The 57,196-nt window shown below is 68.8% G+C and carries 54 protein-coding genes (2 of these 54 only partly in view); 38 read left to right on the top strand and 16 right to left on the bottom strand.

The window, feature by feature from the left end:
• Positions 1 to 700, top strand: partial view of an IclR family transcriptional regulator gene (locus QNO11_RS05455; RefSeq protein ID WP_257510095.1) — the 3' portion only. It extends 59 nt beyond the left edge of the window; 700 of the gene's 759 nt are visible here — the last part of the coding sequence; its start codon lies off the left edge, out of view; its stop codon occupies positions 698 to 700.
• 39 nt (positions 701 to 739) lie between these two features.
• On the top strand, positions 740 to 1,474 hold the full coding sequence (locus tag QNO11_RS05460) for an IclR family transcriptional regulator (RefSeq protein WP_257510124.1): 735 nt from the start codon (positions 740 to 742) through the stop codon (positions 1,472 to 1,474).
• Positions 1,475 to 1,543: 69 nt separating this feature from the next.
• Here the strand turns inward: QNO11_RS05460 and dctP are convergent, their stop codons facing one another.
• Complete coding sequence (gene dctP, locus QNO11_RS05465; protein ID WP_257510094.1) at positions 1,544 to 2,599, bottom strand: TRAP transporter substrate-binding protein DctP; 1,056 nt, start codon at positions 2,597 to 2,599, stop codon at positions 1,544 to 1,546.
• 208 nt (positions 2,600 to 2,807) lie between these two features.
• Here dctP and QNO11_RS05470 point away from each other — a divergent pair, with 208 nt between their 5' ends.
• Positions 2,808 to 3,893, top strand: coding sequence for a Gfo/Idh/MocA family protein (locus QNO11_RS05470; protein ID WP_257510093.1), 1,086 nt, complete (start codon positions 2,808 to 2,810; stop codon positions 3,891 to 3,893).
• On the opposite strand, the gene QNO11_RS05475 is transcribed toward QNO11_RS05470, so the two are convergent.
• From QNO11_RS05475 to QNO11_RS05485, 3 genes are read right to left on the bottom strand one after another with little or no spacing between them, the layout of a single operon-like run.
• Positions 3,865 to 4,299 (bottom strand): type II 3-dehydroquinate dehydratase, encoded by a 435-nt coding sequence (locus QNO11_RS05475; protein WP_257510092.1) that lies wholly within the window; start codon positions 4,297 to 4,299, stop codon positions 3,865 to 3,867. The two genes, QNO11_RS05470 and QNO11_RS05475, sit on opposite strands and share 29 nt — an antisense overlap.
• A gap of 28 nt (positions 4,300 to 4,327) precedes the next feature.
• Entirely contained in the window at positions 4,328 to 5,608 is a 1,281-nt protein-coding gene (locus QNO11_RS05480) for a TRAP transporter large permease (protein WP_257510091.1), read from the bottom strand.
• Between the two features lie 3 nt (positions 5,609 to 5,611).
• On the bottom strand, positions 5,612 to 6,196 hold the full coding sequence (locus QNO11_RS05485) for a TRAP transporter small permease (RefSeq protein ID WP_257510090.1): 585 nt from the start codon (positions 6,194 to 6,196) through the stop codon (positions 5,612 to 5,614).
• A gap of 236 nt (positions 6,197 to 6,432) precedes the next feature.
• Between QNO11_RS05485 and QNO11_RS05490 the strand changes: the two genes are divergently transcribed.
• Positions 6,433 to 7,011, top strand: a complete 579-nt coding sequence (locus tag QNO11_RS05490) for an isochorismatase family protein (RefSeq protein WP_257510089.1) — start codon at positions 6,433 to 6,435, stop codon at positions 7,009 to 7,011.
• Positions 7,012 to 7,090: 79 nt separating this feature from the next.
• The gene (locus tag QNO11_RS05495) at positions 7,091 to 7,912 is read left to right on the top strand and encodes a class II aldolase/adducin family protein (RefSeq protein ID WP_257510088.1); all 822 of its coding nucleotides are present in this window, start codon (positions 7,091 to 7,093) and stop codon (positions 7,910 to 7,912) included.
• A 37-nt stretch (positions 7,913 to 7,949) separates the two neighbouring features.
• Here the strand turns inward: QNO11_RS05495 and QNO11_RS05500 are convergent, their stop codons facing one another.
• Positions 7,950 to 9,590 carry an ABC1 kinase family protein gene (locus QNO11_RS05500; RefSeq protein WP_257510087.1) on the bottom strand — a complete coding sequence of 547 codons (1,641 nt, stop codon included), beginning with the start codon at positions 9,588 to 9,590 and terminating at the stop codon, positions 7,950 to 7,952.
• On the opposite strand from QNO11_RS05500, the gene QNO11_RS05505 reads away from it, so the two are divergent.
• Both QNO11_RS05505 and QNO11_RS05510 read left to right on the top strand, forming a co-directional pair.
• Positions 9,537 to 10,520, top strand: a complete 984-nt coding sequence (locus QNO11_RS05505) for an alpha/beta fold hydrolase (RefSeq protein WP_257510086.1) — start codon at positions 9,537 to 9,539, stop codon at positions 10,518 to 10,520. The two genes, QNO11_RS05500 and QNO11_RS05505, sit on opposite strands and share 54 nt — an antisense overlap.
• A gap of 52 nt (positions 10,521 to 10,572) precedes the next feature.
• Positions 10,573 to 10,869 (top strand): DUF1905 domain-containing protein, encoded by a 297-nt coding sequence (locus tag QNO11_RS05510; protein ID WP_257510085.1) that lies wholly within the window; start codon positions 10,573 to 10,575, stop codon positions 10,867 to 10,869.
• Positions 10,870 to 10,877: 8 nt separating this feature from the next.
• On the opposite strand, the gene QNO11_RS05515 is transcribed toward QNO11_RS05510, so the two are convergent.
• Together QNO11_RS05515 and QNO11_RS05520 are read right to left on the bottom strand one after the other, a co-directional pair.
• Complete coding sequence (locus QNO11_RS05515) at positions 10,878 to 12,206, bottom strand: alpha-amylase family glycosyl hydrolase (RefSeq protein WP_257510084.1); 1,329 nt, start codon at positions 12,204 to 12,206, stop codon at positions 10,878 to 10,880.
• Positions 12,207 to 12,236: 30 nt separating this feature from the next.
• Entirely contained in the window at positions 12,237 to 12,692 is a 456-nt protein-coding gene (locus QNO11_RS05520) for a hypothetical protein (RefSeq protein ID WP_257510083.1), read from the bottom strand.
• 146 nt (positions 12,693 to 12,838) lie between these two features.
• On the opposite strand from QNO11_RS05520, the gene QNO11_RS05525 reads away from it, so the two are divergent.
• On the top strand, positions 12,839 to 13,942 hold the full coding sequence (locus QNO11_RS05525; RefSeq protein WP_257510082.1) for a fatty acid desaturase family protein: 1,104 nt from the start codon (positions 12,839 to 12,841) through the stop codon (positions 13,940 to 13,942).
• A gap of 10 nt (positions 13,943 to 13,952) precedes the next feature.
• Positions 13,953 to 14,645, top strand: a complete 693-nt coding sequence (locus QNO11_RS05530) for a M23 family metallopeptidase (protein ID WP_257510081.1) — start codon at positions 13,953 to 13,955, stop codon at positions 14,643 to 14,645.
• Between the two features lie 14 nt (positions 14,646 to 14,659).
• Here the strand turns inward: QNO11_RS05530 and QNO11_RS05535 are convergent, their stop codons facing one another.
• Entirely contained in the window at positions 14,660 to 15,460 is an 801-nt protein-coding gene (locus tag QNO11_RS05535; protein WP_257510080.1) for an alpha/beta fold hydrolase, read from the bottom strand.
• Between the two features lie 37 nt (positions 15,461 to 15,497).
• Between QNO11_RS05535 and QNO11_RS05540 the strand changes: the two genes are divergently transcribed.
• From QNO11_RS05540 to QNO11_RS05615, 16 genes are all read left to right on the top strand, one after another.
• A complete protein-coding gene (locus QNO11_RS05540; RefSeq protein ID WP_257510079.1) occupies positions 15,498 to 15,896 on the top strand; it encodes a ribosomal maturation YjgA family protein in 399 nt (132 codons plus the stop codon).
• A 28-nt stretch (positions 15,897 to 15,924) separates the two neighbouring features.
• Positions 15,925 to 16,920 carry an aldo/keto reductase gene (locus tag QNO11_RS05545; protein ID WP_257510078.1) on the top strand — a complete coding sequence of 332 codons (996 nt, stop codon included), beginning with the start codon at positions 15,925 to 15,927 and terminating at the stop codon, positions 16,918 to 16,920.
• A 1,417-nt stretch (positions 16,921 to 18,337) separates the two neighbouring features.
• Positions 18,338 to 19,840 (top strand): GspE/PulE family protein, encoded by a 1,503-nt coding sequence (locus QNO11_RS05550; protein ID WP_502883237.1) that lies wholly within the window; start codon positions 18,338 to 18,340, stop codon positions 19,838 to 19,840.
• A gap of 40 nt (positions 19,841 to 19,880) precedes the next feature.
• Positions 19,881 to 21,260, top strand: coding sequence for a type IV pilus twitching motility protein PilT (locus QNO11_RS05555; protein WP_257510077.1), 1,380 nt, complete (start codon positions 19,881 to 19,883; stop codon positions 21,258 to 21,260).
• Between the two features lie 2 nt (positions 21,261 to 21,262).
• The gene (locus QNO11_RS05560) at positions 21,263 to 22,507 is read left to right on the top strand and encodes a type II secretion system F family protein (RefSeq protein WP_257510076.1); all 1,245 of its coding nucleotides are present in this window, start codon (positions 21,263 to 21,265) and stop codon (positions 22,505 to 22,507) included.
• 113 nt (positions 22,508 to 22,620) lie between these two features.
• Complete coding sequence (locus tag QNO11_RS05565) at positions 22,621 to 23,142, top strand: type IV pilin protein (protein ID WP_257510075.1); 522 nt, start codon at positions 22,621 to 22,623, stop codon at positions 23,140 to 23,142.
• A 107-nt stretch (positions 23,143 to 23,249) separates the two neighbouring features.
• A complete protein-coding gene (locus tag QNO11_RS05570; RefSeq protein WP_257510074.1) occupies positions 23,250 to 24,572 on the top strand; it encodes a carboxypeptidase regulatory-like domain-containing protein in 1,323 nt (440 codons plus the stop codon).
• Between the two features lie 62 nt (positions 24,573 to 24,634).
• Positions 24,635 to 25,294: a PilW family protein gene (locus tag QNO11_RS05575; protein ID WP_257510073.1), complete on the top strand. Its 660-nt coding sequence runs from the start codon at positions 24,635 to 24,637 to the stop codon at positions 25,292 to 25,294.
• Positions 25,291 to 27,096, top strand: coding sequence for a hypothetical protein (locus QNO11_RS05580; RefSeq protein ID WP_257510072.1), 1,806 nt, complete (start codon positions 25,291 to 25,293; stop codon positions 27,094 to 27,096). Before QNO11_RS05575 ends, QNO11_RS05580 begins: the two co-directional genes overlap by 4 nt.
• Complete coding sequence (locus QNO11_RS05585; RefSeq protein WP_257510071.1) at positions 27,093 to 27,899, top strand: prepilin peptidase; 807 nt, start codon at positions 27,093 to 27,095, stop codon at positions 27,897 to 27,899. The genes QNO11_RS05580 and QNO11_RS05585 overlap by 4 nt, the downstream gene beginning before the upstream one ends.
• A 19-nt stretch (positions 27,900 to 27,918) precedes the next feature.
• Positions 27,919 to 29,088 carry a type IV pilus assembly protein PilM gene (gene pilM, locus QNO11_RS05590; protein WP_257510070.1) on the top strand — a complete coding sequence of 390 codons (1,170 nt, stop codon included), beginning with the start codon at positions 27,919 to 27,921 and terminating at the stop codon, positions 29,086 to 29,088.
• Positions 29,085 to 29,906 carry a hypothetical protein gene (locus tag QNO11_RS05595; RefSeq protein WP_257510069.1) on the top strand — a complete coding sequence of 274 codons (822 nt, stop codon included), beginning with the start codon at positions 29,085 to 29,087 and terminating at the stop codon, positions 29,904 to 29,906. Before pilM ends, QNO11_RS05595 begins: the two co-directional genes overlap by 4 nt.
• 3 nt (positions 29,907 to 29,909) lie before the next feature.
• On the top strand, positions 29,910 to 30,476 hold the full coding sequence (locus QNO11_RS05600) for a type 4a pilus biogenesis protein PilO (RefSeq protein ID WP_257510068.1): 567 nt from the start codon (positions 29,910 to 29,912) through the stop codon (positions 30,474 to 30,476).
• An 88-nt stretch (positions 30,477 to 30,564) separates the two neighbouring features.
• Positions 30,565 to 31,626 (top strand): YihY/virulence factor BrkB family protein, encoded by a 1,062-nt coding sequence (locus QNO11_RS05605; protein WP_257510067.1) that lies wholly within the window; start codon positions 30,565 to 30,567, stop codon positions 31,624 to 31,626.
• Complete coding sequence (locus tag QNO11_RS05610) at positions 31,623 to 32,309, top strand: NAD(P)H-hydrate epimerase (RefSeq protein ID WP_257510066.1); 687 nt, start codon at positions 31,623 to 31,625, stop codon at positions 32,307 to 32,309. The genes QNO11_RS05605 and QNO11_RS05610 overlap by 4 nt, the downstream gene beginning before the upstream one ends.
• Positions 32,310 to 32,404: 95 nt before the next feature.
• Positions 32,405 to 34,918: a glycogen/starch/alpha-glucan phosphorylase gene (locus QNO11_RS05615; protein ID WP_257510065.1), complete on the top strand. Its 2,514-nt coding sequence runs from the start codon at positions 32,405 to 32,407 to the stop codon at positions 34,916 to 34,918.
• Between the two features lie 10 nt (positions 34,919 to 34,928).
• Here QNO11_RS05615 and QNO11_RS05620 read toward each other — a convergent pair whose 3' ends face one another.
• Entirely contained in the window at positions 34,929 to 35,660 is a 732-nt protein-coding gene (locus QNO11_RS05620) for a glutamine amidotransferase (RefSeq protein ID WP_257510064.1), read from the bottom strand.
• Between the two features lie 118 nt (positions 35,661 to 35,778).
• Between QNO11_RS05620 and QNO11_RS05625 the strand changes: the two genes are divergently transcribed.
• The 3 genes from QNO11_RS05625 (at position 35,779) to QNO11_RS05635 (ending at position 37,671) form a co-directional block, all read left to right on the top strand.
• Entirely contained in the window at positions 35,779 to 36,699 is a 921-nt protein-coding gene (locus QNO11_RS05625) for an NAD(P)-dependent oxidoreductase (protein WP_257510063.1), read from the top strand.
• A gap of 75 nt (positions 36,700 to 36,774) precedes the next feature.
• The gene (locus QNO11_RS05630; RefSeq protein WP_257510062.1) at positions 36,775 to 37,005 is read left to right on the top strand and encodes a response regulator; all 231 of its coding nucleotides are present in this window, start codon (positions 36,775 to 36,777) and stop codon (positions 37,003 to 37,005) included.
• Positions 37,006 to 37,008: 3 nt separating this feature from the next.
• Positions 37,009 to 37,671, top strand: coding sequence for a CYTH domain-containing protein (locus QNO11_RS05635; RefSeq protein ID WP_257510061.1), 663 nt, complete (start codon positions 37,009 to 37,011; stop codon positions 37,669 to 37,671).
• A gap of 70 nt (positions 37,672 to 37,741) precedes the next feature.
• Here QNO11_RS05635 and lpdA read toward each other — a convergent pair whose 3' ends face one another.
• On the bottom strand, positions 37,742 to 39,142 hold the full coding sequence (gene lpdA, locus QNO11_RS05640) for a dihydrolipoyl dehydrogenase (RefSeq protein ID WP_257510060.1): 1,401 nt from the start codon (positions 39,140 to 39,142) through the stop codon (positions 37,742 to 37,744).
• A 10-nt stretch (positions 39,143 to 39,152) separates the two neighbouring features.
• Positions 39,153 to 39,797, bottom strand: a complete 645-nt coding sequence (locus QNO11_RS05645) for a copper resistance CopC family protein (RefSeq protein ID WP_257510122.1) — start codon at positions 39,795 to 39,797, stop codon at positions 39,153 to 39,155.
• Positions 39,798 to 39,926: 129 nt separating this feature from the next.
• Between QNO11_RS05645 and QNO11_RS05650 the strand changes: the two genes are divergently transcribed.
• Positions 39,927 to 40,298, top strand: coding sequence for a four-helix bundle copper-binding protein (locus QNO11_RS05650; RefSeq protein WP_257510059.1), 372 nt, complete (start codon positions 39,927 to 39,929; stop codon positions 40,296 to 40,298).
• An 11-nt stretch (positions 40,299 to 40,309) separates the two neighbouring features.
• Here the strand turns inward: QNO11_RS05650 and QNO11_RS05655 are convergent, their stop codons facing one another.
• Positions 40,310 to 40,675, bottom strand: coding sequence for a hypothetical protein (locus tag QNO11_RS05655; RefSeq protein WP_257510058.1), 366 nt, complete (start codon positions 40,673 to 40,675; stop codon positions 40,310 to 40,312).
• A 168-nt stretch (positions 40,676 to 40,843) separates the two neighbouring features.
• Between QNO11_RS05655 and QNO11_RS05660 the strand changes: the two genes are divergently transcribed.
• From QNO11_RS05660 to QNO11_RS05670, 3 genes are all read left to right on the top strand, one after another.
• Positions 40,844 to 41,338: an FHA domain-containing protein gene (locus QNO11_RS05660; RefSeq protein WP_257510057.1), complete on the top strand. Its 495-nt coding sequence runs from the start codon at positions 40,844 to 40,846 to the stop codon at positions 41,336 to 41,338.
• A complete protein-coding gene (gene ftsR / locus QNO11_RS05665) occupies positions 41,338 to 42,021 on the top strand; it encodes a transcriptional regulator FtsR (RefSeq protein WP_257510056.1) in 684 nt (227 codons plus the stop codon). Before QNO11_RS05660 ends, ftsR begins: the two co-directional genes overlap by 1 nt.
• 93 nt (positions 42,022 to 42,114) lie before the next feature.
• Complete coding sequence (locus QNO11_RS05670) at positions 42,115 to 42,660, top strand: MerR family transcriptional regulator (RefSeq protein ID WP_257510055.1); 546 nt, start codon at positions 42,115 to 42,117, stop codon at positions 42,658 to 42,660.
• 202 nt (positions 42,661 to 42,862) lie between these two features.
• Here QNO11_RS05670 and QNO11_RS05675 read toward each other — a convergent pair whose 3' ends face one another.
• The gene (locus tag QNO11_RS05675) at positions 42,863 to 43,672 is read right to left on the bottom strand and encodes a ParA family protein (protein WP_257510054.1); all 810 of its coding nucleotides are present in this window, start codon (positions 43,670 to 43,672) and stop codon (positions 42,863 to 42,865) included.
• A 94-nt stretch (positions 43,673 to 43,766) separates the two neighbouring features.
• On the opposite strand from QNO11_RS05675, the gene QNO11_RS05680 reads away from it, so the two are divergent.
• Genes QNO11_RS05680 through def form a run of 3 tightly spaced genes read left to right on the top strand, consistent with a single transcriptional unit; the run spans position 43,767 to position 49,302 of the window.
• Complete coding sequence (locus QNO11_RS05680; RefSeq protein ID WP_257510053.1) at positions 43,767 to 47,174, top strand: pyruvate carboxylase; 3,408 nt, start codon at positions 43,767 to 43,769, stop codon at positions 47,172 to 47,174.
• Between the two features lie 50 nt (positions 47,175 to 47,224).
• Positions 47,225 to 48,811 (top strand): MinD/ParA family ATP-binding protein, encoded by a 1,587-nt coding sequence (locus QNO11_RS05685; RefSeq protein ID WP_308211218.1) that lies wholly within the window; start codon positions 47,225 to 47,227, stop codon positions 48,809 to 48,811.
• Positions 48,811 to 49,302, top strand: a complete 492-nt coding sequence (gene def / locus QNO11_RS05690; RefSeq protein ID WP_257510052.1) for a peptide deformylase — start codon at positions 48,811 to 48,813, stop codon at positions 49,300 to 49,302. Before QNO11_RS05685 ends, def begins: the two co-directional genes overlap by 1 nt.
• Positions 49,303 to 49,436: 134 nt before the next feature.
• Here def and QNO11_RS05695 read toward each other — a convergent pair whose 3' ends face one another.
• Entirely contained in the window at positions 49,437 to 51,263 is a 1,827-nt protein-coding gene (locus QNO11_RS05695) for an AMP-dependent synthetase/ligase (protein WP_257510051.1), read from the bottom strand.
• A 148-nt stretch (positions 51,264 to 51,411) separates the two neighbouring features.
• On the opposite strand from QNO11_RS05695, the gene QNO11_RS05700 reads away from it, so the two are divergent.
• From QNO11_RS05700 to QNO11_RS05710, 3 genes are read left to right on the top strand one after another with little or no spacing between them, the layout of a single operon-like run.
• Positions 51,412 to 52,347 carry an ROK family glucokinase gene (locus QNO11_RS05700; protein ID WP_257510050.1) on the top strand — a complete coding sequence of 312 codons (936 nt, stop codon included), beginning with the start codon at positions 51,412 to 51,414 and terminating at the stop codon, positions 52,345 to 52,347.
• Positions 52,348 to 52,349: 2 nt separating this feature from the next.
• Entirely contained in the window at positions 52,350 to 53,033 is a 684-nt protein-coding gene (locus QNO11_RS05705) for a lysophospholipid acyltransferase family protein (protein WP_257510049.1), read from the top strand.
• 59 nt (positions 53,034 to 53,092) lie between these two features.
• Positions 53,093 to 54,430: a class II 3-deoxy-7-phosphoheptulonate synthase gene (locus tag QNO11_RS05710; RefSeq protein ID WP_257510048.1), complete on the top strand. Its 1,338-nt coding sequence runs from the start codon at positions 53,093 to 53,095 to the stop codon at positions 54,428 to 54,430.
• A 245-nt stretch (positions 54,431 to 54,675) separates the two neighbouring features.
• Here the strand turns inward: QNO11_RS05710 and pknB are convergent, their stop codons facing one another.
• Positions 54,676 to 56,616, bottom strand: a complete 1,941-nt coding sequence (pknB, locus tag QNO11_RS05715) for a Stk1 family PASTA domain-containing Ser/Thr kinase (RefSeq protein WP_257510047.1) — start codon at positions 56,614 to 56,616, stop codon at positions 54,676 to 54,678.
• Positions 56,617 to 56,685: 69 nt separating this feature from the next.
• A protein-coding gene (locus QNO11_RS05720; protein WP_257510046.1) for a LysM peptidoglycan-binding domain-containing protein crosses the window boundary here: on the bottom strand, positions 56,686 to 57,196 show its end. It continues 698 nt past the right edge of the window; the window shows 511 of its 1,209 coding nt (coding positions 699-1,209); its start codon lies beyond the right edge, outside the window; the stop codon is at positions 56,686 to 56,688.

A 57,196-nucleotide genomic window follows, 5' to 3' on the forward strand; every position in this document is an offset into this window, starting at 1 on the left:
CCTCGGTCGCATCATCTCGATCCTCGATGCCGTCAAGGAGTCGGGGGGATCGATTTCGATCACCGAGATCGCGGCGCACACGGCCATGCCCAAATCCACGGCATCGCGGCTCGTGGCTGAGCTGACCCGACAGCGCTACCTGCAGCGCACCGAGGACGGCGTGACCTTGGGGCTGCGCCTGTTCGAACTGGGAGCACGCGCGAACTTCCCCCGCCGGTTGATCGCGGCCGCGGCCCCGATCATCCAGGACCTGTGTGACGTCACCGGTGAGCGCGTCGGGCTGTGGGTGCACCAGGGGACCGACATGATCTCGCTCGCGGCGGTCGCAGGGAGGCTCCCGATGCTCCCTGCCCGCGCCGGCATGAGATCGCCCGCCCTGACAACGGCCAGCGGCAAGGCCTACCTCGCGTTCTGCGCGGACCAGGGCGTGGTCGATCGGGTGAGTGCGCCGCTCGTCGACGATGCGGCTGATCAGTTCCGCAGTGAGCTGCGTGAAGTGCGCTCGGCGGTGGTGGCGGTGGACCGGGGCGTCGCCTATCCGGGCATCCTCGCCGTGGCGAGCCCCGTGCTGGCCGGCGATCGCACCGTGCTCGGTGCGATCTCCATCGCCGGCCCCAGCGGGGGAATGGACCCGGACCGAGCCGCCCCGCTGGTGCGCGCTGCCGGCATCGCGTTGAGCCGTCGGCTCACGGCGGCGTAGGCAGCCGTGCGCACAGCGGATTGGACGGATTCGGTCAGCGTGCTGGACCGCTTGACGGCAGTGTTCGAGGCGTTCACCGAAGACGACGAGGGGCTCGGGATCTCGGAGCTCGCGCGCCGCGCCAACCTGCCGAAGTCGACGGTGTCGCGGATCTCGGCCGAGCTCGTCGCGCAGCGGCTGCTGGATCGCGAGGGAGACAAGCTCTATCTGGGTGTCCGGCTGTTCGAACTCGGCCAGACCGTGGTTGAACCCCGCCGGTTGCGCCGAGCGGCGCTACCGGTGATGACCGACTTGCGCAACATGACGGGGTACACCGTCAATCTCGCCGTCCTCGACGTCACCGATGTCGTCTGCATCGCTACCGTCCTCGGAGTCCCGGCGACGCCTCCAGTTCTGCGGGTCGGTGGGCGGCTACCGGCGCACGCGACCGCGTTGGGCAAGGCGATTCTCGCCTTCTCGCCGCCCGAGGCCGTGCACGCCCTCGCAAGCGACGGCGTGCTGGGCAGGCGGACACCTCAGACGGTGGGGGACCTGGATGCACTGGTGCAAGAGCTGGGAGAGGCCAGGCGGCTGGGGACTGCGGTCGAGCGCGAGCAGTGCGTGGTCGGGCGCGCGTGTGTGGCCAGTCCGATCATGGGTCGTGCGGGAGTCCCGCTGGCGGCGATCTCGGTCGCCGGTTCGGTCGACGACGTCGAACCCGAGCGGGTCGCTGCCGCCGTTCACGCGGCGGCGATGACGTTGACCCGTCGCGTCGGGGCGCACCGCAACCCCTGAACAGTCCCCGGAAAGAGGAGAGGGGGTGGGTGCGAAGTCGCACCCACCCCCTCTGGTTCGAACCGACGGTCAGCCGGCCATCTCGCGAATGGCCTGGTACGCCTCGAGGTTCTCGCCCGAGAAGTAGCCGCCGAAGAACTCCTCCGCCTGGCTGATGAAGGCATCCATGTCGATGTCCTCCTTCTCGATCACGGTGAACGCGTCGTTCGCGCGGTACTCGTCGAGAATCTCCTCCGTTGCCTCGTCGACGCACGTGGCGTTCTCGGGGCGGATCTCGTGGATGGTCTCGTCCAGCAGGGTGGCCTGTTCTTCGCTCAGCTTGTCGTAGGTCATGTCGCTGACGAGGATCCAGTGGATGCCGATGTTGTGGTCGTTGAGGACCGCGACGTTGAGCACCTCGTCGTAGCTGGAGGACCGGGTGGCCACGATCGGGTTCTCCTGGCCGACGGCGATTCCCTGCTGCAACGCGGTGTAGACCTCTTCCACTGCGACCGAGACCGGGTTCGTCACGCCCAGCGCCTCGGCGTTCGCGAGGAAGGCCGGCGAGTTCGGGAACCGGATCGGCACGCCCGCGAGGTCATCGGGGCTGCGGACTTCGACGTCCTTGGTGGTGAAGGTGCGGTTGCCGAAGTACCAGCCGTCGACGATGCTCACGCCGGTGGCCTCCTGGAAGCCGGCGAACAGACCCTCCGACCCGTTGTCGATCCAGTCGAACGCGTGGTCGACATCGTCGAACGCGTAGGCGGCATCGACGACGCCGATGGGCTCATACGTCGAGCTGAGCGCCGAGGCGCCCTGCAGGTCGATGTCGATGTCGCCGGCCTGGACGAGCGGGAACCGGTCCGCGTCGGGGCCGAGCTGGCTGGCGGGGTAGAGCTCCACGGTGAAGCCGATATCGGCATCCTCGAGGCGCTCCTTGAGCAGTTCGACACCGCAGTAGTAGTTCGGCGTCTGTTCGTTCTGGCTGGTGGCGACGGTGATGGTGACATCTTCGTTCGCCGAGGCCGCTTCGGTCTCCGTTTCTTCGGGTGTGCCCCCACCGGCGCAGCCGGTGGCGACGAGGGCTGCTGCTGCGAGCACCGACGCGGCAGCCATGCCCCGGCGTGTCGAGCGGACTGTGCTCATGTGACTCTCCTCTTGTGTACGCACGTCTTCGTGGTTGAGGTGACCTGTTTTCGGTTGCCGAGACGGCAGCATCGGGTCGTGGCCGACTCTGGCCGACTCCCTGCAGTTCGCAAAGCGATGTCCCGTCGAATGGAACATCGCCGACAGCGGCCCGATCGTCGCATACGCTGACCGCGACCGGTGGCTGTGCCGAGACGGGGGAGTGCCCATGAACAAGCTTGAGACCGCGCCCGTCCGCGTCGGAGTCATCGGCGTCGGGTTCATGGGCCGGCAGCATGTCGATTTCATTCGAGCGAATCCGGATGCCGAGCTGGCGGCGGTCGCCGATCCCGTCGCGGCGTCGGACGCGTTCGCGTGTCCGACGTACCCCGAGGCCGGCGCGATGCTGGAATCGGCCGACCTCGACGCCGTGATCATCGCCAACCCCAACGCGCTCCACGTCGACACCGCGATCGAGTGCCTCACCGCCGGCGTGGCAGTGCTGCTGGAGAAGCCGGTCGCTGTCGATTACGCGGAGGCACTGCGGCTGGTCGACGCGGTCGACCGGCTGCACGGGCGTCTGCTGGTCGGGCACCACCGGCGCCACCATCCGGCGGTCGCGCGTGCCCGCGCCGCGATCGGCGCAGGGGAGATCGGTCCCCTCGTCGCCGTGAGCGGGCTATGGTCCGCGCGCAAGGAGGACGCCTACTTCACCGACACCCCGTGGCACCGCCAACGCGGCGCCGGGGTGATGCTCATCAATCTCGTGCACGACCTCGATCTGCTGCGTCACCTGTGCGGCGAGGTCACCGAGGTCCACGCGATGGTGAGTTCGCACACCCGCAACCTCGACGTCGAAGACACCGCGTCGGTGAACCTGCGGTTCGACAACGGCGCCGTCGGCAGCTTCCTCGCGTCCGATGCGGGTGTCTCACCGTGGGGCTGGGATCAGTCCACCGAGGACACCCTGGAGTTCCCGTTCCTGCCGGACGGCTCTGCGTACCAGTTCGTCGGCACGCGGGGTGCGCTGTCGGTGCCGAACCTCGCGAAGTACTCATACGACCCGTCGGTGTCCGCCGACTGGCATTCGCCGCTGTCGCGCTCGTACCTGCAGGTGCCGCCGGCCGGGTCTTTCCGCCGTCAGCTCGCGCACTTCGTCGAGGTCGTGCGGGGGAACGCGGCCCCTCTCGTTTCGGCGGCGGATGCCGCTGGCACGCTGGCGCTCGTCGAGGCGGCGGCGCTGTCGGCACAGCGGGGCGAGACGGTGGACGTCGCGCGCTTCCGCGTCAGCCGGTCAGGCGATCTGCCGCTCTGATCGCCAGCTCGTACCCGAACACCCCTGCGCCGGCGATCACTGTGGTCGCGACGGTCGATACCAGCGAGTTCTGGTGCGCGGTGTCCCGGGCGTGGATGTTCGTGATGTGGATCTCCACGATCGGGGTGCGGAGCATCCGCAGGGCGTCGAGCACCGGGATCGACCGGAAGCTCAACCCTGCAGGGTTGATCACCACCGTGGCCCGCTCGTGGTAGGCATCCTGCAGCCAGTCGACCATCTGGTACTCGGCGTTGGTCTGCGCGAAGAAGAGGTCGAATCCCAGCTCGTCCGCGAGGCGGGTGCAGTCGTTGCGCACGTCGTCGAGGGTCGCGCTCCCGTACAGCTCGGGTTCGCGCTGGCCGAGCATGTTGAGGTTCGGGCCGTTCAGGACGAAGAGTTTCCTCATCGACGAGTCCTTTCAGGGAGACGGCGGGTCACATCAGCCCCAGCCACGTGGGCACGATCGTGACGATCGCAGGGAACAGCGTGAGCAGCAGCAGCACGACCCCGAGCGGAATCAGGAAGGGGAGGATGCCGCGGAAGAGCTCGCCCATGGGCCTGCGCGTGATGGAACCGACGACGAACAGCACAGCCCCCACCGGTGGTGTCAGCGACCCGATCATGAGGTTGAGGATCATGATGACGCCGAGGTGGACCGGGTCGATCCCGAAGGACGCGGCGATGGGCATGAGGATCGGGACGAGCACGAGGATCACCGGGGGTGCCTCGAGGAAGATGCCGAGGAGGATCAGCAGCACGTTCAGCAGCAGCAGGAAGACCACAGGGTTGTCGGTCAGGTTGCTGAGCCATTCGCCCAGGTTGCGTGAGACCTGCTCGCGGGCCAGGACCTGTCCCATGAGGTTGGAGGCGCCGAGGATCAGCAGGATGCCGCCGGAGATGATGACGGTCTCTTTCGACGCCCGCCAGAACACCTTGAAGGTGAGCGTGCGGTAGAACACTCCGAGCACCAGCATGTAGGCCGCGGCGATCCCGGCGCTTTCGGTGGGGGTGAACCAGCCGCTGAAGATGCCGCCCAGGATGATCACCGGCAGCATCATCGGCCCGAGCACTCTGACGACGGCCTTGCCCAGCATGGCACCGTCGAACGACCGGCTGACGGCTACCGCCGGGTGCAGCTTGACCCAGATGAAGACGTAGATGGCAAGTCCCAGCGCCATCAGCATCGCCGGCAGGATGGAGCCGGCGAACAGCGCACCGGTGGAGATCGTGGCGGTGGCGGCGAAGAGCACGGCGGGGATGCTCGGCGGCATGACCGTGCTCATGAGCGAGCCGGATGCCGTCAGCCCCGCGGAGAACCCGTAGGGGTAGCCGGCCTTGAGCATCTGCGGGATCTGCACCTTGCTGGTGGAGGCGGCGTCGGCGAGTGCGGAACCACTGATCCACGAGAAGCCGATCGCGGTGGCGAGGTTGACGTAGGCGAGGTTGCCGGGAAGCCGGGGGAGCAGCGCCCGGGCGAAGTCGTAGAGCCGGGTCGCGATGCCGAGGTGGTTTGCGACCGTCCCGACGAAGATGAACAGCGGCACGGCCAGCAGGGGGAAGCTGTTGATGCCGTTCACGATCGACGACATCGCGTAACCGGGGGACAGCCCCTGCGTGTAGAAGTACAGCATGCTCGCGGCGATCATCGCGAAGGCGACGGGCACGCGCAGCAGCAGGAAGACGACGAGAACGACGATGTACAGCCAGAGTTCCAAGGATCAGCCTTCCATCTCGGAGATGTTGAGCTGTCGCTCTGGGCGGTGGGCGTAGGGGATCTTCATGATCGAGTGGAATGCCGCCGACAGGAACCCGATGAGGGCGAAGACGTACAGCATGCCCAGCGGGATGTGCATCGCAGCGCTGGCGCGCGCCCACTCGATCTCGATCTTCACGAACGCCTCATAGGCGAGGGCGAGACTGGTGGCGGCCATGATGACGGCCGACACGATGCGCAGCGCGGTGAAGAGCTTCTTGCCGGCGAGCATCTGGTCGAACACCTCGATCACGATGTGACCGTTGCGCCCGACGAGGTAGCCGGTCGTGATGAACGTCATCGCGACCATGGCCAGCAGCGCCAGTTCACCGGCGCCGACCCAGCCGACCGCCGGGAAGTAGCGCCCCAGCACCTGGTACATCACACCGAAGAAGAGCAGGGCGAACAGTGTCACACCGATCGTGACCTCGACCGTGGAGAGGATCCGCATGAACCGAGGGTCCGGCGGCACCCCCTGATTCAGCTTCGGGATCGTGTAATAGGTGTTGGTGTTCCCGTAGATCGACTCTTCGGGCTCGTTCTGGGTCATTGCGTCACCGACGCGGTGTCAGGGAGCATTGCCAACCTCTCTGTTGGGGCGGTGGCGACGCTCACGCAGACGCGGCCACAACAGCACTCTGGATCCTTCGGTGTCGGCGCGCAAAGCCCTGTCTCGCCGAATGGGACGTTTCCCCGCCGGCCATCGACGCGGGATGTCCGGATCGCTCCGTTCGTTGGCGGCATTACGGCTTTCCGGGTCGGGCCGGTGACGCCAGGATGAGCCGCATGACACGCGAAACTGGCACCGCCCTCCTGGTGATCGACGCCCAGGAGTCCTTCCGGCAGCGGCCCGACGACTGGGCGGCGACGGCCAATCCGCTGCTACTGGCGAACATCGCACGGCTTGTCGACCATGCCCGCGCGGCGGGCGACATCGTCGCGTGGGTCACCCACTCCGAACCCGGCACGGGCGGGGTGTTCGACCCCAGCTCGGGATTCGTCCGGGTTTTCGCCGAACTCGACCCCCGCGACGACGAGATCCAGGTCACCAAGACGACCGTCAATGCCTTCACCTCGACGGACCTGCAGCACCAGCTCACGGCGCGGGGTGTGCGGCGGGTGGTGATCTGCGGCATCCGCACCGAGCAGTGCTGCGAGACCACGGCGCGGGTGGCCGGCGACCTCGGATTCGACGTGGAGTTCGTCACGGATGCCACGACGACCTCCGCGATCGGGGCCGGGCCGGGCTACGGCGCGGTGTCCGGTGAGGAACTGATGCGCCGCACCGAGAGCGTCCTGGGAGCGCGGGGGTTCGCGACCATCGTGACGACGGCCGAGCGGACGGCACGCTCGGTCGCGGCCTGAACAGAAACTCTGTTGACAGTGTGGTCTGACCATACGTATTCTTGAAACGATTCATTTCCGATCGTCACGAGGAGTCAGCATGGGCATCGATCGTCCGACCATCGAGGAATACCTCGCCAACGTGGGCGCGGCCGGACACCGGATCTGCGAGATCGACGCCAGCGAAGCGGGTGCGGGCAACATCTCCCTCTGCCTGGACGAGCTGCCGCGCGTGCGGCAGATCTTTCCGATCTCGGAGCGGATCGAGCTGCCCTTGCCGGCACCCGCGCTGGCTGGTCGGACGCTCCTGGTCACCGGATCAGGCCGGCGCCTGCGGCAGATCGCCGAGAACCCGCTCGCGGCCATCGCCGCGGTGATCGTGGAGCCCGGCGGTACCCACGCCGAGATGCTCACGTCCCCGCAGCGTCAGTTCGCGGCCCTCACCAGTGAGTTCAACTCGCACCTGGCCGTGCACGATGACCAGGTCGGCCGGCGCAACCTGCCCTTCCACGCGGTCGTGCACGCGCAGCCGCCGCACCTGACCTACCTCAGCCACATCCCGCTGTACCGGGACACCGAGGCGATGAACCGCCGCATCCTGCGGTGGGAGCCCGAGTCGATCGTCGCCCTTCCGGACGGCATCGGCGTGCTGGAGTTCATGGTCCCGGGGTCGGCAGAGCTGATGGATGCCAATGTCCGGGGGCTGCGCGACTTCGAGATCGTGCTGTGGAGCAAGCACGGCGTGATGGCCCGCTCGGACCTGTCGGTCACGCGCGCGGTCGACCGGGTCGAGTACGCCGAGACCGGCGCCAAGTACGAGTACATGAACCTCACCGGCGGAGGTCAGGCAGAAGGACTCAGCACAGCAGAGATCCGCGCGGTGGCGGACGCGTTCGGTGTGGCATCCCGCTGGATCTCCTAGTCACCCGCACCGCTGGGACGGCCGGCGCGCTCCTTCGCTACCGGCGACGCCGCGCCGTCCACAGCAGGTAGCCGCTCAGGGTCGTGAACGTCGCGATGCCGGTGCCCGTCAGCGCGCCCTTCCAGGTGCGCAGCCTGCTGTCCCGGGCGATCACCTGACCGAGACCGTTGATGAGTGCGGCCGTGATGATTCCGGCGACCAGCCGATTCCCGATCCGCTCCGCGCGTCCGACCAGCGGATCCAGCTCTGCCGCCCGGAGGTGCACTTCGATGCCGTTGTGATCCATCACTTCCAGCAGCCGTCGCAGCCGCGTCGGCAGCTCGAGCAGCAGTTCGCCCGCGTCGATCGAGGCGCGCCCGATCCGCTTGGTCACCGCGGCCAGGGACAATCGGCGTTGGATGAGGCGCCGAGCGAACGGGGTGAGCACCGAGTTCAACTCGAAGGTCGGGTCCAGTTGCACGCCCACGCCTTCGATCACCAGCAGCGCCCGGACGACAAGGGAGACCTCCTGCGGGAGCTGCAGATGGTGCTCCCGCAGCACCCGAAGCAGATCGGTCGCCAGCGTCGTGAAGTGGATCTCGCCGAGCGTTCGGTCCGAGAACTCGCCGAACAGTGATGACATTGCAGCGCGAAGCGCGCGTCGGTCCACCGAGCCCTGCGCGACCGAGAGGTTGATGACGGCGCTCGCGAGGCCGTCTGAATTCCGGGTGGCGGCGGCGATGAAGACGTCGGCGAGCCCGTCCTGCAGTTCTTCCGTGATCTCGCCCACCATGCCGAAGTCGATGAGCGCGACCGAGTCCGGACGGACGAATGCGTTGCCGGGATGCAGATCGGCGTGGAAGAAGCGGTGCTCGAAGATCATCGACAGCACGATGTCCGCCCCGGTGACGGCCACTTCCCGACGGTCGATCCCTGCGGCATCCAGCGCTTCTCGGTCGCTGACCTTGATGCCGGTCATCCGTTCCATCGTCAGGACGCGGGAGGTCGTGGTCTCCCAGTAGACGCGCGGGATGACCACGTCGGACCGGTCGGCGAAGTCGGCCGCGAACCGTTCGGCGTTGCGCGCCTCGCGCAGGTAGTCCAGCTCCGCGCGCAGCGTCTCGGAGAACTCCCTCGCGATCCCGGGAACGTCATAGGTGCGCGCGGGCTCCCACGCACGGGCCGCGCGTGCGGCGAGGTTGTTCAAGATCTCGAGGTCCTCCTGCACCTGCCGCACGACCTCGGGGCGGCGCACCTTCACCACGACGGACGTGCCGTCGGCGAGCGTCGCGGCATGCACCTGACCGATCGACGCGGATGCCATCGGCGTCCACTCGAACGAGGCGAAGAGGTCTTCGGGGTCGGCACCGAGTTCCTGCCGGATCGTCTCGCGGATCTGCTCGTCGGGAACCGGAGGGGCGGCATCCTGCAGCTTCGACAGCTCCGAGATGTAGGCCGGCGGCAGCAGGTCGGGGCGAGTGGAGAGCAACTGCCCGAGCTTGATGAACGTGGGGCCGAGATCCTCGAGCACCAGGCGCACCCGCTCGGCGGTGTTGGCCGGCTCGTCGGCGCTGCCTGGCGCTGTGCGGTAGCGGGCGGGCAGCCACCGCGTGACCCCGATCTGCGCGCCGAGGAAACCCAGCCCGTGCCGAGCAAGCGTGTCGGCGATCTCCTGGTACCTGCCGAGAGGTGGCTGCATCGCCCCATCATCCCGACCGCCGTGGGAGCGGACAAGGGCGGGCGCGCCCCGGGCATGCCGTGGCGCCGCGCCGCGATGCTCGCGATGATGATCTCGACCCGGATGGGGCAGGAGGCCGTGACCGTGACGAGGATCTCGAAGACCGACGAGGGGGCGTGGCCGCCGGGGCTGGCCTACTTTCGGGTCGGTGCCGGGGCGCCGCTGCTGTTCCTGCCGGGCCTGTCCGGCGAGCCCGATACGCCGAGCGGACTGGATCTGACCCTGCAGCTGCATCTGCTCACGCCGTTTGCACGCAGCCGTGAGGTGATCTGGGTCAATCGTCGGCGGGGACTGGCGCCCCCCGCGACGATGGCGCCGATCGCTGCCGACTTCGCCACGGTCATCCGCGAGCGGCTGCCCCCACCGGTGGACGTCATCGGAGTGTCCACCGGCGGCAGCGTCGCCCTGCAGCTCGCCGTGGACCACCCGGAACTCGTCCGCCGGCTCGTGGTCGTCTCCGCCGCCCATCGGCTGAGCGATAACGGCCTGCGGGTGCAGCGCGAGATCGCGGCCGCCGTGCGCTCAGGCCGGCCCCGGCGGGCGGGGGCCGTCGGCGTCGCCGCGATGGCCGCGACCGGGCTGGGCGCTCTCGTGCTGGGCGCAGGGGGCTGGGTGATGGGGCGGCGCACTTTCGGGAACGCCGGCCCAGATCTGCTGGCCATGCTCGACGCCGAAGACGATTTCGACCTCCAGCCGCAGCTCGGCAGGATCACCGCTTCCAGCCTCGTGATCGGTGCCGAGAAGGACCGGTACTACACGCCCCGGTTGTTCCGCGACACCGCCGCTGGCATCCCGGACGCCCGATTGATCCTGTACCCGCGGATCGGGCACATGGGAACGACGCTGCAGCGGCGCTTCCCCCGCGACGTGCTGTCGTTTCTGGAAGCGTGAGGGTGCCGGGCGGGCGGATGCCGGCATCCGTCGCCTGAGGCAGAGTGGTGTCATGCACATCGAGTTCGAGTCGGTCGTGTTCCGATGGACGGCGCGGCCCGAGGCATGGTTGTTCGCGGACGTACCCGAGGAGCTGAGTGAGGACATCAGCGAGCTCACGGCGCCCTTCGCGCGCGGGTTCGGCTCGGTGCGCGTCGAGGCGTCGGTCGGTGGGACGACCTGGCGCACCTCGATCTTCCCCAGTTCGTCGGGCCGGTACTGGTTGCCGCTCAAGCGCGCCGTTCGTGAGGCCGAAGCCCTCGTCGAGGGCGGCCCCGTGACGGTGAGTCTGCGGGTGCTCGACGTCTGAGGCCGGTGCTACTCGGCGATGACCCACCCCTGCGGGGGGAGCGTCAGCGTCGAGTCGCCGAGGTCCCCTTGACCGATCAGCACGGTGCGAGCGCCGGCCGCCGAGACGGTGACGGGAGTGGCTGCGAGATTGAGCGCGCACACCACGGAACCATCAGGTGTCGCGGTCCGCAGCACGATCGACCCGTTGTCGACCTCCACCACGTCGGTGGCGGCCTCATGCAACCACGGTCGCTGTCGGCGCAGCGCAATCATCGCCTCGGTGAGATGCAGCGTGTCCGCGGCCCACGGGTCGAGCGTCTCGACCGCGGGCGGAGACGCGGGGAACTCGGGCCGGATCGCGTCATCGCCGCCGAAGCGCTCCTCCTTCACGGCGTGATACCCGTACTCGTCGCCGGCATAGATCGCCGGGGTGCCGGCGACCGTGAAGAGCACAGCGAGCGCATGCGGGACGAACGCGTCGCCGACCGCCGTGGCCACTCGGGTCACGTCGTGATTGCCGACGAAGGTGCTCGGGACCATGGTGGTGAGCAGAGCGGTGTGACGGCGGACCGCGTGCGCGAGTTCGTGGAGGTTGCGGTCGGCGATGCTGTGCCAGATGCCCTGCCACAGTTCGTACTGGGTGAGCGAATTGATCGTCGATTCTCGGACTATCGCGGCCTGATCGCCGTGAATGACCTCGCCGGTGAACCACGCATCGGGGTGGCGTTCGCGCACTCGCGGCAGAACCGCGGCCCAGAACGACGGGGGAACGGCGTATGCGGCGTCCAGGCGCCACCCGTCGATGCCGCGGTCCAGCCAGTAGGTCATGACATCCACGACGAGGTCGACGACGCGGGGCGAGTCGTGCCGCAGCGCCACGAGTTGTTCATGGCCCTCGAAGACATCGGCATCCACGGTGTCGCCCTCGTGCCAACCGTCCCAGTTCACTCGGAACAGGTCCGCGCTGTCGGCATCCGGTCCCTGCTCCTGAAGCGCCCGGAAGAGCGGGTGCTCTCGCCCGACATGGTTGAACACGCCGTCCAGAAGCACGCGGATGCCGCGGTCGCGTGCGTGCCCGATGAGTCGCACGAGGTCGTTCTCGTCGCCGAGGCGAGGGTCGATGCGGAAGTAGTCGACGGTGTCGTACCCGTGGGTGGATGAGGCGAAGACCGGCCCGAGCTGCAGGCCGTTGAGGCCGAGCTGCTGCACGTGGTCGAGCCACGCTTCTATGCGGTCGATCCGGTGAATCACCGGCTGCTCGGCCGGCGGCAGGGTCTGGGGCGCGCCGACGAATCCGAGGGGATAAACGTGCCACCACATGGCATGACGGACCCAGAGGGGATCGATGGAACGCATACTTCCACGCTACCCGCGGCGCTCGGCCACTCAGCGCCGGGCGTCCACCTCGCGGGCGATGATCAGCGCCGCCGGGATGTGGCCGGCCGCCAGGATCACGGCGCTCAACGCGAGCCACCCGTTGCTCAGCCACACGGACGCGGCGAGGAACACCGTCACCGGAAAGAAGGCCATCGGCACGGGCAGACCCCACAGCGGCCGGTACAGCGCGGTACCCGAGCGGCCGCCCGCGAGGTAGCGGCCCCACAGCGCGTAGTAGGCGGCGAGCGCGGCAAGCGCCGGCACGACCCAGCCCCAGCGCAACGCCCCGGGCTCGGTGATCGCCGGCACCACGAGGCACAGCGCCTGTCCCGCGCGCTCGAGCCACTCGAGCGCACGCGGCACCCTCACCGGTGTGAGCGGCGGGTGCGGCGGGAGCCACAGCATCAGCAGATTCGGTGCGAGCACGGCGACGGCGACGATCAACCCCAGCGGCGAGAACCCCACTCTCGAACGCTATCGAGGTTGAAGCTGTGAGGCATCCAGAATCTGCGCGTAGCCTGCCAATATCAACTGGACCGCACGGATGCGCAACGCCGGCTGGATGAAGGCGCCCACCGCGACCGGAGCATTGCTGCGAGAGCAGGTAGGCCATGAACGAGATCCGCGCCACCGGACCCGCCCGTTCACCGTCCGGGGTGAAGCGTGAGGGTCCGAGCGAGTTCACCGGCCTGGCGCAGATCATCCGCGACAGTGGCCTGCTGCGACGACGGTACGGCTACTACTGGGCGAAACTCATCGCGGCGCCGGTCGTGCTGGGTCTGTGCCTGACCGCCTTCGTCTGGATCGGTGACACCTGGTGGCAGATGTTCACCGCCGCCGTGCTCGGGATCGTGCTGACCCAGATCGCGTTTCTCGGACACGATGCCGCGCACCGCCAGATCTTCGTCTCGGGCAAGTGGAACGACTGGGCATGCCTGGTGATCGGCGACCTGCTCGTCGGCATGAGCTACGGGTGGTGGCAGCACAAGCACACCCGGCATCACGCCAACCCGAACAAGCTGGGCGCCGACCCTGACATCGAGCTGCCCGTCATCGTCGTGACAGCCGAAGCGGCCGCGGTGCCGCGCCCGGCGGTCATCTCCTGGCTGCGCAGCCACCAGGGCCTGTTCTTCTTCCCGATCCTGCTGCTGGAGGGCATCTCGCTGCACGCCTCCGGGGTGCGCCGCGTCTTCGTGCGCGAGCACTTGAACCGTCGCTGGGTGGAGATCGGCTTCATCGGCATCCGGCTGATCGGCTACGGGGTCCTGGTGTTCTTCGTGCTGTCGCCGGGGGTCGCGGTGGCGTTCCTTGCCGTGCAACTGGGGGTGTTCGGGTTCTACATGGGCGCGTCGTTCGCCCCGAACCACAAGGGCATGCCGATCGTCCCCCGCGACATGACCCTGGACTTCCTCCACCGCCAGGTGACGATGAGCCGCAACATCCGCGGCAGCCGGGTGCTGGACACCGTGATGGGCGGGCTCAACTACCAGATCGAGCATCACCTGTTCCCGTCGATGCCCCGCCCCCACCTGCGGGCCGCCGCCCCGATGATCGCCGCGTACTGCCGGGAGCACGACATCCCCTACACGCAGACCGGCCTGTTCAGCTCGTACGCGATCATCGTCCGCTACATCAATCGCGTCGGGCTGGGGGAGCGGGATGTGTTCACCTGCCCGCTCGTGGACCAGCGCCGCCACCTCACCGCCGGCGGCTGAGCGTGTGGCGATGGTCGCACCGGTGCTGATGACACTGCCCTTCGCGGGCCGGTGGCTCGTGCAGAACAGCCCCGCCCGGCGCGACCCGAGCCACGGGGTCGACGTGTTCGGGCAGCGGTACGCGATCGACTTCGTCGAGGTGGACGAGCGGGGACGTACCGCCGCGACGCAGGACTGGCGGACGCTTCTCGCGACCGAACCGCCCGAGCGGTTCTCTGCCTTCGGAACGCCACTGTCGGCACCGGTCGCCGGAGTTGTCGTCGCCGTCCACGACGGCGAGCCCGACCACGAGGCCCGGCGGTCGCAGTTCGCGCTGATCCGGTATGCCGCCGGTCAGGCCGGGCGGCTGCGCGAGGGGCCGCACGCGGTGGCGGGAAACCACGTGATCCTGCGCGACCGGGTGAGCGGAATGCTCGTGGCGATGGTGCACCTGCGGGCCGGATCGCTGCGCGTCGGTGCCGGCGACGAGGTGGCGGTGGGGGACCCGGTCGCGCAGTGCGGCAACTCCGGCAACTCGACCCAGCCGCACCTGCACGTGCAGGCCATGGACAGTGCCGACCTCCGCGTCGCCCGCGGGGTGCCGATCGCGTTCACCGGGTACCGCCAGTGGGGCCCGGGCCGGCGCGGTGTCGTGCGAGAGGTGGATGCCGGCATCCCCGACGAGGGTGCGGTCGTCGCTGCCAGCGGCATCCACCCGGTGTGACCGCGCGCGCGGGCTCATCGCGATGAGGAGAGGAACTCGACGCCCGCCTGGCGGAACGCCCGCGACCCGGGCGCGTTGATGTGGTTTCGGCCGGGAATCTCCACGAACGTGCCGTGCGGCGCGACGCCCGCCAGGCGCCGCGACTGCTCCAGGATCGGGTCCTCGGTGCCGGTGGCGAACAGCACCGGCTGCGCGGGCGGCGACGCCGGGTCGGGATCGCTCTCGCCCAGTCGCATGCCTTCGGCCAGTGCGACCAGTGCGCGCAGGTCGTTCGTCGGCACTCGCTCGGCCAGCGCGACGTACCGCTGGGTGACGGCATCCTCCACCGGGCGACCCTCGTCGAGGTAGGCCCGCACCTGCGCGATCTGCATGCGCGCGAGTGGCCGGCCATCGGGGATGCCGCCCAGCACCGCCCGCTCGATGCGCGTCGGCGCGTCGACCGCGGTCTGCCAGCCGACGCGCCCGCCGAGTGAATAGCCGACGTAGCGCACCGTGTCGAGCAGGTAGGTGTCGAGCACGTTGAGGAGGTCGGAGACGAGGCTCGTCATCTCGTACGCGGTGGCCAGGTGCGGCTTGTCGCTGGCGCCGTGTCCGCGCTGATCGACCGCGAGCACGTGCAGCCCCGCCTGCAGCAGATCCCGCACCCACCCGGTGTTCACCCAGTTGTCGCGGGTGCTGGAGCCGAACCCGTGCACGCACAGCACCGTCGGCGCCGCCTCGTCGCCCCACGTGTAGGTGGCGAGCCGGTCGCCGTCGGCGGTCATGACGAACTGCGGCTCGGGCATGCGGGTCAGTGCGTTGAGCGCGGCATCCATGCTCCGATCCTCTCGCATCGGCCGATACAGTGACCGGATGCCGCGCCCCGCCCGCCGTCGCCTCGTCGCCGCCGTCCTGCTCGCAGCGACCATCGCCGCGGGCCTGGCGGTGCACCGCTGGGCACCGGACGTCGCGGCATCCGACATCGCCGGCGATGTGCTCTACGCGCTCGCCGCCTACGTCGGACTGGTGCTGCTGTTCCCGAAGCCGCGCCCGTGGGTCGTGGGGTTCGTCGCGGTGACGTGGTGCGTGGCGGTGGAGTTGTTCCAGCTCACCGGCGTGCCCGAGCGCATCGGGGCGGCGCTGCCGCCCGCGATGCTGCTGCTGGGAACCGTGTTCGACGTGCGCGACCTGGTGGCATATGTGCTCGCGATCATCGTCGCCGCCGCTGTGGACACCGCGCTGGTCGGGCGTGTGGCGACGCGGGCGACGTGACATCCTGGATTCCTACGAAGGAGTCCCCATGCAACACCGTCCCCTCGGACGCACCGGACGCGCAGTCTCGGCGATCGGTCTCGGTACCTGGCAGCTCGGCGCCGATTGGGGCGATGTCTCCGAAGCCGACGCGCGCGCTGTGCTCGCGGCATCCGCCGACAGCGGTGTCACGCTCTTCGATACCGCCGACGTCTACGGCGATGGCCGCAGCGAGACGATCATCGGCGGGTTTCTCGCCGAGCGTGCCGGCCACGGCATCACCGTGGCCACCAAGATGGGCCGGCGCATGGCGCAGGAACCCGCCAACTACACGCCGGAGAACTTCCGCGCCTGGACCGAACGCTCGCGTCGCAACCTCGGCGTCGACACGCTTGACCTCGTGCAGCTGCACTGCCCGCCCACAGAAGTGATCGAGGCGGATGCCACGTACGACGCGCTCGACGCGCTGGTGGCATCCGGTGCCATTGCCGCCTACGGCGTGTCGGTGGAGACGTGCGCGCAGGCGCTCGCCGCGATCGCGCGGCCGCACGTGACGAACGTGCAGATCATCGTCAATCCGTTCCGGTTGAAGCCGCTCGACGAGGTTCTGCCGGCGGCGGCGGATGCCGGTGTCGCGATCTTCGCCCGCGTGCCGCTGGCATCGGGTCTGCTCAGCGGCAAGTACACCGCCACGACGGCGTTCGCCGCCGACGACCACCGTTCGTTCAACCGCCACGGCGAGGCCTTCGACCGCGGTGAGACGTTCTCCGGCGTCGACTACGAAACCGGCATCGCCGCTGCCGCCGAGCTGGCTGCCGCCCTGCCCGAGGGCGTCTCGCTGCCGGCGGCCTCGCTGGCGTGGGTCGCGTCGCGCCGCGGCGTGACGAGCGTCATCCCCGGCGCCCGCACCGTGGCGCAGGCCACCGCGAACGCCGATGCGGCGGCGCTCCTCGAGCCCGGCGCCTTCGACCTGGACGCGTTCGACGCCGTCGTGCGGGACGTCTACGACCGGAGCCTGCGGGCAGACATCCACCCGCTCTGGTAGCCCGCCGCGCGCGGGGCTCGGCGCCCCGCGGCATCCTTCGGTCGTCGCAAACATCCCCTGCGCCCGGGTTCCGGGGCCCTTTGCGACGACTGAGCGCGCGCCGCGGGGATTCGGTCGTCGCAAACGACCCCTGAACCACGCGCGCAGGGGCATGTGCGACGACCGAGCGAGGTGGATGCCGAGCCCGCGCTTGACCTGGAGCGCGCTCCAGGTGGAAACCTCGCGGGCATGGAAACGACGAGGACCCCCGCTGCTGCGGGGCAGCGGCCCGGGTGGCGGGCAGCGGGCCCTGCCATCGGTGCCGCCCTCACCGTTCTCGCCGACAAGATCGCGTCCTACTGCGCGCCGGGATGAGATCGTCGCTGGTGCTGGAGGACCCTCGTCCCCCATAGTGGGTCTTGTACGCGGTTCGCCGGTCCGACACACCCGAGTCGGCACGAACCACCGCGTTACGTTTCGAGTCATCCCCCCGATATATCCGCTCGAACGGAATCCGCGATGGTCGCAATTGTTCCGGCACCCGCTGTGCGCAGCACGGTGGTGACCGTGGCTCGGCGCGCGTCGCGACGGTTTTCGTGGACCGGATGCCTGACGACGCGCACACCGTCGCGCTGGGGAACTCGCGACGTGAACCGGCGAGCAGCCGCGGTCGGGGGCACTGACCGCATGCGCGCCGGCTGAGGGAGCTGGGGAAGAGGACGATGGTGTTCCGGCCACATGAATCGGCACAAGCGGCCCACGACGACGCGACGGGCGCAGCGGGGGTGCTGCCGTCGCAGAGCGACCCGATCTGGCACGCCGTGCTCAGCGGTCGGCCTCCCGATATCGAACAGAACCAACGACAGGATGCTCGTCCGGGCGCGACGCCGGACACCGCGCCGCCCGCGCTTCGGACCCGGCGGCGAGAGCGTCTGAGAGCGGACACGCGCAGCGAGCCGGTCGAGCCGGTCGAGCCGGTCGAGCCCGCGCGCCGGGACTGGACCGGGCTGGCGGCGCCGTCTGTGGTCGCGGTTCCCGTTCCGGCGCACGCGTTTGCTCCGCCGTCGCCGCTGCCTCGCGAGCCCGCGCCCGAGCCCGCACCCGAGCCGGCTCCCGAGGCCGCCCCGGCCCCGCCGCCCGCCCCGGCTCCGGCCCCGCCGCCCGCCCCGGCTCCGGCTCCGGCTCCGGCGTCTGCTCCCGGTGAGCGCGACGGCGCCCTCGCGGTGCTCGAGGCGTTCGCGGCGATGTCGCGCCTGGACGCTCCGGTGCACCTGGCGGCATCCTCTCTGCGCACACTGCCAACGCATCCCCACCCCAGCCCGCCCCCGCACCGCCGCCCGAGCCCGAGCCCGACCCCGAACCGGAACCCGAACCCGAGCCGGAACCGGAGCCGCAGACCTCACAGGAGAGGGCCGTCGCGCTGGCCGCCCGCCTGGGCCTGGCCTACGTCGACCTCTCCGAGTTCACGGTCGACCTGGCGGTCGTCAACCTCATCCCCGACCAGATGTGCCGCCGGCACATCGTGCTCCCGATCTCGCGCGTCGGCGACCGGCTGATGGTCGTCGTCTCCGATCCGACGAACGTCGTCGTCCTCGACGACGTCGCCGCCGTCGTGCGGGCGCCGATCGTGGCGGCTGTCGCCGAGCCTGAGGCGATCCTCGCGGCCATCGACCGCTACCACCGGGTCGACTCCGAGATGGACGAGCTGACCTCCTCCTTCGAAGGGACGAACGACCAAGAGGCCGCGTGGGGTCAGGACGTCGGCGAGGCCGCCGTTGACGAGGGCCCCATCATCCGCTTCGTCAACGTCCTCATCAGCCAGGCGATCATGGACCGCGCCTCCGATATTCACATCGAGCCGGGCCGTGAAGAGCTGCGGGTGCGTTACCGCATCGACGGCGTGCTCACGACCGTCCAGCGCGTGCCGCGGTCGATGATCCCGGGAGTGATCAGCCGGCTCAAGGTCATGGCCGAACTCGACATCGGGGAGCGGCGAAAGCCGCAGGACGGTCGCATCTCCGTCGTCCACGCCGGGCGCTCCATCGACCTGCGCGTCGCGACCATGCCGACCGTGTGGGGCGAGAAGGTCGTCGCGCGTGTGCTCGACTCCCCGGTCGCGAGCCTCAACCTCAGCGACCTGGGCATGCTCGAACGGAACATGGGCGTCTTCCAGTCGAGCTTCTCCAAGCCCTACGGGATGATCCTCGTCACCGGCCCCACCGGGTCGGGCAAGTCGACGACCCTGTACACGACGCTCGCGACGATCTCGAAGCCGACGGTCAATGTGATCACGGTGGAGGATCCGGTCGAGTACCGGATGCCGGGGATCAATCAGGTGCAGGTGAACGTGAAAGCCGGCCTGACCTTCGCTGCGGCGCTGCGGTCGATCCTGCGCTCCGACCCCGACGTCATCCTGATCGGTGAGATCCGCGACGAGGAAACGGCCAAGATCGCCATCGAGTCGTCGCTGACCGGTCACCTCGTGCTGTCGACGCTGCACACGAACGACGCCCCGAGCTCGGTGACCCGTCTCATCGAGATGGGCGTCGAACCGTTCCTGGTCGGATCGGCCCTGGACTCCGTGGTCGCGCAGCGACTGGCTCGCCGGCTGTGCGAAAAGTGCAAGACCGCGTCGGTGGCGACCGCGCTGGAACTGGCGATCCTCGGGGTGCCGGTCGATCCCGACGTCGGGCCGCCGCGGATCTTCCGGGCGGCCGGCTGCTCGCAGTGCTCGAACACCGGGTACCGCGGCCGCATCGCGCTGCATGAGGTGATGGCCGTCGACGACGAGATCGAACGCCTCGCGGTCGCGAACGCCCCGACGGCCCAGATCGCGGCGCACGCCGAGGCGAACGGCATGACGCGACTGCGCATGGACGGCTGGGCGAAGGCGCTGCTCGGGCACACCACGGTCGATGAGATTCTGCGGGTGACCGTCTAGCGGTCGCACCCGACAACGAAGACGACAAGAGAAGGCAGGCATGGTGGCGGACGACGACGGTGTGATGTCCACGGCGGCTGGTTCGCGTTTCGACGCGCTGATGCGGGCAGACGAGGTCGATCCGGAGCTGCGGTCGTTCCTCGACGGCGTGCCGGGGGTGACCCTTCCCGGTACGGCGCCGGTGGCAGCACCAACCACGCGCCGCGCCGCACAGCCGCAGGCGCCGATCGATCCGGCACCCCGCGCAGGCGATATCCCGCACGTGCTGCGTGCGCAGCACCCCGAGGTCGACCCGGAGTTCATCGCCTCGATCAAGGCGGTGCTCGACCTCGGCGCCTCCGATCTGCACCTCGTGGCCGAGTCGACCCCGGTCATCCGCGTGGATGGGGAACTCCAGACGGTGCCCGGTACCACGACGTGGGATCGTGCGCGCGTGCGCCGGGTCATCGAGGGGTTCGTCTCGGTCGAGCAGATGCAGACGTTCGAGAAGGCGCTGGAGCTCGACCTCGCGTACTCGGTGGGTGACATCGCCCGCTTCCGCGTGAACATCTTCCAGGACCAGCGCGGACTCGGCGCGGCCCTGCGTATCATCCCGACCCAGATCAAGTCGGTCGTGCACCTGGGCCTGCCCCCGCAGCTAGTCGATCTGGCGCACCTGCCGCGCGGACTGGTCCTGGTGTGCGGGCCCACCGGCTCGGGAAAGTCGACCACGCTCGCCGCGATCATCGACAAGGCCAACTCCTCGCGCGCCGCGCACATCGTCACCGTCGAGGACCCCATCGAGTTTCTGCACCACCACAAGCGCGGCATCATCAACCAGCGTGAAGTGGGCGCCGACACGCACAGCTTCTCCGAGGCGCTCAAGCACTCACTGCGCCAGGACCCCGACATCATCCTCGTGGGGGAGATGCGGGACCTCGAGACCATCTCCACCGCCCTCACCGCTGCCGAGACCGGTCACCTCGTGTTCGCGACGCTGCACACGCAGGATGCCGGGCAGACGATCGACCGCATCATCGACGTCTATCCGTCTCATCAGCAGTCACAGGTGCGCACACAGCTCGCCGCGACGCTGCGCGCGGTCGTCGTGCAGACGCTCATCCGCCGCTCCAGCGGCAAGGGGCGCGCCGTGGCGACCGAGGTCATGTTCTCCACGCCGGCGATCCAGGCGCTGATCCGCGCGGGTAAGACCCATCAGATGCGCACCGCGATCCAGGCCGGCGAGTCGATCGGCATGCATACGCTCGACCAGGATCTGGCCCGTCTCGTGCTGTCGGGGCAGATCGAACACTCGCAGGCGATCGAGCTGGCGCAGGATGCCGCCGAGTTCGAGCAGCTGGTGCGCAACCGCGGCCTTTCGCGCACCGCGGTGGATGCCGTCGTGCCCGAAGGTACCCGCCAGGTCGCGGGAGGGCTCTGAGTATGGCGACCAAGGCGAAGTCCGCCCAGTGGAGCTTCAAAGGGCTGGACCGTACCGGAAAGTCGGTCAAGGGCGTGCTGGAGGCCTCCAGCGAGGCGCAGGCGATCCAGCAGTTGAAGGCGCGCGGCGTCATGCCCGACAAGCTGGCCCAGAAGGGCGGTGGCACCGGTCTGCAGCAGGAGATCAACATCCCCGGCCTGGAGCGCAGCCCGTCGCTCAAGGACCTGGCGATCCTCACCCGTCAGCTGGCCACGATGGTCAACGCCGGTGTCTCGATACTGCGCGCGCTGTCGATCGTGACGGCGCAGACCGACAACGCGAAGCTGCGGCGCACGCTCGAGGAGGCATCCACCAAAGTCGAGAGCGGCACCGCGCTGTCGGCGGCGCTGGAGGAGTTCCCGCGCATCATCCCGCCGATCATGGTGCACCTGATCCGTGCGGGGGAGACCGGCGGGTTCCTCGACCGGTCGCTCTTGATGGTCGCCGACAACTTCGAGTCGGAGAACAAGCTGCGCAGCAAAGTGAAGGCGGCGCTGACCTATCCCGCCGTCGTGCTCGTCATCGCGCTGGTGGCGGTCGCCGCGATGCTGATCTTCATCGTGCCGGTGTTCGACGCCATGTTCACCGACCTGGGCGGCGAGTTGCCCGCCGTCACCCAATTGCTCGTCGACATGTCCAACGCCATGCCGATCGCCGGCCCCATCATCCTCGTCGTAGGCGTCGTCTCCGCGATCTGGTGGGGAAGGAACAAGAACACCGAGGCGGTGCGCCGGGTCGTTGACCCCCTCAAGCTCAAGGTCCCGGTCTTCGGACAGCTCAACACGAAGATCGCGCTCACGCGCTTCACGCGGAACTTCTCCACGATGCTCGCCTCCGGCGTGCCGATCCTGCAGTCGCTCGCGATCGTGGGTGCCACCAGCGGCAACCACGTCATCGCTTCGTCCCTGGAGGGCGTGCAGGAGGGCGTACGCCAGGGGCGCCCCATTGCCGAGTCGCTGGCCGAGGTGGACATCTTCCCGGAAATGCTCATCCAGATGGTGGGCATCGGCGAGGAATCCGGCGCAATCGACACAATGCTGGAAAAGACGGCCGACTTCTATGACGACGAAGTCGAGACCATGAGTTCGCAACTGACCGCGATGCTCGAGCCGCTGATGATCGTCTTCATGGGCGGATTGCTGGGATTCATGATCGTCGCGCTGTACCTGCCGATGTTCACGATCTTCCAGTCGATTCAATCCATGTAACGACTGGGGAATTCTTTACATTAGAGTCTTCTCATTTTTTCGGCGGACTGCTAGCGTCAGCCTCGTCGACGACGACTCCGGAGTTGACTCCCCCCAATTAAAAGGAATTCAGCATGATCAACTCTGTCTCGCGTGCACTCGCGAAGAAGGAAGAGGGCGAAAAGGGCTTCACCCTGATCGAGCTCCTCGTCGTCGTCATCATCATCGGCATTCTCGCCGCCGTCGCCATTCCGGTGTTCTTGAACATGCGCGAGGGCGCGTGGAAGTCGTCGGTCGAGAGCGACCTGTCCAACGCAGCGCTCGCGATCGAGAGCGCCATCACGGATAACAACGGCTCGCTTGAGGGAATCACGTTCCCCGCGGCTTCCACCGCAGACGAGATCCAGATCATGAAGGGGGCCGACGTGGTCGGAACCATCACGATCTCCGACGGCAACGAGCTGCTGGTTGAGCCCGACGAGAATGCGTACGTGATCACTGGCAACAACGAGAACATCGACGACCAGAACCTGCAGTACAACAGCGCCACCGGCGGACTCGGCGACTGGACGGCCGTTGCCGGCGAAGGCGAAGGCGAAGGCGAAGGCGAAGGCGAAGGCGAAGGCGAAGGCGAAGGCGAAGGCGAGAACCCGTAACCGTTCAGCAACACCCGAACGTTGTGCCTGCGCGGCTTCCGCGCAGGCACAACGTGTCAGAAGCGAGCGGACGGAGGGAGTGGATGCCAGTGCGCGCGCAATCGTCCGTGGACGACGACGGATTCACCCTCATCGAAGTGATCGTCGCCATGCTCATCTTCACGATCATCCTCACAGGCTTCCTTTACACGATGACCGCGAGCCTCACCGCGACGCGCGACACCCGGGCTCGGATCGTCGCGGCGAACCTCGCGTCGCAGCAGATCGACGTGCTCCGCTCCGCGGCCGATGCCTTCGGTGTGACCACCGCCCCGCCATTCGACATCGAACTCAACGGCGACACCTTCCATGTCCGGGTGGAGACCGAGTGGGTGACCACCACCGGAGCGGCCGCGAGCTGTGAAGCAGGACTCCCCATCGCCTCACTGGCCTACAACCATGTCACGGTCAAGGTCACCTGGGACAACATGCGCGAAGGTGCCCAGCCCGTCTACAGCGACACGAGCCTCACCCCGCGCACGAAGATCAATGACCCCGCGCTCGGCACCGTGCTCGTGGGCGTGGTCAACGCCGCCGGCACGGCCGTCGCCGGCGCCACGGTGAGCTTGACCCCCGCGGGGGTCGCCGCTGTCACCACCGGCAGCGACGGGTGCGCTTACCTCCTCAAGGTGCCGCCCGGCGACTACACCGTCACCGTATCCAAGGCCGGGCACGTCAGCGAGCAGCAGATCGCCGAACCGACCGCGACGGTCCCGGTCACAGCCGGGGGATCGTCCCGAGTCAGTTTCGCCTACGACCGTGCGACCAGCTACATCGTCTCCTACGGATCCGGGCTTCCCGCCGGCGTGCGCATCCCGAACAATCTGACCACCACGTTCGTGTCGACCTACGGCAACTTTCAGATGGCAGCCATCACCAACGCGAGGACGAAGACGTTCTCGCTCTACCCCGTTTCGGCGGGATACAGCATCATGGCGGGAGCCTACGCAGAGACACCCGAGAACCCCGCCACTAGTTGCCTTACACCGGATCCCGGCGAGTGGATCCCGGAGCCGAGCAAGGTGGGAACGCGTCCCGGTGCAGTCGGGGGCGAAGCGGGGAGCGCCGTGCCTGCGGCGGTGCCGATGGGTGAAGTCCGCCTGGATGGCGCCAACGGCGCCGGCACCAGTTCGGCGCCTCGTAACCATCTCAAAGCCGTGTATGTCGGCGGCGGCGCCGGGGATCCCGGATGCCCCGCGGGGATGACCTACACGTTCGGCGACGTCATCAGTTCCAATAAGGCCACTATTCTTCTGCCGTACGGCACGTGGAAGCTGTACCGCGGCAACGCCTCGTCGCAAACCACCCAGATCACGACCGGCATCATCGTCCCCTCCAGTGGCAGTGTGGCGCCGGGGGTCGTGGTGCTCGACCCGCGGGTGGCGCCATGACGCCCGCGGCGCTGCGTCGCCCGCGTGTGCGTCGTCGTCATGGCGACATTGCGGATGCGGGTATGACGCTCATCGAACTCGTCGTGGCGATGGGCGTCTTCGGCATCCTGCTTACGCTCGTGGTGTCGATGTTCGTCGGCGCGGCGCGCTTGTTCAGCGATCAGCAGGGGGCAATCGACAACAGCCGCCTGGCGTCCACTTCGATGAACGAGGTGACCCGCATCATCCGCGCTGGCACCGAGATCCCGGTGCCCGGCAGCACCGTCAAGAAGCCCGTCTTCGCCTATGCGGGCGCGGAGAAGATCATCATCCATTCGTTCATCGACGCGGGAACCTCGGCGGACCCGCCGCCGGTAAGAGTGGAGTTCGCGCGCAACTCCGGGAACGAATTGATTGAGACCCGCTGGGCCGCGCACCACGAGCCTGTGGGCAGTACGTACTGGGCCTTCGCGTCCGCCGCGACGTCCTCGCGTCCGATCGCGCGATCGCTCACCCCCGTCACAGCCGGCGCACCGCTCTTTCGTTACTACGACCAGAATGGCGGGGTGCTCTCGCCGCCCGCCGGTGCCAGCCTTACGATCGATCAGATCCGCACCATCGCGAGTGTGCAGGTGACGATGCGGGTGCAGGCCGACGCGAGCGGGCGCGTCGAACCCGTCTCGATCCAGAACATGGTCGGCATTCCCAACCTCGGCGTCGCACGCGTGGATGTGCACGGATGATCGCCACCACGACACGTACGCAGCGCGACGAGGGCGCTGCCCTGGTCATCGTCATCGCGGTCGGCGCGGTGGTGGCGCTGCTCATGACCCTGCTCGTGACTGTTTCTGTCAACGGCACGAAGCAAGCCAGAGGCGATGCGAACTGGAACGCAGCGCTGGCGGCCGCCTATGCCGGAGTGGATGAGTACCAGAGCAGGCTTTCCGCCGACACGAGCTACTGGCGCTACGGCAACTCGACCTCCGCCTTCAGCAGCACGAGCACGGTGAATCCGCCTCCCGTGCCGAACCCGGCCTTTGGCGTCGGCGCGGCTGGCAGTTGGGCCACGGTCGCGTTGAGCGGCGACCGTGCCATGTTCCGCTATGAGGTGGACAACTCCCATTACGCCAACTCCGGCCGCATCAGGGTGCGCGCCACAGGAAAGGTGGGCGAGGCGACGCGCACCGTGGTCGCCGACCTCAAGCAGGAGGGTTTCATCGACTTCCTGTACTTCACCGACTACGAGGTGCAGGACCCGAGCCTGACCGGCACGACGAATTCTGGCTGCTTCACCGACAGCACGAAGACGACGCTCAAGTACAGCTGGCAGGGCCGCACGACAGCCAACGATTCTGCTGGTCGGAGCGTGTGCAAAGACCTCGCCTTCGGCGAACAGGACCTCAATGACGGCCCCGTGCACTCGAACGATACGATCCGGGCATGCGGCACGACCTTCACCGGCATCGTCACGACGGGCAATGCGACCAGCCCGTATTACCGGAAACGCAACTCGAACAACTCGACCGACTGCGACGACCCAAGCTTCGCACCCGGCTATCCGGCGTATAGCGGGGGGGTGAAGAAGTTCCCCGCCACGAACTCCCAGCTGAAGAAGGAGGCCCGCACCGACCTGACCGCCGACGTGCCGCGGCCAGGATGCCTCTACACCGGGCCCACGCAGTTCACCTTCACCGACGACGGCAAGGTCAACATCAAGTCGCCCTTCACGAAGTTCACCCGCATCGGAAACGAGGCGGCCACCGTCGGCTCCGCGCCAGTGGCGTGCGGGCTGATCGCGCAGCTGCAATCGCCCGCGGGCGCAACGATCGTCGTGCCCGACAACAACGTGCTGTATGTGCAGAACGTGCCGGCCGTGAGCAGCGACGTCAACTTCTGGGCGTCCAACCCGACGGGTTTCTCCTGCAAGAGCAGCGGTGCCAGCGGCGAGCGGGGCTGGTCCATCGGCACTGATACGGCCAAGAGCGGCTACCCTGTCAGGACCTCGACGACATCGACGACCGAGGTGGCACCCACGGCCACGACGTACGGCTGCCGGGCCGGGGACATCTTCGTCAAGGGCCGGTTCAGCGGCGCCGCGACGATTGCGGCCGAGAACTATGTCTTCATCGTGGGCGACATCACTTACGTCGACATCGTGGAGGACATTCTGGGGATCGTCGGGAACAACGCCGTCTGGGTATGGAACCCGGTCAACAGCAGCAACAACACCCTCCTCGGCAACAACCGCACGATTCACGCGGCGATCCTCTCCGTCGCGCACACCTTTCAAGTGCAGAACTACGACAAGGGGGGAACGCAAGGCACGCTCAACGTCAGGGGTGCCATCGCGCAGAAGTTCCGCGGGACGGTGGCGATGTCAAGTGGCGGCACCATTACCCACGGGTACGCAAAGAACTACCTCTACGACGACCGATTCAAAGTGGAGGCGCCGCCCAAGTTCCTCAACCCCGTCACGACGACGTACGGAGTGACCACTTGGGTGGAGATCGGCGCCGTCTGGGCAGCGGACGGGGCGGCGCGATGACCGTGGAGACCACCGCCATCCTGATCCTCGCCGGGGTGTTCGGCACCGTGATCGGCTCGTTCCTCAACGTCGTCATCTGGCGGGTGCCGCGCGGCGAGAGCATCGTGCGACCCGGCAGCGCGTGCCCGCAGTGCGGGCGGCCGATCGCCTGGTACGACAACCTGCCGATCATCTCCTACCTCGTGCTGCGCGGCCGCTGCCGCCACTGCTCGGCGCGCATCTCCGTGCGCTACCCGCTCGTGGAACTCGGCACCGGACTCGGCTTCGCGATCGTCGTGTGGGGGGCGATCGCGGGGAGGTACCCGATCGCGATCGTGCCGCTGCTGCTGTACTGGGTCGCAATCGGCATCGCCTTGGCGCTCATCGACCTCGATCACCACCGACTGCCGAACGTGCTCACGCTGCCGGCCTATCCCGTCACCGCGGTCCTGCTCGTGCTGGCATCCGTGCTCACGGGCGAACACGGGAGGTTGCTGATCGCGGCGGCCGGCCTTGCCATCCTCGGCGTGTTCTACCTTTCCCTCGCCCTCGGCTCTCGCGGTGGGATGGGATTCGGCGATGTCAAGCTTGCCGGCTCGCTGGGGCTCCTGCTCGGCTGGCTGGGCTGGTCGCAGCTGCTCGTCGGCGCATTCAGCGCCTTCGTCATCGGCGGACTTGTCGGCGTGGTGCTCATGATCGCCAGGCGGGCGGGCCGCAAGTCACGGCTGCCGTTCGGGCCCTTCATGCTCGTCGGCGCCTGGGTCGGCGTCTTCGCCGGCCCGGCGATCGCTGACGTCTACCTCACCGCGACGGGACTCGCATGACACCCCACGGAGGACACACATGGCAGCAGTAGTCGCGCTCGACCTCAGCAGAGGCGGGCTGCGCGGCGTGCAGGTGGACGCCCCCTACACCGCCCGCCCCAAGCTCACCCGGTTCGCCGCGGTCGAGGTGCCGGAGGGGACCATCTTCGATGGCGAGATCATCGATCAGCGCCGCGGCGTCGCCGCGATCAAGCAGCTGTGGAAAGCGGGCGGCTTCACGACGAAGAAAGTGGTGTTCGGTCTCAGTAATCGCAAGGTCGTGGTGCGCGAGGTGACGCTGCCGATGCTGACCGGTCCGCGCCGCAAGGCCGGCCTGCGGTTCGTCGTCGAAGGTCAGGTCCCCATCGACCTCGACGACGCGATCTTGGACTTCCTGCCGCTGCGCGATGTCCACGACAAGGACGGGGACGAGATGCGGCAGGAGGGACTGCTGGTGGCGACCGTGCGCAGCAGCCTGGAATCCACCGTCAACGCGATCGAGCGCTCCGGCCGGTTCGTCGACGCGGTGGACTTCGCGGGGTTCTCCCTGCTCCGCCTGCTGCCGGGACCCCTGCGTGGCATCCAGGCCATCGTGAACGTGGGCGCCTCCTGCACCACCGTGGTCATCGCTGCCGCCGCGAGCCCGCAGTTCGTCCGCATCGTCCCCAGCGGCGGCGACGATGTCACGCGCAGCCTCGAGCGCGCCCTCGGGGTCAGTTTCGTCGAAGCCGAGCAGAACAAGATCGCCCGTGGGCTGCAGGGCGGAGCGACTACGACCCGCGACATCGAGGCCGAGACCGTGCTCCGGGAGAACGTCGCCAACCTCATCGACAGCATCCGCAACACGCTGAACTTCTGGGCGAACGCGCACCCGGAGCACCCCGTCTCAAGCGTCGTGCTCACCGGCGGCGGGAGCCGGCTGACCGGGCTCGCGCCGGTGCTCACGAGCGCGCTCGGCGTGCCCACGAGCCATGGCGATCCGTTTGCCGGGTTCACCGTCTCGCCGAAACTGCGCGAATCCGGCCTGGACAACTGGGCGCTGGAGCTGGCGGCGCCGCTGGGGGTCGCCGTCGGCGCGAAGACCGGCGCGCACATAGAGGACAAGACGCGAACGAAGGCGAAGGCGAAGACGAAGACCGAGGCCGAGGCTGGAAAGGCGGCCAAGGGCCGCCGCACCGCGGAGGTCAAGGCGAAGGGGGCACGGAAATGACCGAGGTGCTGGAACGCCGCCAGCGCAGCCACGCCGAGCCGCCGATGACCTGGCCGACCGGTTCCACGCTCTCGGTGGCGCGGGTCGATCTGGTGCCACCGATCGTCGAAGCCCGGCGCCGACAGGGACGGACCATCCGGCTGCTCGCGCTCGGCCTCGTCGGACTCGTCATCATCGTCGCGATGGCCGGTGTCGCCGTGTCATTTCTGGCCGTCACAGCTGAGCAAAAGCTCGCCGCGGAACGTACGCGCAGTCAACTGCTTCTCATCGAGCAGCGGGAGTACAGCCTGCTCTCGAGCGTCAAGTCCCAGCTCGACGACGCCGCGGTCGCCGAGGTAGCTGCGCTCTACCCCGAGGCGGACTGGTCCCGGCTCATGACTGAACTCGACAACGCTCTGCCCGATGACTTCGCTCTCAGATCGGAATCGATCACGATCAAGGGCGTGGACGCCGCGGGCGCCGTGGAGAGCACTGGCCTCGATGCGCCAGGTGTCATCGAGATCGCATTCACCGCCACGGCAGACCGCTTCGACTCGCCTACGCCACTGCTGAACGCCCTGCGGGACCTCACCGGATATGTCAGCGCGACCGTTGACGCCGTGTCTGCGACAGGCGAGGGCGGGTACGTCGTCACCGGCGCCATCCAGCTGGGGTCCGATGCGCTCGGCGGCACCGCGCGTGTGGAGGCGCTCGAGGCTGAACTGATCGCCCGGCTGCAGGCCGAGCTCGAAGGGGCCGCAACCGGCGCGCCGCCGGAAGCAGCAGACGAGGCGGCCGACACGGCCGACGCCACAGACGCCACCGAGACCGGGGAGTGACGGATGGACAAGCACCGGCTCAGCCTCATCGTCATCGGCGTGCTCGCCGTCGCCATCGTCTTCGGTGGGTTCTTCATCGGCGTGCAGCCGCAGCTCGATCGCTCCGCTCGAGCGAGCGAGCAGACCGAATCGCTCCGGCAGACGAACGACGTCCAGCAGGAGCGGAACGTGGCGCTGGCCGCGGACAATCTGAACCTCGGGGCCTACGAACAGCAGCTCGCCGCGAAGCAGGAGCGGATTCCGCCCGCTCGCGCGCAACAGGAGCTCATCAACCAGATCGATGCCGCAGCCGCCGGCGCAGGAGTGACGATCCGTACGTTGACGTTCGACGCGGCCCTCGGCTTCAGCGCGCCCGAAGGGGTCACCGCCGACGCACCTGCCGGTGGCACCCTCATCGGGGTTCCGCTGAATCTCACCGCAGAGGGCGATCGGGCGAACCTCGAGGCGTTCACCGCGAACCTGCAGAACTCCGCGCGCATCATCACGATCGTGACGAGTCAGTTCACTGCGGGCGACGTGGCGTCGCTGGTGATCTCCGGCGTGACCTGGGTGCTGATGCCGGGGTCCTGACATGAGCCGGGGTGGGCGGCGACCCGAACGCCGCCCACCCCCTGTCAAGCCCCGCGGGGGTAGTCGGCCCGCCCGATACGCTGGCGCGATGAACCTGCAACGGATCACGGCCTGGGCTCTGTCGACCAAACCCGTGCGAGCGTTGCTGCTCTACAGCGAGCACCGTGGACCGGTGCTGGCCGACAGTGTCACCTACCGCACGCTGTTCAGTGTGTTCGCCGCCGTGCTGCTGGGGTTCTCGATGGCCGGTCTCTGGCTCGCCGGCAACCCTGCCGCATTCGATGCCCTCATCGCCGCCGTCGACAACACCATCCCCGGCATCGTCGGCGAGGACGGCATCATCGAGGACCCGCAGTCGGTCGCCGTGCCCACCGGCTTCACCGTCGCCGGCATCGTCTCGCTCGTCGGTCTGGTCGGCGCCGCGATCGGTGCGATCGGCAGCCTCCGCACGGCCATGCGCATGATCGCCGACCGCATCACGGAAGACGTCATGATCGTGTGGGTGCTGCTGCGCAACCTGGCGCTGGCGATCGGCATCGGCGTGGGCCTGGCTGCCTCCGCCGCCATCACCTTCCTCGGCACTGCCGGGCTCGGCATCGTGGGCGGCTGGCTCGGGATGTCGGCGTCCTCTCCCGTGCTGGAGATCGGCGGTCGAGTGCTGACGATCGTCGTGGTCTTCGCACTGGATGCCGCGATCATCGCGGGGGCCTTCCGGGTGCTGTCCGGGGTCCGTGCCTCCGCCCGGGCGCTGTGGAGCGGAGCGCTGCTGGGCGCCGTGGGCCTCACCGTACTGCAGCTGCTGTCGGGCCTGTTCGTCGGCGGTGCGTCGTCCAACCCGCTGCTCGCGTCATTCGCCTCGCTCATCGCGCTGCTGCTGTGGTTCAACCTGTCCGCGCAGGTCATCCTCATCGCCAGCGCCTACATCGTCACCGGCGTCGAAGAGGAATCCGACCGGGTGCGCGCCCGCTACGGCGCCAAGACGTTCGCGCAGCGCCGGGTGCGCCGGGCCGAGAACGCCGTCATGGTCGCCTCCGACGAGCTCACCCACGCCCGGGACGCCGAAGCCGCCGAGCGCGAGAAGGCCCAGGACAAGGCCCAGGAAAAGGCCGAGGAAAAGGCCGAGGAGAAGTCCGAGAAGGTCAACGCATGACCCAAGCCCCCGCCTACACCGCAGCGCAGGTGCGCGCCGCCGAGGCGCCGCTGCTGGCGGCGGGGGAGCCGCTGATGGATCGCGCTGCGGCCGCGCTGGCCGCGGTTCTGCGGCGTGAACTGGATGCGGGTGGGCGGGTGCTGGTCGTCGCCGGGCGCGGCGACAACGGCGGCGACGCGCTGCTGGCCGGTGCCGCTCTCGCGGCGGACGGCACGGCGGTCGACGTGCTGCAGACGGCGGATGCCGCGCACGAACGAGGGCTGCGCACCGCTCGCGCCGCCGGAGCGCGCGACGTCACCCTCGACGAGGCCGCCACGGCCGATCCCGCCTATGCCCTGATCGTCGACGGCATCGTCGGCATCGGCGCCTCTCACAACCCCGCGTTAAGGGGAGGCGCGCGCGACGCCGTCGCCGCGCTGCTGCCGTCGGTGCGCGCGGGGCGCAGCCGCGTCGTTGCCGTCGACGTTCCCAGTGGTCTGCAGCCCGACGACGGCACCGTCGCCGACGACCTGGTGCTGCCGGCATTCGTCACCGTCACGTTCGGCGCGGTGAAGGCGGGCCTGGTGCGCGCATCGGGCGTCGGGCTTGCCGGCCGCGTCGTGCTCGTCGACCTCGGGCTCGATCTTTCTCACGTGCCGCCGGTGGCGGCGGGTGAGGTGGAGACGTTCCGCGCTGGTGCGTGACGCGCGAGTGACGTTCTGATTGCGTTCCGCCGCGCAGACGTTGCGAATCGGGCACCGTGGTATTCGCGCCCTGCCGCAGTCGGTAGCGTCGTACTGTGGCCAGTCAGCTCGAAAACGAATCCGTCCCGAACCACCCGCTTGCAGCGACGCATCCGCTCGCCCTTGCCCCGGTTGCGGCGCCCGCCAGCACCGTGGACGGGTTCGTGGCGGAGTTCCTGCAGAACCTCAACCTCGAGCGGGGGGTGACGCTTTCGGCATCCACCCCCAACGACCGATACGTGGCCCTGGCGTACACGGTGCGCGACTACCTCATCGCGCGCTGGCTGGAAGACCGCCGGCACCTACGTGAGACGCAGGCCAAGACCGTCTGCTACCTGTCGGCGGAGTACCTGCTGGGCAGGCAACTGGACAACAACCTGCTCGCAACCGACCTGACCGATGTCGCCACAGAGGCGCTCGCACAGTGCGGGATCGACATCAACGAGCTGCGCGACCTCGAGGTCGAGCCGGGCCTCGGCAACGGTGGCCTCGGACGCCTGGCGGCGTGCTTCATCGACTCGCTCGCCACTATGAGCGTCCCCAACACCGGCTACGGCATCCGCTACGAATACGGCATCTTCCGCCAGACGTTCGAGGACGGCCAGCAGAGCGAACAGCCCGACGCGTGGCTCGCGCTGGGATCGCCGTGGGAGTTCCCGCACCCCGAGGCCGCACAGACGATCGCGTTCGGCGGACACACCGAGACCTACGACGACGACGGCGTCACCCGTTCGCGCTGGGTTCCGGGCTGGAACGTGCGCGCAGTGCCGTACAACTACATGGTTCCCGGCTACCACAACGGCCGCGTCAATACGCTCCGGCTGTGGAGCGCGGTCGCCACCGACGCGTTCGACCTCCGCATCTTCAACTCCGGCGACTACGAAGAGGCCGTCCGGGCGCAGACCTACGCCGAGAACATCTCCAAGGTGCTGTATCCGGAGGACTCCACGCCGCAGGGCAAGGAGTTGCGCCTGCAGCAGCAGTACTTCTTCGTCGCGGCATCCATCGCCGACTTCATCGACCAGCTGCCCGACGATGTGGACCTCGGCACCCTGCCCGAGCGGGTCATCTTCCAGCTCAACGACACGCATCCCGTCATCGCCGTGCCGGAGCTCATGCGCGTGCTCGTGGACGAGAAGGGCATGGCGTGGGATGCCGCGTGGCAGATCACCCGCCAGTGCTTCGCGTACACGTGTCATACCCTGCTGCCCGAGGCGCTGGAAGTGTGGTCGGTGGAACTGCTGGGACGGCTGCTGCCGCGTCACCTGGAAATCATCTACCGCATCAACGACGAGTTCCTCGCCGAGGTGCGCGAGCGGTTCGGCGACGACGAGATGCGCATCCGCGACATGTCGATCATCGGCGAGTTCCCGGAGCGCTCGGTGCGGATGGCGTATCTCGCAACCGTCGCCGCGGCGAAGGTCAACGGTGTGGCGGAGCTTCACTCGCAGCTGCTGCGCACGAAGGTGCTGCCGGATTTCGACGAGTTCTTCCCCGGCAAGTTCATCAACGTCACCAACGGCGTGACGCCGCGACGCTTCCTGCGCCTGGCCAATCCCGACCTGTCCGCCCTCATCACCGAGGCGCTCGGCCGCGGCTGGGTCACCAACCTGGAGCGTCTGCGGGAACTCGAGCCGTTCGCCGAGGACCCCGAGTTCCGCAGCGCCTTCGCCCAGGTGAAGGCGGGGAACAAACGCCGGCTGAACGAAGTGCTGCGTGCCCGCGACGGATTCGAGCTGGGTGAGGACCACATGCTCGACGTGATGGTCAAGCGGCTGCACGAGTACAAGCGCCAGATGCTGAAGCTCCTGCACATCGTGACGACGTACGAGCACATCGTGTCGGGGCGGATCGCCGCCGCCGACGTGCAGCCGCGCACGTTCATCTTCGGCGCGAAAGCAGCGCCCGGCTACGTCATGGCCAAGCGCATCATCCACCTCATCAACTCCGTCGGCTCGGTCGTCAACAACGACCCGCGCATCGAGGGGCGCCTGCAGGTGCTGTTCCCGCCGAACTACAACGTCACGCTCGCCGAACGAGTGGTTCCTGCCGCCGACCTGTCGGAGCAGATCTCCCTGGCAGGCAAGGAGGCTTCGGGCACCGGCAACATGAAGTTCGCGCTCAACGGTGCACTCACCATCGGCACCGACGACGGCGCGAACGTGGAGATCCGCGAGCTCGTCGGCGACGACAACTTCTTCCTGTTCGGCATGACCGAGCCCGAGGTCGAGGCGCTGTGGGCGCGCGGCTACCGTCCCAGCGAGTTCTACAGCGCCGACGACGATCTGCGTCGCACGATCGACCTCATCGCCTCGGGGGCGTTCTCCGGCGGCGACCGCTCGGTGTTCGAGCCGATCGTGTCGAACCTGCTCTACGACGACCGCTTCATGGTGCTGGCCGACTACCGGTCGTACATCGACACGCAGGCGAAGGTGGATGCCGCCTACGCGGACCGCGACGCCTGGACGCGATCGGCGATCCTCAACGTCGCACGCTGCGGGTACTTCTCCTCGGACCGCTCGATGCGCGACTACATCGACCGCATCTGGCACACGCCGCCGGCGTTCTGATCAGCGGGCGTCAGCGGGCGTAGCGCTCGACGAACGCGCGCAGGATGCTGCCGGGGTGGGTCACCGGCAGACGCCTGACGGCGTCGAGGGTGAGATCCAGTTCGTCGGGGGCGAAGTACCCGTGGCCGGCGTACGTGCGGATGCGGGTGGACATGCCTTCCACGTCGCACTCCGGGTGGAACTGGGTCGCGTAGACATTCCGACCCACGCGGAACATCTGCACCGGGCACGCCGCTGACGTCGCCAGCAGCGTGGCCGATGCCGGCAGCTGGGTGATCGCCTCCTTGTGGCCGACGAACGCGGCGAACTCGTCGGGCAGCCCGGCCAGCAGCGGATCGGCGGCGCCGGCCTCGGTGCGTTGCACCGTCACGACGCTGATCGGTTCGCGGTAGGTGCTGTCGATGACCGCACCCTGGTGCGCCCCGAGCGTGCCGATGCCGTAGCAGGCGCCCAGGAAAGGGAAGTCCCGCGCCACGACCTCATCGAGCACGCGGGCGAAGTCGGCTTCGGCGCGGCGTTGCACGGCCGACTTCTTCGCCGGGGGATCGGAGGCGTTGAACGGCCCGCCGCCGACGAAGATCCCCGAGATCGAGTCGAGGTCGACATCCCCCAGCGGGCCGGCTTCGAGCCGCACGCGCACGAGGTCGCGCTCGTCCAGACCGGTGTATCGGAGGAACAGTGCGTACTCATCGTCGGCGGGGACATCTTCGGGTCGCGTGGCCAACAGCAGAAAGGGCTTCATCGCGCCCGAGTCTATTGCCCGGTCGTGGTCTTGCCGGAACGGGACACCCGCGGCCTATCCTGACTGGTGACGGCCGCTCGCCTCGCGGCCGCGACAGCGACGTCGCAGGGAGAACCCCATGTCCACCATCGCCTTCATCGGCCTCGGCCACATGGGCGCGCCGATGGCCGCCCACCTGGTCTCGGCCGGGCACACCGTGCGCGGCGTCGACCCCGTGCCCGCCGCGCGCGAGGCGGCGGCCGGTCGCGGCATCCAGGTCGTCGACACCGTCGCAGACGCGCTGGCGGGCGCGGATGCCTGCCTGACGTCGCTGCCCGGACCCGGTCAGGTGCGCGAGGTGTATGGGGGAGCGGGCGGAATCTTCGCCCTGGCGGCATCCGGCACGCTGCTGCTGGACACCTCCACCGTCGACGTCGGCACGTCGCGGTGGTGCCACGACGAAGCCGACGCGCGCGGACTCCCCTTCGTCGACTCGCCGATCTCCGGCGGTACCGCCGGAGCCGAAGCCGGAACCCTGGCGGTCATGCTGGGCGGTCACCCCGACCACATCGAGCGTGCGCGCGCCGTCGTGGAGCCGATGGCACGGGCGGTGATCGCCTGCGGCGAGGCCACCAGCGGCATCGCCGCGAAGCTGGCGAACAACATGATGCTGTTCATCAGCGTGATGGCGATGTCGGAGGGCTCGCAGCTGGCCGAACGGCTGGGGCTGGACCCGCAGGTGTTCTGGCAGGTGGTGGATGCCTCGTCGGGGCAGTCGTGGGCGCAGCGCACCTGGTATCCCGTGCCCGGCGTCGTGCCCACCGCCGCGGCCAACCACGACTTCGATGCCACATTCTCCGCCGACCTGGCCCGCAAGGACTGCGGGCTTGCAGTACAGGCGGCGGAGGCCACCGGCGTCAACCTGCCCGCCGCCCGGCTGGCGCTGGCCCAGCTGGACCGCCTCGCCGCCGAAGGGCTCGGCCACAAGGACTGCACGCTCGTGGCGAAGTTCGCCTCGCCCGACGGCACCCTGCGCGGGTGGGGCGGTGAGTCGGCCTAGCATCCGCGGCGACTGGGGGCAACGGCGGGGGAGAGTCCCGCGGGGCGGGTTAGGGTCGGATCAGGAGGTCATTTCATGGCTATTGCACGAATGCACGGAGGTCCGCTGGACGGGCAGATTCTTCCCCTGGAAGATCCCGCACTGGACCAGTTGATCCTGCCGTACAGCGAGACGCAGGTCGTCTACGCGCGCGAAGGATCGCTCGACAAGACCGGTGACGACGACGGCCCTACCGAGGCCGCGTTCCGTTACGTCGAGGCGCAGGACGACATCGACCCCGACCGCGACGACCAGGACGAGCCGTAAGGGGTGGCTTCCACCCCCGAATCCGGTAGCGCAGACGAACCGACCCGTTCCCTCGAGGTCGAGCGCACCTACGACGTCGACGAGAGCACCCCGCTTCCGGACTGGACGTCGCTACCCGGTGTCGCCACGATCGGCGACGCCGAACGGCGAGATCTTGACGCGCGCTACCTCGACACCGCCGAGCGGCAGTTGGCCCTCGGCGGTGTCGCGGTACGCCGTCGCACCGGCGGGCCCGATGCCGGCTGGCATATCAAGATCTCGAGCCCCGAGGGCAAGCACGAGTGGGCGTGGCCCCTCGACGCCGAACCCGACGCCGACGCGATAGACGTGACGGTTCCCGCGGCCGTGGTCGACGCTCTCGCGGCGTGGGCACATCCGCCGTTCACCGCGCTCGCCCGCATCCGCAACGCCCGGGTCGCCTATGCGTTGCGCGACGCCGCCGGTGCCGTGGTGGCGGAGTTCGTCGACGACCGCGTCACGGCCCGCGATGAGCGGGCCGGCACCGAGGCGTCGTGGCGGGAGTGGGAGCTGGAACTCGGCCCCGCCGCCCCGACCGATCCCACCGAACGGGCCGCGCTGTTCGCGGCGGCCGACGCGCTGGTCGCAGCCATGGGCGGGCGCCCCGCGGCATCCGCTTCCAAGCTCGCCCGAGCACTCGGCGCCTGACGCTCGAACCCCGTTAACGCACCGACGCCGCCCCGATCGTGGGGGCGGCGTCAGTGCGTTAACGCTGAGGTCAGAGGTTGATCATGTGACCGGCGAGGCCGTGGAAGGCCTCCTGCAGGCCCTCGGACAGCGTCGGGTGGGTGTGCACGTTGCGTGCCGCCTCGAGCGCGGTGAGGTCCCACTTCTGCGCGAGGGTGAGCTCGGGGAGCAGTTCCGAGACATCGGGGCCGATGAGGTGGCCGCCGAGCAGCTCGAGGTGCTCGCCGTCGGCGATGAGCTTGACGAAGCCGACCGGCTCGCCCAGGCCGTTGGCCTTGCCGTTGGCGCTGAACGGGAACTTCGCGACCTTCACGTCGTAGCCGGCGTCGCGCGCCTGCTGCTCGGTGAGTCCGAACGAGGCCACCTGCGGCGAGCAGAACGTCGCGCGCGGCATCATGCGGTAGTCGCCGAGGGTCATCGTCTCGGCCTTGCCGATCGTCTCGGCGGCGACCACGGCCTGCGCCTCGGCCACGTGGGCCAGCTGCAGCTTCGCGGTCACGTCGCCGATGGCGTAGATGCCCTCGACGTTCGTGCGCATGTAGTCGTCGATGTCGATCGCACCGCGGTCGGTGAGCTTGACGCCGGTGTTCTCCAAGCCGAAGCCCTCGATGTTCGGGGCGAACCCGATCGACATGAGCACCCGGTCGGCCTCGATCGAACCCTGCGCGCCGTCGGCGTTCGCGCTGTACGCGACCGTCACCTTCGAGCCGTCGTCGGTGACCGACTCCACCTTCGTGGAGGTGAGGATCTCGATGCCGTACTTCTTGTACTGCTTCTGGATCTCCTTGGACACCTCGACGTCCTCGTTGGGCAGTGCCCGGTCGAGGAACTCGATGATGGTGACCTTCACGCCGTAGTTGCTCAGGACGAAGGCGAACTCCATGCCGATCGCGCCGGCGCCGACGATGACGATGGAGCCGGGCAGGTCGCGGTCGAGGATCTGCTCTTCGTACGTCACGACGTTCTGGCTCAGCTGCACGCCGGGAAGCAGGCGCACCTTGGAGCCGGTGGCGATGATCGCGTTGTCGAAGGTGACGCGCTCGGTGGAGCCGTCGGACTTCGCCACGTCGATGGTGTGGGCGTCGGCGAACGTGCCGCGGCCCTGGTACTCGGTGACCTTGTTCTTCTTCATCAAGAAGTGGATGCCCTTGACGTGGGTGTCGGCAACCTTGCGGCTGCGGTCCCACGCGGTGCCGAAGTCGAAGTGCACGTCACCGGAGATGCCGAACAGATCGGCCTTGTGCAGGAACGTGTGCGCGAGGTCGGCGTTCTTCAGGAGAGCCTTCGAGGGGATGCAGCCCACGTTGAGGCAGACACCGCCCCAGTACTTCTCTTCGATGATGGCAACGGACAGGCCGAGCTGGGCGCTGCGAACCGCTGCGACATACCCGCCGGGGCCCGCGCCGAGGATGACGACGTCGTAATGAGGCATGAATCCAAGCCTAGTCCTCGTCGGGGCGCCGGTCCCCGCTGTCGGCGGCGGCCTCGCGGGTGCGCTGCAGGTCGCGCCGGCGGCGGGCGCGGGAGATCAGCAGGTACGCGACCACCGCGATCACCGCGGCCAGCACGACACCGGCGATCGTCCACAGCAGGGCGGGGGGAGTGCTGCCGGTCTCCGGCGTTGCCGTCGAGGTCTCCGCGGCCGTGCCGTCGCAGTCGGCCGGTGCGGGGGTGGCCGCGGCGTCGCCGGCGCCGACGGTGAACGTGAACTGGTCCTCGGTGGGGTGGCCGTCGCTGGAGGTGATCTTCCACGTCACCGTGATCACACCGGTCGCCGTTCCCTGCAGAGCCTGGGTCACATCGGTGCCGTCGACGACGGGATCGCCGGCGGTGAGGTCTGTGCAGGCGGCATCCGTCACCGCCATGAGGGTGGCCCCGGGCTCGTCGATCGGGAAGTTGCTGAAGGTGAGTGTGACCTGTTCGGGCAGTGCATCCACCGTGGCGCCGATCGCGGGATCGCTGGCGATGAGCCCGTCGTGGGCGGACGCCGCACCGGCGGAGCCGAGCACGGCCATCAGGGCCAGTCCGGCGGCGGCGGCGATGAGGGCGGCACGACGCGTGAGCGATGCGTAAATTCCTGGTGACATCACCCGCCCGAGCCTACCCTGGGGGTATCGCGCGACCAGCGGCCGTCCTACCATGACGGCAGGCGGGTCACCTGCCCGCTCGACTCGGATGAAGAGAGGTGCGGGATGGACGCCAGAATGATGGATGCCATGTCCCAGGACATGATGTCGATGCCCGGCATGGAAACGATGGACATGTCGCTGATGCAGGCGTGTCTGGATGCGTGCGCGGCCTGTGAGCAGGCTTGCACGGTCTGCTCGATGCAGATGATGGACTGTGCGCCGTTCTCGATGAACTGCGCCGACATGTGCAACACGATGATGCGCTCGATGCTGCGCATGCAGGGGATGACCCCCGCGGCGATGATGGCGATGCTGGATGCCTGTATCGCGATGTGCCTGGCAACCGAGGACATGTGCCTGCCTCACGCCGAGACGAGCGAAGTCTGCAAGATGTGCGCACAGTCGTGCCGTGCGTGCGCCGACGCCTGCCAGGCCATGAAGGAGTCGATGGCCGTCTGAGTCGAGCGGGGTTACGCCGCGTCTGCGTCGAGTGCGGCGATGTTGAACCAGCGCGTGCCGACGGCGAGCACGTGGTAGCGCCGGTGCACCGCGACCGGGGTGCCGGCGGGAGCGACGTGGGCCGCGCCCGCACCGCTCCACACCTGCAGTGACTCGCCGTCGGTGACGGTGTGCACGGTCAGCGTGCCGGCTGCGGCATCCGCGTCCGTCACGATCGCGTCTGCCCACTCCAGGGGCGTGGCCGAGGCCAGCCGGGCCTGGATGAGGTGCACCGCATGGCCCGGCGCGAACACCGAGCAGGACTGACCGTGGACGCACATGCAGACGGCCTGGTCGCGCACCTCGAGGGGCTGACTGCGGCTGCTGTGGATCGACACGGGGGAGTCCTTTCGCGGTTGGTCAGGCTACGGTACGTCTCAGCGCCCGTTCACGGCACCCGACGTGACACATGACGAAACACGGGCGGCACCCGGTGGGAGCGAAGTCGCCAATCCGCAGTCGCGTGGGGCGGCGCATCCACTAGGCTGAACAGGAGAGGAGGCAGCGTGGACGAGAACAGCCGGCGAGAGCACGGAAGCATCCATCGCGACGCGGGGGATGCGCATACGCCTGCGGGCGGATCCGACACGACGCAGACTTTCGGGCACGATTCCGACCTCTCCTTCATCCCCTTCGGCAGTGACCTGACCGAGGCGGAGCTTGAGGCCATCGCCTCGCTCCCGTCGCGGTCCGCACTGCTCATGGTGCGTTCGGGCCCCACCGCCGGTGCGCGGTACCTGCTCGACAACGATGTCGCCACGATCGGCCGGCATCCTGAAGCCGACATCTTCTTCGACGACGTCACCGTCTCGCGTCGTCACGCCGAGGTCACTCGCACCGGTCTGGTGTTCGAGATCGTCGACCAGCGCTCGCTGAACGGGACGTACGTGAACGGCGAGCGGGTCGACCGCGCCGTGCTCACTGATGGTGCCGAAGTGCGGATCGGAAAGTTCCGACTCAACTACTTCGTCTCGCCGATTGACCGCGCGGCAGGGGATTGATGGCGCAGGTCGCACCCCGCGGGCGTTCCACGCCGGCGGGCTATCTCAGCATCGGTCAGGTCCTTGCGCGACTGGCCCCCGAATTCCCCTCACTGACCAGCAGCAAGCTGCGCTTCCTTGAGGTGCAGGGCATCGTCACGCCCACCCGCACCGAGTCGGGGTACCGCAAGTTCTCTGGCGGCGACCTCGAACGGCTGCGCCTGGCACTGTCGCTCCAGCGCGACCACTACATGCCGCTGCAGCGCATCCGCGAGGTTCTCGACGAGCGCGACGCCGGCCACGACATCGGTGCGCTCATGCCGCCGTCGATCACGTCGACGCCGCGCCGGTACCGTCGCGACGAGCTCATCCTCGCCGCCGGTGCCGAGTCGAGCCTGCTCGGGGACGCGATCACGGCGGGCCTGCTCGCCGGCGCGGACTCGTACGACGAGCGGGCGCTGACCCTGCTGCGCGCGCTCGCGGGACTTGCCGAACACGGCATCCAGCCCCGTCACCTGCGTTCGCTGCGCCAGAGCGCCGAACGTGATGTCGCGCTCGTGGAGACCGCCCTGGCCCCGATGCTGCGACGAACGGATGCCACCGCGCGCGCCCGCGCCGGCGAACTGGCACCCGAACTCGTGCGACGACTGGACGAGTTGCGCACCGCATTCGTGCTGACGGCGCTCGAGAGAATCACCCCGTAGCGCGACACGCCGCCGCCCATACGCGGATGTCATTGCCGCTGCCCGATTGCTCATCTAGCGTTGACGTACTGCCCGAACAGTGAGGAGGTGAGCATGACCGCTGGCGACTTGGCCGACGGCCAGCCCTTCTCAGCTGACCTCCTGTTCACCGATGGCCTGCCCCAGATGGACGATGAAGTCGGTTACCGTGGCGCCCAGGCGGCGCGCGCAGCAGGCATCACGTACCGTCAGCTGGACTATTGGGCGCGCACCGAGCTGGTCGAGCCGACCGTGCGCGGCGCCTCCGGATCCGGTTCGCAGCGCCTCTACGGCTTCCGCGACATCCTCGTGCTCAAGCTCGTCAAGCGGCTGTTGGACACCGGCATCTCGCTGCAGCAGATCCGTACCGCGGTCGACCAGTTGCGAGCAGCGGGCATCCGCGATCTCGCCGGGACGACGCTGATGAGCGACGGTGCCTCGGTGTACCTGTGTACGTCGAACGACGAGGTCATCGATCTGGTCAGCCGCGGACAGGGCGTCTTCGGCATCGCCGTGGGCAAGGTGCTTCGCGAGGTGGAGTCGACGCTCGTGGACTTCGACGGGCAGTCGCCGGACCCGGTGGACGAGCTCGCCGCGCGCCGCTCCCAGCGCACCGCCTGACCCGCGAGTGAGTATTCCTGCTCGCGAGTGAGTATTCGTGCCCTCGAGTGAGTATTCGTGCTCGCGAGTGAGTACTCGTGCCCTCGAGTGAGTACTCGCGACGGTGGACGGATGCCGGGTCGGACCGTCCAGCGGTGCAGCGAATACTCACTCGGCAGCGTGAATACTCACTCGGCAGCGTGAATACTCACTCGGCAGTGGGTCAGGCGCGGGCTTCGGCGGGGTCGGGGATCCGGCCGGTGCGCATCACGCGGTCCAGCAGCGCGTCGAAGTCGGCGGCGAGCTCCTGCGCGGAATCGCCCGGCCAGATGTGCAGCGGCTTCGCGGCACCCTGCGCCTGCTGCAGCGACGTGCGCTCCGGCAGCTGCGGCGACAGCACGAGCGGGCCGAACATGTCGCGCAGTTCCTTGATGCGGAACTGGTGCTCGATCGACTGCGGGCGCACCCGGTTCACGACGATGCCCAGTGGCTGCAGGCGCGGGGACAACCCGCGGCGGATCTCCTCGATCGCACGCAGCGCGCGGTCGGCGGCGGCGACGGAGAACAGTCCAGGCTCGGTCACGACGATCACACGGTCCGATGCCGCCCACGCGGTGCGCGTGAGGGCATTCAGCGACGGCGCGCAGTCGATCAGCACGAGGTCGTAGTCGGGCTCGATCGTCGCGAGTGCCTCTTCGAGCTTCCAGACGTCGCGCACACTCGGGTGCGGGCCGTCGAAGTTGATCGCCGAGGGGCTACCGATCATCACGTCGATCGTGCCGGGGTGCACCTTCGCCCAGCCGCTGGAGGTGATCGCCTGACGGACGACCTTCTCCTTCGGGTTGGCCAGCACATCGGCGACGTTCAGCCGGCCGGCCACCTGGATGTCCATCCCCGTCGACACGTCGGACTGCGGGTCGAGATCGACGACGAGGGTTCGAACACCGCGAGCGAACGCAGCGGATGCGAGCCCCAGTGTGACCGTCGTCTTGCCGACCCCGCCCTTGAGTGAGCTGACGGAGAGTACGTGCACAGAGGTCTACGTTACCGTCCCCTAGGCTGGGAGCACACTCAGGCACTTCGGGCGTACGACGACGCACGCTCCGGTCATCCCACGTGAGGTGAGCATGTTCCGCAAAATCCTGGTCGCGAACCGCGGCGAGATCGCTATTCGAGCCTTCCGCGCCGCCTTCGAACTCGGCGCCCGAACGGTCGCGGTCTTCCCCTACGAGGACCGGTATTCGCTTCATCGGCTGAAGGCCGATGAAGCCTACCGCATCGGCGAAGAGGGCCACCCGGTGCGCGCCTACCTCGATGTCGACGAGATCATCCGCGTGGCCACCGAGAGCGGGGCGGATGCCATTTACCCCGGCTACGGCTTCCTCTCGGAGAACCCGGAGCTTGCGGCAAGGGCGGCGGCGGCCGGCATCGCGTTCATCGGCCCTCCCGCGAAGGTGCTGGAGATGGCCGGCAACAAGGTCACCGCCAAGCACCACGCGATCGCCGCCGGCGTGCCGGTGCTGCGCTCGACCGAGGCATCCGATGACATCGACGCGCTCGTCGCGCAGGCCGAGGACATCGGCTTCCCGCTCTTCGCCAAGGCGGTCGCCGGCGGCGGCGGCCGCGGGATGCGCCGCGTCGACCGGGCCGAAGAGCTCGCGCCGTCACTGGCCGAGGCGATGCGCGAAGCGGGGAGTGCGTTCGGAGACTCGCGCATGTTCCTCGAGCAGGCGGTCCTGCGGCCTCGGCACGTCGAAGTGCAGATCCTCGCCGACACCGCTGGCCACACCGTGCACCTGTTCGAGCGTGACTGCTCGGTGCAGCGCCGCCACCAGAAGGTCATCGAGATCGCCCCTGCGCCGAACCTCGACGACGACACCCGCGATGCGCTGCACCGCTACGCAGTCGCGTTCGCCGAGTCCATCGGCTACCAGAACGCCGGCACCGTGGAGTTCCTCCTCGAAACCGCCGGCCCCCGCACCGGCGAAGTGGTGTTCATCGAGATGAACCCGCGCATCCAGGTGGAGCACACCGTGACCGAGGAGGTCACCGACGTCGACCTCGTGCAGTCGCAGATGCGCATCGCCGCGGGGGAGACCCTGGAGGAGCTCGGGCTTCGCCAGGAGGACATCCACCTGCGCGGCGCCGCCCTGCAGTGCCGCATCACCACCGAGGACCCGTCGCAGGGCTTCCGGCCCGACACGGGCAAGATCACCACCTACCGCTCGCCCGGTGGTGCCGGCATCCGCCTCGACGGCGGCACGACCGCCGCCGGCTCGCAGATCAGCCCGCACTTCGACTCGATGCTCGCCAAGCTCACCTGCCGTGGCCGCGACTTCCAAGCCGCCGTGGTGCGCTCCCGCCGCGCACTGGCCGAGTTCCGCATCCGCGGCGTATCCACCAACATCCCGTTCCTGCAGAGCGTGCTGGAGGACCCGGCGTTCGTCGCGGGTGACCTGTCCACCGCGTTCATCGACGAGCGGCCGCACCTGGCCAACGGGCGCGAGTCGAAGGACCGCGGCTCGAAGATCCTCGGCTGGCTCGCCGACACCACCGTCAACCGGCCCAACGGCTCCAACCCGCTGACGGTCGACCCGGCATCCAAGCTCCCCACCGTCGATCTCACCGCCCCCGCTCCCGCCGGCTCGCGGCAGCGCCTGCAGGAGCTCGGCCCGGCCGGTTTCGCCAAGTCCCTCCGCGAACAGACGGCCCTCGCCGTCACCGAGACGACCTTCCGCGACGCCCACCAGTCGCTGCTGGCCACCCGCGTGCGCACGAAGGACCTCGTCACCGTGGCCCCCTACGTCGCGCGGCTCACCCCGCAGCTGCTGTCGGTCGAGGCCTGGGGCGGCGCCACCTACGACGTCGCGCTGCGCTTCCTCGGTGAGGACCCGTGGGAACGCCTCGATGCGCTGCGCACTTCACTGCCGAACGTGGCGATCCAGATGCTGCTGCGCGGCCGCAACACCGTGGGCTACACGCCGTACCCGACGCAGGTGACCGATGCCTTCGTCCGCGAGGCCGCGGCATCCGGCGTCGACATCTTCCGCATCTTCGACGCGCTCAACGACGTGTCCCAGATGCGCCCGGCCATCGACGCGGTGCTGGCCAGCGGCACCGCCGTGGCCGAAGTGGCCGTCTGCTACACCGGCGACCTGCTCAACCCGGCCGAGGACCTCTACACGCTCGACTACTACCTGCGCCTGGCTGAGCAGATCGTGGATGCCGGGGCGCACGTGCTGGCCATCAAGGACATGGCCGGGTTGCTCCGCCCTGCCGCCGCCGGCCGTCTGGTCTCGGCGCTGCGCGACCGGTTCGACCTGCCGGTGCACGTGCACACGCACGACACCGCCGGCGGACAGCTCGCGACGCTGCTGGCTGCCAGCGCCGCCGGGGCGGATGCCGTGGATGCCGCGGCCGCCCCCATGTCCGGCACGACCAGCCAGCCGTCGCTGTCCGCCCTGGTCGCGGCGCTCGCGAACACCGACCGCGACACCGGGCTCGACCTTGACGCCGTCTCCGACCTCGAGCCCTACTGGGAGGCGGTGCGCGCCCTGTACCGTCCGTTCGAGTCGGGTCTGCCCGGCCCCACCGGCCGCGTCTACCGGCACGAGATCCCGGGCGGACAGCTGTCGAACCTGCGCCAGCAGGCGATCGCGCTGGGGCTGGCGGACGACTTCGAGCTGATCGAGGACATGTACGCCGCAGCGGATGCCATCCTCGGCCGCGTGCCCAAGGTGACGCCGTCGTCGAAGGTGGTCGGCGACCTCGCACTGCACCTGGCGGCGGTCAAGGCCGACCCGGCCGACTTCGCCGAGAACCCGCACAAATACGACGTGCCCGACTCGGTGGTCGGCTTCATGGCAGGCGAGCTGGGGGATCTCCCCGGCGGCTGGCCGGAGCCGTTCCGCACCAAGGTGCTGGCCGGCCGCGAAGTGCGGGAGGGAATGACCGAACTCTCCGACGAGGATGCCGCGGCGCTCGACGGCGACTCCACCACCCGCCGGGGCACGTTGAATGAGCTGCTGTTCCCCGCTCCCACCCGGGCGTTCCAGGAGGTGCGCGACACCTACGGCGACCTCAGCGTGCTGGACACCGTCGACTACCTCTACGGCCTCGCGTCGGGTACCGAGCACGTCGTGGAGATCGAGCGGGGCGTGCAGCTGTACGTGGGGCTCGAGGCGATCGGCGAGGCCGACGACAAGGGCATGCGCACCGTCATGACCACACTCAACGGTCAGCTGCGGCCGGTGTTCGTGCGCGACCGCGCGATCGATGTCGCCCACCGTCAGGCGGAGAAGGCAGACACGTCCAAGCCCGGTCAGGTGGCGGCTCCCTTCTCCGGAGTCGCGACGATCAAGGTCGAGGTGGGCGACACCGTCGCAGCCGGTCAGCCGGTCGCCTCGATCGAGGCGATGAAGATGGAAGCGGCGATCACCTCACCCGTCGACGGCGTCGTGGAGCGACTGGCGGTCACCGGGACGCAACAGGTGGAGGCAGGGGACCTTTTGGCCGTCGTGCGCCCCTCCGAGTAACCTGGAGGGATGGGTGCCCAGGCACCCATCCCGAACTTGGAGTGAGAGCTGTGACGCCCGAGCGCAACGAACCGACGCACGACGAGCCCGAGAACGGCATGCTCGCCGACGGCGGAAGCCTCGACACGACCGGGATCGGCATCCTCGGTGGTGCCACCGCTCAGGTCGACGTGACGCTGCCGATGGCTTCCGACGAAGATGACGACGCGCACGATGAGGCCGTCGATGACGGCTTCCCCGCGGAGGGCTTCGTGCCGGTCGGGTTCGGCGCCGCCACCACAGACGGCGTCGAGGTCGTCGCGGCCGAGGACGTGACCGTCGATGACGAGCCCACCGACGCCCACCACGCCGGCGAGGAGCTGGCCGACGACGAGGAGCTCGCCGAGGAAGTCGGCGACCCGGCGGCGGACCACGAGCCGGTGGCGGATGCCGCGGCGAGCGTGCCCGCCTCGCACGCCGGGCCGACACCCGCGCTGACTCGGGACGCCCCTGCGGCCGCCCCGGAGCAGCCCGCATCCGCACCTGCGCCCGCGCCGACCCCCGCACCGACCCCCGCGACCGACGTCGCGCTCGCGGGCACGAGCCGCACGGCATCCGTCGCCGCAGACCTGCACCCCCGCGCCGCCGGGCGGGTGCGCGCACGCACCGGCGAACTGGCCCCGCGCCGGCTCGGCGAGTTCGAGTCGGGCCGGGAATCGGCCGATCTGCTCACCGCGGACCGCCTGCTCGACCCGCACCACGTCATCAAGCCCGAGCCCGAGGGCGCGTGGCGGCACTTCCTGTATTCGATCTCCGGCCATCGCATCAACCTCGGCGACGGCCGCCGCGCCCGTGCTCGCAAGGCACTCGATCGGCGCATCGCGGCGCGGCTGCACGGTGGCGCGAAGTTCGTCCCGGTGCTCTCGCGCAAGGGCGGGGTCGGCAAGACCACCATCACGACGCTGCTGGGCATGGCGCTGGCCGACGCGCGCGATGACCGCATCATCGCCGTGGACGCCAACCCCGACCGCGGCACCCTCGCCGAGCGCATCGGGAACCCCAGCGGCAAGACGGTGCGGGACCTCGTGCGCCGCCGCGGCGAGATCTCCGGCTACCACGACCTGTCGGCCATCGTCGCGCGCGACGAGACGCGGCTGGACGTGCTGGCCTCCGACGCCGACCCCCACGTGTCGCAGGAATTCAGTGACGAGGACTACCACGAGGTCGCGCAGTTCGCGGGGCACTACTACTCGGTCGTGCTCACCGACACCGGCACCGGCATCGTTCACTCCGTGATGGGGGCGACCCTGGATCTCGCCGACGAGTTGATCGTGGTCACCGGGCTGAGCGTGGACGAGGCCCGGCTGGCATCCGAAACCCTCACCTGGCTGGAATCCAACGGCTACGCCGACAAGGCGCGCGGTGCCGTGGTGGTGCTCAACGCGAGCCGCCCCGGCGCACCGCTGGTGCGCGCCGACGAGCTCGAGGCGCACTTCAAGACGCGCGTGCGTGCCGTCGTGCGCATGCCGTACGACCCGCTCATCGCCGCTGGCAGCGCGATCTCGTTCCGTGAGCTGCAGCCTGCGACGCGCCAGGCGGCGCGGGAACTGGCCGCCATCGTCGTCGAGGGTCTGCGCGACGGGGCACCGGCCGCCTGATGAGCGTCCGCGACATCCGCCTGTTCGGCGACCCCGTGCTGCGGTCGGCGTGTGCGCCGATCAACGACATCGACGACGGCGTGCGCGCGCTGGTGCGTGATCTGCTCGAGACGGTCGCGCTGCCCGGCCGCGCCGGCGTGGCGGCGAACCAGATCGGCGTGGGCCTGCGCGCCTTCAGCTACAACATCGACGGCGACATCGGGTACATCCTCAATCCGACGCTGGTGGAGGTCTCCGGAGACCCGGTGCCGATGGGGGAGGGATGCCTGTCGGTTCCCGGCCTCTGGCATGACGCCATCCGGCATCCGCACGCGAAGGTCGTCGGCATAGACCTGGACGGCAACGAGCTGGTACTCGAGGGCGACGGGCTGCTCGCCCAGGCGCTGCAGCACGAGACCGATCACCTCGACGGCAAGCTCTTCCTTGACCGGCTCACCCCCGAGGACCGCCGCACCGCGATGCGCGAGGTCCGCGAGTCCGCGTGGTTCTGACCCCAACCGCTGAGACCGTAGCTGGTGGCCGAGACCGTGGTCGTTTCCCACTGTCTCGGCCACCAGCTGCGGTTTCACCGTGCGGATGCACGAAGGCCCGGAGCATCAGCTCCGGGCCTTCGTGGCGTCGCGGGTCAGCCCAGCGGGACGTTCGTCGTGGCGACGGGGACGCTGTAGAGCTCCTCGACGTCGGCGGCGAAGTCCTGCATGATCACGTTGCGCTTGATCGACAGCTTCGGGGTGAGGTGGCCGCTGGCTTCGGTCCACTCCGAGGTGAGGATCGTGAACTTGCGGATCGACTCCGCGCGCGAGACCTGTGAATTCGCGACGTCGACGGCCTTCTGCACCTCGGCGCGCACCTTCGGGTCCTTCGCGGCATCCGTCAGCGACAGGTCGGCGGGCAGATTGTTGTTCGCCAGCCACGTGGGCAGCATCTCCGCGTCCAGCGTGACCAGCGCGGCGATGAACGGCTTCTGATCACCTACGACGACCACCTGCCCGATGATCGGGTTCGCGCGGATGGGGTCCTCCAGCGCCGCCGGTGCGACGTTCTTGCCGCCGGCGGTGACGAGGATCTCCTTCTTGCGGCCGGTGATCGTGAGGAAGCCGTCGTCGTCGAACGAGCCGATGTCGCCGGTCTTGAACCAGCCGTCGTCGAACGCTTCCGCGGTCGCCTCGGGGTTGCGCCAGTACTCCTTGAAGACGTTGATGCCGCGCACGGCGATCTCGCCGTCTTCGCTGAGACGGACGCCGACTCCCGGCAGCACCGGGCCCACCGTGCCGATCTTCGACTTGTTCGCCAGGTTCACCGTCGCCGGAGCAGTCGTCTCGGTGAGGCCGTAGCCTTCGAGGATCGTCACACCCAGGCTGTGGAAGAAGTGGCCCAGTCGGTGCCCCAGCGGAGCGGAGCCCGAGACGGCGTAGACCACGCGGCCGCCCATGGCGGTGCGCAGCTTGCCGTAGACGAGCTTGTCGAATACGCGGAACTTGACCTTCAGGCCCAGCGGCACCTTCTTGCCGTCCTGCAGCAGCGACGAGTGCTCCACCGCTGCCTTGGCGGCGGCGCGGAAGATCTTGCCCTTGCCGCCGGCTTCGGCCTTCTGCTCGGCGGAGTTGTAGACCTTCTCGAACACGCGGGGCACGGCCAGCAGGAACGTGGGCTTGAAGCTGCCCAGCGCGCTGAGCAGCTGCCGCGTGTCGGGCTCGTGGCCGGTCTTCACACCGGCGTGCACGTTGAGGATCGAGATGAACCGCGCGAACACGTGCGCGGTGGTGATGAACAGCAGCGTCGAGGCCCCCGGGGAGGAGACGACCTCCTGCAGCGCCTTGGCGGAGTTGCGGGTGAGCTCGACGAAGTTGCTGTGCGTGAGCACGCACCCCTTCGGGCGTCCGGTCGAGCCGGACGTGTAGATGAGGGTGGCGATGTCGGCGCCGTTGGCGAGGTTCCGGCGGCGCTGGATCTCCTCGTCGGGCACCGGCACGCCCTCGGTGCGCAGGGTGTCCAGGTCGCCGGCCGCGATCGACCAGGTGCTGCGCACCAGCGGCAGCTGGCCCTGCACCTCGGCGAGGCGCGCGACATGCTCCTCGGACTCGACGATGCACGCGATCGCGCCGGAGTCGGTGAGGTTCCACTGGATCTGCGCGGGGGAGCTGGTCTCGTAGATCGGCACCATGACAGCGCCGGTATAGAACAGCGCGAAGTCGACGAGCGTCCACGCGTACGTGGTGCGTGCGAGGAAGCCCACCTTGTCGCCGGGCTCGATGCCCGCGGAGACGAAGCCCTTCGCCAGGCGGATGACCTCGCGCTCGAACTCGATGGCGGTGATGTCGCGCCAGCCGCCGTTCTCGGGCACCGCGAACAGGGCGAGATCGGGGGTGGCCTTGACTCGCTCGGCGAGCAGATCGCTGATGTTGGCCTGCGGATCGGCGGGGACGATCGCGGGTACTTCGAATTGAACCACGGCAACTCCTTTGTGTACCGGTCGGGAAATCGGGTTATTGCGTCGAAACCGAGTGTAATGGCACGGCGCCGGTGCCCCGGTGGTCTGGTGCCCGTCGCACTAGACTTTCAGGCGGCCCTGCGCGTCGCAGCGGCGGGAGGGATGCCGCGTGCTCAAGGTCGGGATCGACATCGGTGGAACGAAGATCGCCGGGGGCGTCGTCGATGACGACGGTACGGTGATCGAGCAGCTGCGGGTGGACACCCCCCTGGACACCGAGGCACTTGCCGATGCCGTCTCCGACATGGCGCACCACTTCGCGCAGACCCACGATGTGGTCGCGGTCGGCGTCGCCGCCGCCGGGTTCATCGACAAGTCGCGCTCGGTGGTCATCCACGCTCCCAACATCGCGTGGCGCAACGAACCGCTGCGCGCGAACCTGGAGCGACGCATCGGCCGGCCGGTGACGATCGAGAACGACGCCAACGCCGCCGGCTGGGGCGAGTACCGCTTCGGCGCGGGCCGCGGCGTCGGCGACATGGTCATGCTGACCCTCGGCACCGGCGTGGGCGGTGCGATCATCACGGCGGGCGAACTGGCTCACGGCGGCCACGGCATCGCCGGCGAGCTCGGGCACACCCGCTTCATGCGCGACGGGCGGCTGTGCGGCTGCGGCCAGAGCGGATGCCTCGAGCAGTATGCATCCGGTCGGGCGCTGCAGCGCGAAGCCGGCGACATCGCCGACCGCGGTGGCATCGGCGCGGCGCTGGCGCAGGTCCGTGCCGAGAAGGGCGCGATCCCTGGTCCGGCGATCTCCCGCCTGATCCTCGCCGGTGACCCCGGTGCGATCGAGGCCCTCCGTCGCGTCGCGACCGCGCTGGGTGAGTCGTGCGGCGGCTTCCAGGCGGTGCTCGATCCGGAGGTGTTCGTCATCGGCGGGGGAGTGGCGCAACTGGGCGAGACGCTGCTCGAGCCGGTGCGCATCGCGTACGAGACGTCACTGCCCGGGTACGGCGACCGGCCCGTCGCCGACTTCGTCATCGCCCAACTCGGCAACGATGCCGGCATGATCGGCGTCGCCGACCTCGCGGGGCGGAGCGTGTAGGGGTGTTCTACTGGCTGATGAAGTACATCGTGGTCGGTCCGTTCGTCAAGGCGATCTTCCGGCCGTGGATCGTCGGGCGGGCGAACATCCCCGCCGAGGGGGCGGCGATCCTCGCCAGCAACCATCTCTCGGTGAGCGACTCGGTGTTCCTGCCGCTCATGATCGACCGGCGCATGTCCTTCCTCGCCAAGAGTGACTACTTCACCGGCAAGGGCATCAAGGGGTGGGCGACCCGGATGTTCATGAAGGGCACCGGTCAGATCCCCATCGACCGCACCGGAGGCAAGGCGTCCGAGGCATCCCTCAACACCGGACTGCAGGTGCTCGGCCGCGGCGACCTGCTGGGCGTCTACCCGGAGGGCACCCGCAGCCCTGACGGCAAGCTCTACCGGGGTCGCACGGGGCTTGCCCGCATGGCGCTGGAGGCGCACGTCCCGGTCGTGCCCGTCGTGATGGTCGACACCGACACGGTCATGCCCATCGGGCGCAGCATCCCGCGTGTGGGGCGAGTGGGGATGGTGATCGGCGAGCCGCTGGATTTCTCCCGCTTCCGCGGGATGGAAAGCGATCGCTACGTGCTGCGGTCGGTGACCGACGAGATCATGGTCGCCCTGCAGCGGCTGGGCGAGCAGCGATACGACGATGTCTACGCCTCGACGGTGAAGGACCGCGCCGCCTCGTCCTGACCGCGCGTCGGGCGGTCACGCGGCGCCGGCGCCCTCGCCGCGCTCGGTAGACTGGCGGGATGCTCCAGCAGACCGACCCCCTCGACACGTGGCGTGGGTTGCCCATCAAGCAGCAGCCCCTATGGAACGATCCGGATGCCGTCGCCGCCGTCTCCAGCGAGATCGCGACGCTGCCCCCGCTCGTCTTCGCCGGTGAGGTCGACATCCTGCGGGAGCGGCTCGCCCGCGCCGCATCCGGCCAGGCCTTCCTGCTGCAGGGAGGCGACTGCGCCGAGACGTTTGCCGGTGCCACCGCGGAGCAGATCCGCAACCGCATCAAGACCGTGCTGCAGATGGCGGTCGTGCTCACGTACGGCGCGTCGATGCCGGTCGTGAAGATGGGCCGCATGGCGGGCCAGTTCGCCAAGCCGCGCTCCAGCGACACCGAGACGCGCGGCGACGTGACGCTGCCGGCGTACCGCGGCGACATCGTCAACGGCTACGACTTCACCGCCGGATCCCGCCAGCCCGACCCGCAGCGACTGCTGAAGGGTTACCACACCGCGGCATCCACCCTCAATCTCATCCGCGCGTTCACCCAGGGTGGCTTCGCCGACCTGCGTGAGGTGCACAGCTGGAACAAGGGGTTCGCCGCGACCCCCGCCAACCAGCGGTACGAGCGCATGGCGGGCGAGATCGACCGGGCCATCCGCTTCATGGAAGCCGCGGGCGCCGACTTCGACGAGCTGCGCCGCGTGGAGTTCTACACCGGCCACGAGGGCCTGCTGATGGACTACGAGCGGCCGATGACGCGCATCGACTCGCGCACCGGCACGCCGTACAACACCTCCGCGCACTTCGTGTGGATCGGGGAGCGAACGCGCGATCTGGACGGTGCGCACGTCGAGTACTTCTCGAAGATCCGCAACCCCATCGGGGTCAAGCTCGGACCGACGACCTCGACCGACACCGCGCTGAAACTCATCGACAAGCTCGACCCCGAGCGGGAGCCGGGACGCCTCACGTTCATCACGCGCATGGGTGCGGGCAAGATCCGCGACGCGCTGCCGCCGCTGCTTCAGGCCGTGAAGGACTCCGGCGCGACCCCGCTGTGGGTGACCGACCCGATGCACGGCAACGGCATCACGACCCCGACCGGGTACAAGACGCGTCGCTTCGACGACGTCGTGGACGAGGTGCGCGGGTTCTTCGACGCCCACCGCGCGGTGGGGACGTTCCCCGGCGGCATCCACGTCGAACTCACCGGCGACGACGTGACCGAGTGCCTGGGCGGGTCGGAGAAGATCGACGAGGCCACCCTCGCCACCCGCTACGAGTCGCTGTGCGACCCGCGCCTGAACCACATGCAGAGCCTCGAGCTGGCCTTCCTCGTCGCCGAGGAGCTCGCGAAGCTCTGAGCCGCTTCTGCCGCCCCCGCTGGCCTGTCGTCTATTCGTGACAGGGGAGCGGGGTGGGGGTTTGCCCGGGTGAGGGATCTGCCCGGGCGCGGTGCGTGTGCGGCATCCGGCCCTCGATTCGGCAGATGTCCTCACTCCGGCAACGCGCGGATGCCACGCCGCCCCGCCACGCGCCGCGGCGACTCACCCCAGGGCTCGCCTGTCACTTATCGGCGGCGGCGCCATTCGTGACAGGCGAGCGGCGGTCAGCCCGTGAGGTTCATCGTGAGGTCCACGCGCGTCCCGCGCGGGTACCACTCGCCGGCCCCGGGCGACATGTCGGTGACCTCGGTCAGCCCGTCCGGCACGGCGTTCCAGAACGCCTGGTAGCTGGGCTCGAACCCGGCATCGCGGAGCGTGCCGGCCGCGGCCTCGCGGGTCATTCCGGTGACGTCGGGGATCTCGAACAGCTCCGGGCCGTCCGAGACCACGAGGGTCACGGTGTCGCCGGGTCGCAGCGGACCGTCGGTGCCGGCGATGCCGATGACCCGGCCCTTGTCGATGTCACTGCTCCACTCGCCGATGGTGTCGGATGCCACGAGCAGCCCGACCTCGTCGAGCGTGCGCGTGGCCGACTCCACCGTGGTGTCGCTCACGTCCGGCACGGCGCCCGCCGACACCAGCAGGCTCGCGCTGTCATCGGCGTGCACCGTGCAGCCCGAAGTGCAGTCGATGGGATCCCCGCTGGCGCGTGGCGTGACGGATGCCGCGATGACCACGTCCCGCTCGACGTCGTCGCGGAATTCGCGCGCTGCTTCCTCCGGCACATTGACGATGTTCTGCTCGAGGTACTCGCGCGCCTGCGCCTCGGACATGCCGGCCAGCGCGTTGAGCGACACCTCGGCGGGGCCGAGGGAGACGAAGACAGTCACCGTCTCGTCCTGGTCGAGGCGGGAGCCCTCGGGGGGATCCGTGCGGATCACCTCTCCGGCGGGCACCTCGAGGTTGTTCTCGCCCTGCTCCACGGCCTGCAGGGTCAGCTCCGCCAGTTGCGCCTCGGCCTCGGCGAAGGAGAGCCCCGCCACGCCTGGCACGGCCACCTGCGACCCGGGACCTGACCCGAACCACCAACCCACGCCGGCGGCGAGTCCTGCCAGCAGCAGGACGGCGGCGATGATCCAGCCGCCCTTGGTGGCGTTGCGCTTGGTGCGGCGGCGCAGCCGCGTGGTGTTGTCGACCTCGGGGGTGACCGTGGGCGCCGTGAAGGCACCCGGCAGCACCTTCGTCACCTCGCCGGAGTCCATGCCGTCGTCCTCGGGCAGCACTCCCACCGGCGCGGTGCGCACGACCTGCGGGCTCACGCCCAGGTCGCGTTCGATCTCGCGCAGCCGGTCGAGCATCACCCGGGCGTCGTCGGGACGCTCGTCGGGATTGCGTTCGGTGGCCCACAGGACGAGTTCGTCCAGCGGCTCGGGCACTCCGGGGTTCTTGGCGCTGGGGCGCGGCACCGAGTCGGTGGCGTGCTGGTAGGCGATCTGCATCGGCTGCTCGCCCTTGTAGGGCTGCTCGCCGGTGAGCATCTCGTAGAGCATGATGCCGAGCGCATAGATGTCGCTGCGGGCGTCGGCGCTGCCGCGGGTGACCAGCTCCGGCGCGAGGTAGGCGATCGTGCCCAGCAGCATCTGGCCGGTCGCGGTGTTTGCCGTCGTGGCGCGGGCAAGGCCGAAGTCGCCGATCTTGATGCGACCGTCCTCGGCCAGCAGCACGTTCTCGGGCTTCACGTCGCGGTGCACGATGTGGGCGCGGTGAGCCGCAGCCAGCCCCGACAGGACGGCATCCATGATCGTGATGGTCTGCGGCACCGTCAGGCGGCGCTGCTCGCGCAGGAGCTCCCGCAGCGTGATGCCCGGCAGGTACTCCATGACGAGGTACGCCATGTCGCCGTCCTGGCCCTGGTCGAACACGTTCACCACGTGCGGGTCGGCCAGGCGGGCGGCCGCGCGGGCCTCCTGGATGAACCGGCTCTGGAAGATCGAATCGTCGGAAAGATGCCCGTGCATCACCTTCAGGGCGATGCGCCGCTCGAGGCGGAGATCGGTCGCGACGTACACCGTGGCCATGCCGCCACGGGCGATGCGAGCGCGCACGCGGTACCGGCCGTCGACCAGACGGCCGATCAGCGGGTCCGTCTGCTGGCTCGTGCTCACGCTGAGAGTCTACGGACGGTGCCGGTGCTCACCGCGTAGCGGCTCACCCCCGGCCGCCTCCGGTTGTGCTCAGTCCAGCGCCGCCAGCCACGCGTACGCCTCGTCTTCCCACTCGCCGTAGCGTTCGGGATAGGCCGAGACCTGCACGGCTTGAGCGGCGTCGCTGAAGCCGAGCGACTCCCACCCGGCGATATCGCGCAGGCCGCGGCTCGCGTCGCCGTTGGGGTCGCCCGCGCCGCCGAAGAACACGCGGGTCGCGCGGTCGAGGTCTCGGACCTGCTCCGCAGTGCCCCAGCCCTGGCTGGGCCGCTGCTGGAACACGCCCAGCGAATCGCGGTCGCCCCAATCCAGGTTGCGCAGCCACGATTCGACCATGCCGGTGGCCAGCGCGATCGCGATGCCGCGGTCCGAGATGCCCAGTTCCCGGCCGATGCGGATGATCGTGCGGGCGTTGTCGGCCTGCTCCGCGTCGAGCCCGGCGGTCGTGGCGGCGGGGATCGCGATGGACTGGCCGGGATAGATGATCGACGAGCGATCCATGCCGTTGGCGGCGAGGAGCGCATCCAAGGACACGCCGTGG

This window comes from Microbacterium sp. zg-B96, from assembly GCF_030246865.1.
Lineage (GTDB): Bacteria > Actinomycetota > Actinomycetes > Actinomycetales > Microbacteriaceae > Microbacterium.

Coding starts and splice junctions, on each gene's coding strand:
- dctP (WP_257510094.1), bottom strand. CDS start 2,599: ATGAGCACAGTCCGCTCGACACGCCGGGGCATGGCTGCCGCGTCGGTG.
- QNO11_RS05470 (WP_257510093.1), top strand. CDS start 2,808: ATGAACAAGCTTGAGACCGCGCCCGTCCGCGTCGGAGTCATCGGCGTC.
- QNO11_RS05475 (WP_257510092.1), bottom strand. CDS start 4,299: ATGAGGAAACTCTTCGTCCTGAACGGCCCGAACCTCAACATGCTCGGC.
- QNO11_RS05485 (WP_257510090.1), bottom strand. CDS start 6,196: ATGACCCAGAACGAGCCCGAAGAGTCGATCTACGGGAACACCAACACC.
- QNO11_RS05490 (WP_257510089.1), top strand. CDS start 6,433: ATGACACGCGAAACTGGCACCGCCCTCCTGGTGATCGACGCCCAGGAG.
- QNO11_RS05495 (WP_257510088.1), top strand. CDS start 7,091: ATGGGCATCGATCGTCCGACCATCGAGGAATACCTCGCCAACGTGGGC.
- QNO11_RS05500 (WP_257510087.1), bottom strand. CDS start 9,590: ATGCAGCCACCTCTCGGCAGGTACCAGGAGATCGCCGACACGCTTGCT.
- QNO11_RS05510 (WP_257510085.1), top strand. CDS start 10,573: ATGCACATCGAGTTCGAGTCGGTCGTGTTCCGATGGACGGCGCGGCCC.
- QNO11_RS05515 (WP_257510084.1), bottom strand. CDS start 12,206: ATGCGTTCCATCGATCCCCTCTGGGTCCGTCATGCCATGTGGTGGCAC.
- QNO11_RS05525 (WP_257510082.1), top strand. CDS start 12,839: ATGAACGAGATCCGCGCCACCGGACCCGCCCGTTCACCGTCCGGGGTG.
- QNO11_RS05530 (WP_257510081.1), top strand. CDS start 13,953: ATGGTCGCACCGGTGCTGATGACACTGCCCTTCGCGGGCCGGTGGCTC.
- QNO11_RS05535 (WP_257510080.1), bottom strand. CDS start 15,460: ATGGATGCCGCGCTCAACGCACTGACCCGCATGCCCGAGCCGCAGTTC.
- QNO11_RS05540 (WP_257510079.1), top strand. CDS start 15,498: ATGCCGCGCCCCGCCCGCCGTCGCCTCGTCGCCGCCGTCCTGCTCGCA.
- QNO11_RS05545 (WP_257510078.1), top strand. CDS start 15,925: ATGCAACACCGTCCCCTCGGACGCACCGGACGCGCAGTCTCGGCGATC.
- QNO11_RS05555 (WP_257510077.1), top strand. CDS start 19,881: ATGGTGGCGGACGACGACGGTGTGATGTCCACGGCGGCTGGTTCGCGT.
- QNO11_RS05560 (WP_257510076.1), top strand. CDS start 21,263: ATGGCGACCAAGGCGAAGTCCGCCCAGTGGAGCTTCAAAGGGCTGGAC.
- QNO11_RS05565 (WP_257510075.1), top strand. CDS start 22,621: ATGATCAACTCTGTCTCGCGTGCACTCGCGAAGAAGGAAGAGGGCGAA.
- QNO11_RS05575 (WP_257510073.1), top strand. CDS start 24,635: ATGACGCTCATCGAACTCGTCGTGGCGATGGGCGTCTTCGGCATCCTG.
- QNO11_RS05580 (WP_257510072.1), top strand. CDS start 25,291: ATGATCGCCACCACGACACGTACGCAGCGCGACGAGGGCGCTGCCCTG.
- QNO11_RS05585 (WP_257510071.1), top strand. CDS start 27,093: ATGACCGTGGAGACCACCGCCATCCTGATCCTCGCCGGGGTGTTCGGC.
- pilM (WP_257510070.1), top strand. CDS start 27,919: ATGGCAGCAGTAGTCGCGCTCGACCTCAGCAGAGGCGGGCTGCGCGGC.
- QNO11_RS05595 (WP_257510069.1), top strand. CDS start 29,085: ATGACCGAGGTGCTGGAACGCCGCCAGCGCAGCCACGCCGAGCCGCCG.
- QNO11_RS05600 (WP_257510068.1), top strand. CDS start 29,910: ATGGACAAGCACCGGCTCAGCCTCATCGTCATCGGCGTGCTCGCCGTC.
- QNO11_RS05605 (WP_257510067.1), top strand. CDS start 30,565: ATGAACCTGCAACGGATCACGGCCTGGGCTCTGTCGACCAAACCCGTG.
- QNO11_RS05610 (WP_257510066.1), top strand. CDS start 31,623: ATGACCCAAGCCCCCGCCTACACCGCAGCGCAGGTGCGCGCCGCCGAG.
- QNO11_RS05620 (WP_257510064.1), bottom strand. CDS start 35,660: ATGAAGCCCTTTCTGCTGTTGGCCACGCGACCCGAAGATGTCCCCGCC.
- QNO11_RS05625 (WP_257510063.1), top strand. CDS start 35,779: ATGTCCACCATCGCCTTCATCGGCCTCGGCCACATGGGCGCGCCGATG.
- QNO11_RS05630 (WP_257510062.1), top strand. CDS start 36,775: ATGGCTATTGCACGAATGCACGGAGGTCCGCTGGACGGGCAGATTCTT.
- lpdA (WP_257510060.1), bottom strand. CDS start 39,142: ATGCCTCATTACGACGTCGTCATCCTCGGCGCGGGCCCCGGCGGGTAT.
- QNO11_RS05645 (WP_257510122.1), bottom strand. CDS start 39,797: ATGTCACCAGGAATTTACGCATCGCTCACGCGTCGTGCCGCCCTCATC.
- QNO11_RS05650 (WP_257510059.1), top strand. CDS start 39,927: ATGTCCCAGGACATGATGTCGATGCCCGGCATGGAAACGATGGACATG.
- ftsR (WP_257510056.1), top strand. CDS start 41,338: ATGGCGCAGGTCGCACCCCGCGGGCGTTCCACGCCGGCGGGCTATCTC.
- QNO11_RS05670 (WP_257510055.1), top strand. CDS start 42,115: ATGACCGCTGGCGACTTGGCCGACGGCCAGCCCTTCTCAGCTGACCTC.
- QNO11_RS05680 (WP_257510053.1), top strand. CDS start 43,767: ATGTTCCGCAAAATCCTGGTCGCGAACCGCGGCGAGATCGCTATTCGA.
- def (WP_257510052.1), top strand. CDS start 48,811: ATGAGCGTCCGCGACATCCGCCTGTTCGGCGACCCCGTGCTGCGGTCG.
- QNO11_RS05710 (WP_257510048.1), top strand. CDS start 53,093: ATGCTCCAGCAGACCGACCCCCTCGACACGTGGCGTGGGTTGCCCATC.